We start from the raw sequence: 57,185 nt of genomic DNA, 5'->3' as shown, positions 1-57,185 counted from the left end.
CTGGGCTATTCGATAACTAGCCGCGTCTGATTCCACACAGTGATTTGCCAAGCTGGCTTGCTACTACTCGCAAGCTGAATTGAAGCTGGTCACGGGACAGATCAGAGGCCCACAAGGGGTAAAGAATGAAATTTGTAATGACATGTACTGCTACAGCGGTAATGTGCGCCATGGCGCAGACAGCACTAAGCGAAACGGCTCTGGACGTTCAGGCCGACGTTATCGACACCATTGTCATCACCGCGGAGGATGACAACCAGCCTGGCAGCTCAACCGTTGCTACGGGCGAGCAATCCGGAACTCGTGACACAGCCGAGATGCTACGTGATATTCCGGGCGTCTCCGGTTCACGTATCGGTGGTCACGGTACGGATCCGACAATCCGTGGCCAAAGCCAGAACCGAATCAACGTACTCCTTGATGGAGCCTACGTGCACGGTGGATGCCCCAATCGCATGGATCCGCCAACAGCCTATGCTCCGACTGCAAGCTATGAAGAAATCACCGTTATAAAGGGTGTCAGGACACTTGAGTATGGTGGTGGAGCCGGCGGTACCATCCTGTTTAACCGTGAGACACGCCCTTTTTACGAGGACGAACCAGTCCGTGCCAGTGCCGAAGCCGGTTACCGCAGCAATGGCAATATCTGGGATGCCGCGATCGACGTTTCAGCCGGCAGCGAAAAGTTCTTCGGCCGTTTCATCGGCTCACACATGGAAGCCGATAACTACGAGGATGGTGGCGGAAACGAGATCCGTTCCGGTTTTGAAGAGAGCAATGGAACTCTGATTCTCGGATTCACGCCGGATAGCGATCACCGTCTCGATCTCACTCTCGAGGCTCAACGCACAGATGACCTGCTCTATGCAGGTGCCGGTATGGATTCACCCGTCTCGGACAATGACACCATTCGCCTCAAGTACCAGGCCGAGAACATGCCTGGCATGCTCGATAAGCTGAAGATCGAGGCCTATCGTTCTGAAGTTGCTCATGTCATGGATAACTATACCCTGCGCACCCCTCCAATGATGATGGATGACATGCGCGCACCTTCCACTTCGGATACTACTGGTGGACGCATCGTTCTTGAAGTCGACTCAGACATCGGACACTGGAAAATGGGTGTCGACATGCAGAACAACGATCGTGATGCTGACAGGTTTAATGATACTTCAGGCAATCTGAATTCAGTTCTGTGGCCTGGAGTCAGCATTGACCAAACCGGTGCTTTCGTAGAACTGGAACATGATCTCGATCTGACAAACCGTATCATTGGCGGCATTCGCTATGATCATGTTACATCGGATGCCTCTCGAGCAGATATTGATCCACCGATGATGCCAATGAGTCCGAATCAGCTTTACTCCCTGTACTATGGTGCCACTGCTGAAAAGCGCACCGAAAACAACTGGGGAGGCCTGCTAAGGTTCGAGCACGATCTTGATAGTGGCGACATGCTCTATGCGGGTATTTCACGCACAGTCAGAACAGCAGATGCCACAGAAAAATATATTGCGTCTAATGGCATGTCTCCTGATGCGCGATGGGTCGGTAACCCTACCCTTGATCCGGAGAAACACCACCAGATTGAAGCTGGTGCTGTGCTGCGGGGTGACAAGTGGGAACTGGATGCATCTGTCTATTACACCGATGTTCAGGACTATATCCTGCGTGATAGAAACCATAATAATGGGGGCAATGGTAATGCCACCATCTATCGCAACGTCGATGCCTCACTCTACGGCTTTGAGGCCAGCCTTAACTACCAGTGGAACGCTGACTGGTCATCCAATTTCGGACTCGCATATGTCCATGCTGACAATGATACGGACGATCGCCCTATCGCTCAGACACCACCTTTGGAAGCAGTAGCAAGTCTTGACTATAAAGCTTCTGACTGGGATGCCGGTGCAAGAGTACGTGCAGCTGCCAAGCAGACTCGTGTGGATGATGATGCATCAACAGGAAGCGGACTGGATGTCGATCAGACTCCCGGCTGGGCAGTTGTCGATCTCTACGGTGAATACCGTGTGAACAGCAATGTCACCGTCGATTTCGGCGTCGACAACCTGTTTGACGAGGAGTATGCACAGCACCTGAATCGTTCCAGTGCATTCGATCCAACGCAGATCCAGGTCAATGAGCCTGGCATCAGCGCGTGGGTAAAACTGCATGCCAGCTTCTAATCAATAGCTGAAACGCATTTATGATTCAACCCCTTCACTTCCAACCGGCGTTGTTAAACACTCCTCTCCGCAGCGCCGTTGGAAGTGCTTTTTACCTCTCTCACACCGACGTGGCTTAATCTCTCAACAACCCTGCTGTTAATAGCGCAACACTACTCTGTGTGTGAAATCGCTTCAGAGAGACGCTGAACGGGAACGATCTCGACACCATCAAAGCTGCTCTTGGGCTTGTTTGCTGAAGGTACGAGAATACGTGTAAAACCATGTTTGACCGCTTCACGAATTCGTTCCTCACCATTTGGCACCGGACGAATTTCACCTGACAAGCCAACCTCACCGAACGCGGCGAGATGACGGCTCAAAGGCCTATCCCTGAAACTCGACAGCACTGACAGCAGTACCGGAAGGTCAGCCGCTGTCTCCGTAATACGCACTCCACCAACCACGTTCACATAGACATCCTGGTCGTACATACCAACACCCGCATGACGATGCAGCACTGCGAGCAGCATTGAGAGACGGTTTTGTTCAAGACCAAGTGAAACACGGCGTGGATTAGAGAGTGGACTGCTGTCCACTAGTGCCTGAACCTCAACCAGCAAGGGACGACTGCCCTCACGCGTGACAAGAATAGCACTACCGCTGACAGGCTCCTCGTGACGTGAGAGAAATATCGCCGAGGGATTGGTGACAGGCTTGAGGCCCTGGTCAGTCATCGCGAACAGACCCAGTTCGTTGACTGCGCCGAAGCGGTTTTTCATGGTGCGTATCAAGCGAAACTGGCTGCCTGCCTCACCTTCAAAATAGAGCACGGTATCAACCATGTGTTCGAGCACGCGCGGCCCGGCGAGGTTGCCTTCCTTGGTGACATGGCCGACGAGAATCACACAGGTACCGGTCTGCTTGGCGAAGCGCACCAGTTGCGCAGTCGATTCACGTACCTGTGCAACACCGCCCGGTGCGGACTGGATCATCTCCGTGTACATGGTCTGGATAGAGTCAACCACCATGATGCGCGGTTTTGCACTCGAGGCGAGTGCCAATACGCGCTCGATGGATGTCTCTGTCAGCAGGCCAAGATCACCGGCATCGAGTCCAAGGCGACGTGCGCGCAGCCCGATCTGCTCGGCTGACTCCTCGCCACTGACGTAAAGCGCCGGGTGTGATGCCGCGAGCATTGCCAGCATCTGGATCAGAAGGGTCGATTTACCGATACCGGGATCGCCGCCGAGCAATACAACTGAACCCTCGACGAGGCCTGTACCCAGAACCCGGTTGAGTTCGCTGATACCCGTGTTGATGCGACTCTGTGTTTCGGCACCAACCTCGCTGAGCTTGCGCACGGTGACATCACCGCTTTCACCTGCATATCCAACCGGGCGTTTCGAGGGCGGAGCAACCCGTGCCTCACTCAAACTGTTCCAGGCACCACAGTCACTGCACTGCCCTGCCCATTTCGGATAGGTGGCGCCACACTGATCACACTGATACTGAACCTTCGCTGCTTTTGCCATCAGGGAGCCTGTTCGTAACGGAACTTGATCCGCCCGGTCAGGCGACAAAAGAGCTCATAACTGATGGTGTCTGCATATTGTGCAATCTCTTCGACAGGCAAACCCTCGCCCCAGAGCACAACACTGTCGCCGACAGCTGCATTCGGGTGTTCACGCAGGTCGATAGTAATCAGGTCCATCGACACGCGCCCGACAAGCGGTGCACGCTTACCGTTGATCAGTACCGGTGTGCCACTCGGTGCATGACGCGGGTAACCATCACCGTAGCCAATTGCAGCGACACCAACGCGCATATCTTGCGGACAACTCCAGGTACTGCCGTAACCGATGGCATCGCCCTGCTTCAGTTCATGTACCGATATGAGTTTTGTTCTCAGTGTCATGACAGGCTTGATCCCGTCATCTTTAGCTGTGCGATTTAAAAAGGGAGAGGCGCCATAAAGCATGATGCCGGGACGCCCCCAGCCCTTGTGTGCATCCGGCCATCCGAGGATAGCAGCTGAGTTGGCGAGACTGATATTGTCGGCACTCGCTTCGAAAGGAGCAATCTCTGCCAGCTGTTGGCTGGTTGTTTCACGTGCCAGGTCATCGGCGTTGGCGAAATGCGTCAGCACACCGACAAGTTCCACATGCTTGATTGAGCCAATTCGCTCAAGCACCGATTTGGCATGAGATGGTGCGAAACCCAACCTGTGCATGCCTGTATCGATCTTTACCCAAACACGCAGGGTGCCTTTGTCACTGCCCTGCCATGATTCCAGCATGGCAAGTTGCTTGTCGTCGTGAATAACGACCTCGATGCTGTTGTCTGATGCAAATTTGATTTCCGGTGCCTGCATGATGCCGCCAAGAACCAGCAGGCGCTGTTCAACGCCGTGAGACCTGAGTTCTAACGCCTCTTCAACACGTGATACAGCAAAGCCGTCAGCCTGCTGACGCAATGCATCGACCACGTGCAACAGACCATGGCCATAGGCATTCGCCTTGACCACGGCAAATAGCGGGCAGCTGCAGGCTTCACTTGCGCGCTGGTAATTGTGGACCAGTGCATCAAGATCGATGCGTGCGACCGGGTTAGCCACCGTAGTTGTCGCCGTAACCGCCAACAGGAGAGAAATTCTCGAACTTGGTGTACTTACCAAGGAAAGTCAGCTTGATATTCGCCAGCGGTCCGTTACGTTGCTTGCCAATGATAATTTCTGCCTTGCCCTTCTCTTCTTCAGGCAAGTCATCATTGTAGACCTCGTCACGGTAGATAAAGATGATGACGTCAGCGTCCTGCTCAATACTTCCAGATTCACGCAGGTCCGACATAATGGGACGCTTGTTGGTACGCTGCTCAAGACCACGGTTGAGCTGCGACAGGGCAATAACCGGTACCTTGAGCTCTTTCGCCAGCGCTTTCAATGAGCGTGAAATCAAACCGATCTCGTTGGTCCGGTTCTCGGTTCCGGGCGCTTGCATCAGCTGCATATAGTCGATAACGATAAGGCCCAGCTCACCGTCACATTCACGTTTCAGTCTGCGTGCACGCGCACGCAGATCCGATGGCGTCAGCGCCGGTGTGTCGTCGATATGAATCGGTGCCTCGGCTAGAATTGAAACGGCTGATGTCAGGCGTGGCCACTCATCGTCGAGCAGTTTGCCGCTACGGATACGCCCCAACTCGACACGCCCCAGCGACGAGAGCATACGCATCGCAAGCTGTTCGCCCGGCATCTCCATACTGAAGACAGCAACGGGTTTACGCGCCTTGATGGCAACATTCTCGGCCATATTCATGGCAAAGGTGGTTTTACCCATTGAGGGTCGTCCGGCAACAATGATCAGGTCGGAGTCCTGCAGGCCTGAGGTGGCATCGTCAAGATCAGTGAAACCGGTCGTGGTGCCGGTGAGCGGATCATCCGACTCGTAAAGCTGCTCAATCTGTTCCAGTGCAGTCTTAACCAATGTTTTGGTTGGCTGGAAACCACCACCAACACCACGCTGGCGCTGTTCGGCAATTTCGAACACCTTGCGCTCAGCTTCATCGAGGAGGTCGTCGCTTTTGCGACCCTCGGTCTGGAAACCGCTGTCGGCAATCTCGGTACCGACATGGATCAGCTGACGTACAACCGAGTGTTCACGCACGATATCTGCATAGGAACGGATATTCGCGGCGCTCGGTGTATCACTGGCGAGAGTCCCGAGATAGACGAGTCCGCCAATCTCGTCGAGATGCCCGAAACCTTCGAGCTCCTCGGCCAGGGTGACAACATCAAAGGGTTTGCCAAGCTCTGCAAGCGTATCTATCGCATCAAAGATAAGTTGATGCTCACGACGGTAGAAATCCCCCTTGCTGACACGGCCGGCAACCTGGTCCCATGCCCGGTTATCCAGCATCAGCCCACCGAGAACGGCGCGTTCTGCCTGGATCGAATGCGGCGGAATTCTCAACGCCTGGGTTTTGCTGTCGGTCTGTCCGGAAAATTGTTGGTGAAAGACTTCTGCCACTTTTTTCTCTTCTGCCTGAAATGGATGATCCAGTTTACCCCAGACGAGCACTTTCAACGAGGCACAAGCCGGTGGAAATGATGTGGATAACCTGGTGAATAAAAACCGACATGAACAAGATGCAGACTCGACAAATAGAGTTAGACTGCTGTTTTAGCTCTCTTTTCTCACGATTCCCCGAGTACAAGGAGGCTTTCCCTGCTCGCCGACTTGGCTGGGCGCACCCGCTTGTTCAGCTGTTCGCCAAGCTGGTAGACAGCCATTGCATATTTACTGCTGCGGTTGTAACGCGTGATGACATAGAAGTTATTCAGGCCAAGCCACACTTCATCGCTTTTATAATTTGCAAAACGTAACAGGCTGACCTCGTTGGTTTTGATTTTTTTACGTGGTTTGACACCGACACGGCTCAGTTCTCTTAGTGTGTAGTTGCTGCTGTACCCCCACTTCACCTTGCGATAAGCAGAACCACTCTTGTTGGCACGTACGGCAACGTCCTCACCCGGCTTCCAGCCATGCGCTTTGAAGTAGTTGGCCACACTGGCAATCGCGTCCTTTGGATTCATCAGGTCGCGTACACCGTCACGGCTATAGTCAACGGCATATTTACGGAAGCTGCTTGGCATAAACTGCCCCAGTCCCATGGCACCTGCATATGAACCCCTGGGCGTACGTGGATCAACGCCCTCTTCGCGCGACATCAACAGGAACTCTTCCAGCTCTTTTGTGAAATAGGCTGAACGGCGCGGATAGTCGAAAGCGATAGTCGACAGGGTATCAAGCACCACGTAATCACCTGTTATGCGACCCCAGCGCGTCTCGACACCGATAATGCCGACGATAACATGCGCGGGTACCTGGTACTCTCTCTCAACACGTCTCAGTGTACTCTTGTGAGAGAGCCAGAATTCAGTACCACGTTGCAGGTTCTTGTCATTAATGAACTGCCTGCGATAACGGCTCCAGCTGCCCCTGCCCGGTTGTCCGACATAGTCGGCAGGACGATTCTTTTTCTTTTTGGAGGGGGCATAACGGTCCATCAGCCTGATCGACTTATTCTGGCGTTGAACAGTGGAAAAGAGACCATTGAGCCAGCGACGATCGAAGTCGTGCTTTTTAACCATGGTATCGATAAATCGATTGACGGATTTCTTGCCTGCATAGGTACCTGTGACCTTGCTGGCCTTATAGTTTCCGACCGGCTTTTTCGGTGTATTGAATACTGAGGGAGGAGGATTAGTACTTGATTGTTGGGCTGAATCCGTTGAATTTTGAGTCGAATCCGCTTGTTGCCCGCCGTTTTTGAAGAGGGAAGTCTGGCAACCAGCTAGCACCATGGCGAGCATGAGAACCAAAGGCCACATTCTGTCGATAATATCACCCTCCTTTAAACTCTTATATCTCTTCTGACTTAAGAATAGTCATAAAGCCGCAATAAATCCAGTTTGAGCTATCAAACACCCCCCTCTCCTCTGATATGATCAGCACGGGGAAAGAAAAACTCGTACAGATGGAATATGCGTAAAAAACTCAGGCAATTTGACAATCCAAAATGGTTGCAAACCGATGTAAGGCCGCACTTCATCAAGGCCCTGAAACTGGTGCATACCCTGGTTAATATCCTATTCAAGGCGGACAAGCCGACTATCCGGCAGATACGCCTCGCTCCCCTGTTTCTGCTTGCTGCACTCTTTCCTGCCTTGTTGCTTGCCTGGCTGCACTGGAGTGGCTTTGCCCAACCTCTGTCGACCCTCGGCGAAATAAAAGAGCGCGGAAAACTGGTGGTCGCAACCCGATACGGCCCAACCACCTATTTCAATGGTCCCGACGGCCCGGCCGGTTTCGAATATGACCTGATCAGTGATTTCGCAGAATCACTCGGCGTCGAGGCGGAATTTGTCATTCCGGAAAATCTCGAAAATACGCTCACACTGGTCAATAAAGAAGAGGCCAACCTTGTGGCTACGGGCATCCCCTACTCACCTGATGATGCAAATAAGTACAATCTTGGCCCGGGTTACCTGGAGGTTTCCCGCCTGATCGTCTCCTTTGAGAAGAAAAAGAAAATCAAGGAGCTCAACAAGATCACCAAGGGCGTGCTCAATGTCACATCTGATACCAGCCACGAGGCTCACCTCGATCAACTCAAAAAGTCAGGCGAACTGAAACTGCCGTGGAAAACTTCAGATGAACTCGACAGTGAACGTCTGCTTTACCTGGTTAACGAGGAAGTGATCGACTACACCATTGTCGATTCGAACGAGTATGCCTATTTCAAACGCTACTTTCAGAACCTGAAAAAGGTATATGAACTGAGCAAACCTCAGCCGATCGCCTGGGCAATGAAAAAGAGCCGCGACCAGTCACTCCTGAAAGCGGTAGACAAGTACTTCAATCGCATCAAGAAGAACGGGCAACTGGAGATGCTTGTGCAGCGCTATTACCAGCACATTGACAAGCTCAAGAAACTCGACACAGACACCTTCTGGAAACGGGTCGAAACCCGCCTGCCGGAATTTGACAAAATGTTCAAAGATACAGCCGAGGAGTACGAACTCGACTGGCGCCTGCTTGCTGCTGTCGGCTACCAGGAGTCACACTGGAATCCAAAGGCGGTCTCACCGACCGGTGTCAAAGGCCTGATGATGCTGACCAATGCAACAGCAAAGCAAGTCAAGATCAGGGATAGAACAAATCCGGCGCAGAGTATTACAGGCGCCGCACGTTACATTCTCTGGCTGATGGAACAGCTGCCGGAGTCACTCAACGAGGAAGATAAAGTCTGGTTCACCCTCGCCGCCTACAACGTCGGCCTCGGACACCTGCTGGATGCACGCGTACTGACCCAGCGTGACAAGGCAAATCCCGACCGCTGGCTCGATGTGCGCGAGCGCCTGCCGCTGCTCGGACGTGCAAAATGGTACAAGACTGTTAAATATGGTTACGCACGCGGACGCGAACCTGTCACCTATGTCGACAACATCCGCAACTTCTATGACCTGTTGGTATGGAAAAGCAACTCGACCGCAGGCGAAGAAGTAGAGGCGCAAGAGCAGAAAGGTGAAGCCCCTGCAGAAGCTGTAGCGGAAGAGAAGCCAGCTGCAAAGGCAAAGCCTAAAGCACAAGAGAAACCAGTCCCAAAGACCAAGGACAAGCCAAAAGAGAAGCCAGCAGTAAAAGCCAAGACTGAAGAGAAACCTGCGCCAAAAGCTGAAACACAAGAGAAAACGGAACCAAAGGCTGAAGAGAAAACAGAACCAGAGGTAGAAAAACCGGAGGAAAAAACTGACAAGAAACCGGAGCAGGTATCTAAAATACAACTGCCAGCGATACTCGTTCCTGAACTACAATTCTAATCTCTCAGTTGTCTTGCCGACCTTGAGTCGGTATCCATGAGTACGGGTACAGTTCAGGATGAGTGGATGATGAACGTTGCTAAGTTAATGTGTCCGTCGGGACGAAGGAGCTTCAGTCTGCCTCGATTGATGCCCTCAGTTTATTTTTTTAAGAACACTTTTTCACATGTTTGACTAAATCGCATCTATTCTGTAGATTAAACCACGCTCAAAGGCAAACCTCTTGAAAGAGAGGGACGCAAAGCCACCGGCCTGACTGACACTCACGTGTTAAAGGTAGCGGGGTTGCACACATTGTCAGCATGATCATGCTGGCCTCTATAGTAGTGCCTCCCCTCAATTGTTCAGTCAGTAATAGATGATTAGATATGCGAGGAAAACCCTGTAATAAAAAAACAGAACATAAGTCGATCATGAGAAATGGTCTTAAAGTGACATTACTGATGGTATTTACTGCACTGACCGCTTCTTGCGGTGGCGGCGGTGGTGGAGGTGGCGGTACAGCAACTCCAACAGGGTTAACGCTCAGAATAACTGACGCTCCAGTTGATGATCTGTGCGAGGTACACGTCAAGTTCACTGAAGTGATTCTTGAACCGGCTGATGGCGGCACATCTGGCAAGGTGTGTTATGTACCGACAGGTACGGTACCGTCATTTCCGGCTTGCCTTAATTCTAATGAAGCCACAGTGATTGAGACAGCTGCCTTACCACAGCAGATTGAACTTACATCCCTCGATCAAGGAAGCAGTGTTGCGCTTCTCGATCAAGAAACACTGCCACCTGGTGAGTACAGCCAGATAAAACTGCTTATCTCTGAGGATGCGGATACCTTTGTCATCAGAAATACCGCGCCAAGCTGTGAAGTGCAACACGGTGAAAACCTGCGTATCCCAAGTAGCCTGCAGACGGGCCTGAAGCTCAACGTTGACTTTACACTGGCAGCAAACAGTCTTGTCGATTTCACGATCGATTTTGATCTCGGGAAATCCATCAAATATTTTAAAAATAGTGATTCATACCAGATGAATCCGACAGCAACGATTATCGATACCTTGATAGCCGACACGCAGTTTGATGGAACAGTGACAGACTCGCAAACAACACCGGAAACACCGATAGATCCGGCAACGTGCAAAGTCTATGTCTATCAAGGCAGCCCTGCCCAACCTGACGACAACTGCGTCATTAGCGAAGACTCGCTTGACCCAACTGCATGTGACCTCATCGGTGACCAGCCATACAAGTCAGCGGATCTGATTGGCAGTGTGTCACCATATAACTTTACTACAGGTTATATGGAGGATGGAGATTACACAGTTTTACTCGCCTGCGGGGAGGACAACACTGATTTAGATGATGATCTGACCTTCATCAATCCAAGCGTTTCCATAAATCCCATCACAGCCGCACCGGGTTTAAATACGGTAGATTTCGTTATTGTGGATCCCACGCCTTGATGTGTAGGCCTATCTAATCATCTGTGGGCGGAGGATGACAATTGTGTAGGCAAGGGTACGGAATTGTAGAGGGTAGTCTGTGCTATAAGGATGGTGGTGATGGATTCTATCGCCCCGGGATGGGGCTCCTACAATGGAGTATCTGGCTCTTTCAATGCACTGTTCAGGATGGACCCCGGGTCAAGCCCGGGGTGACGGAAGAATGAAGGGCCAGGGGTGTCGAAATATAAGCCACCGGGGTGGGTTTACTCTTCGAGCAGCTCCTTTTCTAACGACAGGTAGACACCATAGGCATTGATCCTGTTGGCGCTGCTGAATGCCGGCAGGTGGTCAAATTCCGACCAGTCGACGCTGTCATAGACTTCCGCGAACTCCATGAACTCCTCGACACCTTCGCCCATCTTCTGGCGCAGGTAGGCGAGATAGGAACGAGTACCTGAAATTGCCTGCTTCGGATCGGTTGCAGCAGGGCCGTGTCCCGGAATCAGGGCTTCAAGCCCTTCTGTCTCCATCGCCTCGAGCTTCTCAAGCCATGACTTGGTGTCTGCGTTTCCGACAAATGGAACCCGGCCTTCGAAAATAATATCGCCTGAATAGAGCACCTTGTCCTGTTTAACCAACAGCGCCAGGTCTCCATCCGAGTGTGCCTTACCGAGGTATACGATTTCAAAATCGATGCCGCCAAGAGTGAAACTGCTATTATCTGTTACTGTGCTATCCGGCGACACCAGGTTGGTCTCATCATTCACCCAAGGAAAAAGGGAAACTCGACGTTCGTCGAGCCGATTTCTGCCGACATCCGAATCGATATATTCAAACGCCTCACCCGGGGAAACAATTTCTGCTCCTGCTTCCTTGAAAACCTGCAGGCCATATACATGATCTGCATGATAGTGGCTGACAACCACCTTGACGATTGGCTTGTCGGTCAGCTTGCGAATCTCTCCCAGCATGGCATTGGCCAGTGCCGGAGTTCCCAACGAGTCAAAAACCACAACGCCTTCATCTGTAATGACAAAACCGGCATTGGATATAAAGCCTTCAAATTGTGTTGCCGTACCGGCATTGCCGGGCACATACCAGCAGTGCTCCGATACCTGTTCCGCTTTCACGTCAACTGACAGTGGCTCATACTCCTCGGCAACGGCAACTGCCGGCAACAGCAAGAACAGGGAAAGAAGGCCTTTAATCATGTTTTTTTCTCCATCCGCCGGCGGCGGAAAAATTGACTCAGTTGGTGGCTGCACTCGTCGGCCATGATACCGTCGGTGATCTCCACCCTGTGATTAAACCTGTCGTCACTCGGCAACAGGTCGAAAACGCTTCCGGCTGCCCCACCCTTGGGATCGGAAGCTCCATAGATGACCCGCCTGATACGTGCGTGCACAATGGCACCTGCACACATGGGACAGGGCTCGAGAGTAACATAGAGATCGGCATCTGTAAGACGGTAGTTGCCGAGCCTGCTGCTGGCATCGCGCATCGCCACGATCTCTGCGTGCGCTGTCGGATCAGAGGTTGAAATCGGGCGATTGTAACCCTCGCCGATGATCTCTTCATTGAGTACCACCACGGCGCCGACGGGCACCTCACCCTCACCCTCTGCCTCGCCTGCAAGTTCGATCGCCCTGCGCATAAACCGGTTCTCTTCCATTACGCCTCCAGCAGTTCCCAGACAGGCTTACAGCCGACGGGAAGTGGCATCAGGCGGCCCAACTCAACCCACTGGTTCTCAGGGGTGTGAAAATCGGAACCGGTAGATGCATGAAGATCGAAATCTTTAGCATGTCTTGCCATGGTGTAGCACTCATCCTTGCTGTGACTTCCAGAAACCACTTCGATGGCTTCCCCACCCAACTCCTGGAACTCACCAATCAGCCTGCGCAGTTTTGTGCGTGTCATTCCGTAACGGGCCGGGTGCGCGATCACCGCATGCCCGCCGGCATCATAAATCCAGCCCAGTGCTTCTTCCAGCGTGGCCCACTCACCACTGACATGACCCGGCCTGCCCCTGACAAGAAAACGTTTAAAACAGTCGCGCATGTCTCTTGCTTCACCCGCGCCTACCAGGAAGCGTGCAAAGTGTGTGCGACTGACAAGGCGGCCGTTGGAGAGAGCAACAGCACCCTCATGCGCACCGGAAATACCGTGCTTTTCAAGTCGACGGCCAATCTCGGCTGCTCGCCAGTGTCTGTATTCGACAAGTTTCTGCAAACCGGTTCCGAGGCCCTGATTGGCAGGATCGATGCCGAGGGCAACAATATGCACGGTCTGTCCGTTCCAGGTCACTGAAATCTCGGCGCCGGTAACAATGCGGATATCATGCTCCAGCGCAGCCTGCCGGGCCTCCTCGAGACCTTCGAGCGTATCGTGATCAGTCAACGCTAGCACATGTACCCCCATATCTGCTGCACGCGCAACCAGGCGAGACGGCGTCAGGGTTCCGTCCGAAGCGGTTGAATGGGAATGGAAGTCGTATTTGATCTGCATCTTTATTATTATACGTATTCGTACCAAGTAAATTCTGCAAAGAGATTATGGTTCAACGCCTGTCACCGGAACCCACACTGTTATTCGAGCATTTCTATGCACTTGCCGACAAGGTTCTGGCTGCGTGGGATGAAGAGGCATCTGTTGGCGAGGATACCAATCCACGCCTCATTACCCTTGCGGTGCAGGATTTGCAGGAAGCAATCGGCTCCTTGCATGGTCAGTATGAGGTCAATCCTCCCGAAGAGGAAGTGACACGCTGCACTGATTACGCTGTACAACTCTTCAGCGAAATGTCTCACCTGGCTGCAAAAGCAGAACTAGATGAAGAGGCGATCGAGATCGAGAATATCTGCTTCCCTTTCGCGCTCTGGGGCGTGCGCCACGGCGCTGAACTGATTACCATTGAGCCTGTAGTTAACGCCATCGCACGGCTTGCCAACAGCCGTCAGCAGCCGGGCTTCCTGGAAGAACTCTACCGCGAGGTCAGCGAAGTGATGCGTGCCACCTCGATCCAGCTAACACAGGAAGTCACACTATTAAACCTTGCAAATCCATGGCGGATTCTTCTGCTGAATCGCGCTATCATAGCGACTCGAAGCCACCAGGTCGCCTTGATGAATGATGCCTTTTCGGCAATTGTTGAATACCTGCCTGACGAGGCATCCGAATTTTTCAGGGAAGGGATGGAACAGATGGACCAGAGTAACTATCCGGAACATGTTCGCGAACAGATCGCCACCTGGTATCAACGTTATTCCAGCAAACCGACCCTGCATTAACTCAATTTGAATTAAAGCTATGAAACTCCTGTTTGAATTATTACCCGTACTGCTGTTCTTTATCGCCTACAAAATTTCCGGCATCTATGTTGCAACCGGAGTTGCGATTGCCACCGCAGTCATCCAGATTGCCATTGCTGCACTGCGCGGCAAAAGCATCACCAACATGCAGTGGATTACAGTTGTCCTGCTGATCCTGTTTGGCGGCATGACCATCATTTTCCAGGACCCAACCTTTATCAAGTGGAAGCCAACCATCGTCAACTGGCTCTTTGCTGCAGTATTTTTTGCAGCACCGCTTGTCAGCAGCAAATCGTTCCCACAACGCATGATGGAGAGCAGCGTCACTCTGCAGCAGGATCAGTGGAAAACACTCAATATATCATGGGTGCTTTTCTTCGTCGCCAGTGGCATGATCAACATCCTTGTCGCCTACAATTTCAGCGAGGCGACCTGGGTCAACTTTAAACTCTTCGGTCTGATGGGCATAACCTTCCTGTTCGTACTCGCTCAAGGAGTCTACATCAGCCGAATTGCTCAACCTATCGAAGAAGAGAAGAGCTGATGTATTACGTAATTATTGGTCAAGACTGCGAAAACTCAACTGACAAACGTCTCTCAGTGAGGCCACAACACCTCGAACGCCTTGAAAAACTGCGTGACGAGGGCCGTTTGCTGACTGCTGGACCCAATCCTGCAATCGACAGCGAAGATCCGGGCAGTGCAGGTTTCAGCGGTAGTGTTATTATTGCCGAATTTGATTCACTTGAAGGCGCACAGGAGTGGGCGGATGCCGACCCATACAGAGGCGCCGGTGTCTACACACAAGTGACCGTCAAACCCTACAAACGTGTATTCTGAATGAAAATGGAAATAAAGATGAAAATGAGAATGGAACTTAAAAAGATTGCACTTGCTGCCATGCTGGCAAGCCCTGCAGCACTTGTTGCACAAACCGAAGCGCCGGAGCATGACATTGATATCGACATGGAGCTCAACAAGCCCGTGATGACTGTCAATGGTGAAAGCATGACTGTTGGACATCTGCTCGCCTACCGCATGACCCGCCAGGGAATGCCGCTACCACCAGATCCGATGCAGGCACAGGATGTGTTGGTCAACGAACTCTTCAGCAGCATGCTTCTGGCACAGGAGGCCGAAAAATTGGGCCTCGATAAAGAGACCCAGGTCATTGCCAGGATTGAGGTTGCGCGCCAGCAGACCCTTCGCCAGGCTGCCCTTGATGAGCTCATCAGGAAGCATGAAGTATCAGAGGAAGATCTCAAAGTAGCCTATGATGAGCAGCATGGTGCAACCGAGAAAAATGAATACAAAACCCGTCATATCCTGGTGGAAGAAGAAGAGGCTGCAAAGCAAATCATCAAGGATCTTGACAACGGCAAGGACTTCGCTGAACTCGCAATTTCAAAATCGACCGGCCCAAGTGGCCCGAATGGCGGCGACCTCGGCTGGGTAGAGACTGCTCGTGTCGTCAAGCCATTTGGTGATGCACTCACCAAGATGGAACAAGGCAAGCATTCTTCAGCACCGGTCATGACCGAGTTTGGCTGGCACGTCATCCTGTTGGAAGAGAAGAAAACCACCAAGATTGAACCCCCTGCCCTCGAAAGCGTGAGAGTTGAACTCACCGAAGCGCTGAAGATTGAGGCTGTGCGCAAGTATCTTGAAAACTTGCAGAACACTGCCGAACTCTCATTTCCCGAGGGAAGTGGAGTGCAAGACTCCAAGTAGGTTTTCAATCGTCATACCGGCCTTGAGCCGGTATCCATGAGTGCGTGCACTGTTCCGGATGAACCCCGGGTCAAGCCCGGGGTGACGAACTAATGGGATCCGGTATGATGAAATATTGGGGTCTGAGGGTGATTCATATGCCATCCTGCCTCTGACTCATCGCACTCCTGATGTCATCGGCAATGCTATTGGCCAGTCGTTCAACCTGCGCTCCATCAGTCCCTTCAACCATGACGCGCAACAGCGGCTCTGTACCCGAGGGACGCAACAGAACCCGGCCATTCTCAGCGAGCTCTTTCTCTGCAGCAGCGACTGATGATGTGACTGAATCGAGTTCCATCAGTTCATCTGCACGCTGGCTGCCGAGATCGATATTGACCAGCAGCTGCGGACACTTCTCCACAGCCTGGGTCAGTTCATCAAGCCGCTTGCCGCGCAATTGCATCTCGGCTAGCACCTGCAGCGCGGCAACAGTACCGTCACCGGTAGTCGACACGTCCCGACAAATGATATGGCCTGACGGTTCGCCGCCGAGACACCAGTCGTTTGCCAGCAACTGCTGCACGATATAGCGATCACCGACATTGGTTCGCTGCAGACCAATGTCCTGCTTCCTAAGTGCCAGTTCGAGGCCAAGGTTGGTCATCAGGGTACCGACAACAGGACCATGCAACCTGCCCTGCTGCTGTCGTGAGATGGCAATGATGTAGAGTATGTCGTCGCCATCAACCAGTTCACCCTTGTGGTTCACCATGATGAGACGGTCACCATCACCATCAAGTGCAACACCGGCATCTGCCTGCTGCGCTACAACCTCATCCTGCAGTGCCTGTGGCTCTGTTGAGCCAACGCCTGCATTAATGTTCAAACCGTCTGGCTGGTTACCGATCGCGATCACTTCAGCACCAAGCTCACGCAGAACATCCGGTGTTATGTGATAGGTCGCACCGTTGGAGCAGTCCACGACAACCTTCATGCCTTGCAGGGTCAATCCCTGTGGCAGAGTGCTTTTGCAAAATTCAATGTAACGCCCGGATGCATCATCAATACGCGTTGCCTTGCCAAGCTTTTCAGATGGAACGCTCTGCAGTGGTTCGTCAATTTGTGCCTCAATCTCAAGCTCAACCTCATCCGGCAGCTTGTTACCATCGGCAGAAAAGAACTTGAAGCCGTTGTCATAGTAGGGATTGTGCGAGGCGCTGATCACGATTCCCGCCCTGGCGCGGAAAGTTCTGGTCAGGTATGCGATGCCCGGAGTCGGCATGGGACCGGTCAGCAAGGTATCAACACCTGCAGCAGTGAGACCTGCTTCGAGTGCCGATTCGAACATGTAGCCAGAGATGCGCGTATCCTTGCCTATAAGAACTGCGCCTCCATCCTTGCCCAGTACACGACCTGCCGCCCAACCCAGTTTGAGAGCAAACTCGGGATTAATCCGGTCAGAGCCTACACGTCCACGGATTCCATCCGTACCAAAATATTTTCTTTTCATCTGTTTATTGTAATCAGGTTTAATCAAGAACCGCAGTGACAATTTTGACTGCGTCGACTGTCTCGGCAACATCGTGTACGCGCAACAGACGCGCACCTTTCATTGCAGCAATCACGGCGGCGGCAACACTGCCATGCAGACGCTGGTCAGCAGGTCTGTCACCCAGCAGGGTTCCAATCATACTTTTGCGCGATATGCCTGCCAGCAGCGGGTATCCGAGGCTGCAAAGCTGGTCGAGTTGCTGCAGCAGGGTGAGATTGTGTTCAAGAGTTTTTCCGAAACCGAAGCCGGGGTCAATCACGATCTGCGTTGCGGATATACCCGCAGCTTCGCATGCATGGGCGCGCGCTAGAAGGAAATCTGAAACGTCAGCAACGACATCTTCATAGTGAGGTGCCTGCTGCATGGTGCGTGGCTCACCCTGCATATGCATCAGGCAGACCGGCACGCCCAGATCAGCAGCCGTCTCCACAGCACCCTCGGCACGCAGCGCATTGACGTCATTAACAAAGGATGCGCCTGCGGCAACTGCCTCTTTCATCACTACCGCTTTACTTGTGTCGATAGAAACAGGTGTATCCAGACGCTGTGAGACAGCTTCTATGACAGGCAGTACCCGGTCGAGTTCCTGCTGTTGGGTAACGGCCTTGGCACCGGGTCGCGTCGACTCACCACCGATATCAATAATGGCTGCACCGGCAGAGACCATTTGCTCCGCCTGCAACAGCGCTTTATCCAGTTGAGTAAAAGCACCGCCATCAGAGAAGGAGTCGGGAGTAACGTTGAGAATACCCATGACCTGCGGGGATGACAGGTCAATGACATGATTGAGACAGTTGAGTTGCATCAAATAAAAACGGGCTGCCGGTTCAGGACCGGCAGCCCGGACTGTTAGTGCTGGCTTGCAGGATCGCCAATGGTGCCGTCATCTTTTTTGGCACCTTTTTCATCGCTGACGTCTTCATCCTTGCTGGCAGCCGATTGCCCCGAACCTGATTGATCATCATCGGGTTCTGTCCAACCCTCGGGCGGACGCGGAGTCTTGCCCGACATGATGTCTTCAATCTGCTTCTTGTCGATGGTCTCGTACTTCATCAGGGCATCAGACATCGCATGCAGCTTGTCAGTATTTTCCTTAAGAATGGTCTCGGCGCGATCATAGTTACGGTCGATAAATGCACGGATCTCTTCATCGATCGCATGCGCGGTATCATCCGAAACATTCTTGTGCGTGGTTACCGAACGACCAAGAAAAACCTCTCCCTCCTCCTCACCGTAGGCAAGCGGGCCAAGGCGCTCAGAGAGACCCCAGCGGGTGACCATATTGCGAGCAAGGTCTGTCGCGCGTTCGATATCATTCGAAGCACCAGTGGTCACACTCTGAGGACCGAAGATCATCTCTTCAGCAATACGTCCGCCAAACAGGCTGGAGATCTGGCTTTCGAGATACTCCTTGCTGTGGCTGTACTTGTCCTCGTCAGGCAGGAACATGGTCACGCCCAGGGCACGGCCGCGTGGCACGATGCTCACCTTGTAGACCGGATCATGCTTCGGCACGTTGAGACCAACGATGGCATGACCTGCCTCGTGGTAGGCCGTCAGGCGGCGCTCATCTTCGTTCATTACCATGGAACGGCGCTCGGCGCCCATCATGATCTTGTCCTTCGCCTTCTCCATGTCATCCATGTCGACGCTGTGCTTGTTGAAACGCGCAGCAAAGAGAGCGGCCTCGTTGACGAGGTTCTCGAGATCGGCGCCGGAGAAACCGGGGGTACCGCGAGCAATTATGCCCGCATTAACATCGTCACCGGCAGGCACCTTGCGCAGGTGCACCTTGAGAATCTGTTCACGGCCACGGATATCGGGCATTGGAACCACCACCTGGCGGTCGAAACGGCCCGGACGCAGCAGTGCAGGGTCGAGTACATCAGGACGGTTGGTCGCAGCGATGACGATAACGCCCTCGTTACCTTCGAAACCATCCATCTCTACCAGCAGCTGGTTGAGTGTCTGTTCGCGTTCATCGTGTCCGCCGCCGAGGCCAGCGCCACGATGGCGACCGACAGCATCGATCTCATCGATAAAGATAATGCATGGCGCGTGTTTCTTGGCCTGTTCAAACATGTCACGAACACGCGAGGCACCGACACCGACAAACATCTCGACAAAGTCGGAACCTGAAATTGTAAAGAAAGGAACCTTGGCTTCACCGGCAATAGCACGTGCGAGCAGGGTTTTACCTGTACCGGGTGCACCGACCATCAGCACGCCCTTGGGAATCTTGCCGCCCAGTTTCTGGAACTTGGATGGATCACGCAGGAAGTCGACCATCTCGACAACCTCTTCCTTGGCTTCGTCGGCACCAGCTACGTCAGCAAAGGTGACCTTGATCTGGTCCTCGTTGAGCATGCGGGCTTTGCTTTTTCCGAACGACATAGCGCCCTTGCCGGCACCACCGCCCTGCATCTGGCGCATGAAGAAAATCCAGATACCGATAAGAATGAAGAGTGGCAGCAGGTTAAGCAGCAACTGTTCCCACATGGATGGCGGATCGAGTGCTTCGGCACTGAACTCGACATTATTCTTCAGCAGGTCGCTGATGAGTCCATCGTCACCCGGGCTGTCAGTATGAAAGCGCTGGCCATCATGCAGAACACCGTCGATAGAACGGCCATAAGCATCCATCTTGACAGATTTGACCTTGTCGTCGTTGACCCAGGTGATAAAGTCGGAATAGCTCACATCGCCGGAAGAACCGGGCGACTGGGTGAAGCTGTTAAAAACCGACATCAGCACTACTGCGATGACGACCCAAAGTATCAGGTTTTTTGCCATATCACTCAATGTTTAATTCCTCGTTCCGGTTCCAATTCCGGACATTTTCGATCCTGCATAAGTACAAGATTATACCTTTAATCCGCGCGCGACTACGTAAACTTCGCGACTTTTCGCACGTGATGCTTGTGGTTTTCTGGTTACCACGCGTTGGAAATTGCTACGCAACTCCCTGTAAAACTCGTCAAATCCCTCTCCCTGAAACACTTTTGCGATAAAATCGCCGCCAGGCTTGAGGTTATTGCACGCAAAATCGAGCGCCAGTTCGCACAGATACATCGAGCGCGGCTGATCAATTACGGCCATCCCTGTAATATTGGGGGCGATGTCGGAAATTACAATATCAACCTGGCGACCACCGAGTGCCTCAACAAGCGCATCGTGTGGCTTCTTTTCGGTAAAGTCACCCTCGATGACAGTCACGCCGGGAAGTGCATCCATGGGCAGAATATCAAGAGCGAAAACCAGGCCTTCATCGCCGACCAGTTTTGCAGCGACCTGGCTCCAGCCACCTGGGGCCGCACCGAGATCAACCACCACCATACCGGGTTTGATCAGACGGTCTTTTTCCAATATTTCCAACAACTTGTAAGCCGCACGTGAACGATAACCTTCACGTTGTGCCTGCTTTACATAGTGATCGTTGACATGGCGCTGCATCCAGCGCCCGCTGCTTTTTGACCTAGCCAATTCTTCTATCTACCTGGATAATAATTGCTGATTTCTCAGCCAGTTGGGGTAGAATGCGCTGCCTGATCCTTTAATGCAAGGCAATTGCCCCCTTCACACGAGTCCAATATGACCATTTCAGCCTCCCAGAAACGTCACTTGCGCAGCCTGGCGCACCACCTGAAGCCCGTTGTCACAGTCGGCCAGCACGGCCTCAGTGAAAATGTTTTCAACGAACTTGAGATTGCTCTCGACTTCCATGAGTTGGTTAAGGTGAAAATCAGCGGTGCGGACCGTGAAGACAAGAAGGCGATGATTGAGGAGATCGGCGAAACCTGCGGTGCCGACCTGGTGCAGACCATTGGCCATGTTGCCGTCTTCTTTCGCCGCAATGCCAAAAAGCCAAAAGTTGCACTGCCAAAAGCATAAGAGCTGAACACTCCGGCGCATCCACCGCCTCTACATCCTTCCGTGCAATATTTCCTGTCAACCCCGGATCAAGCCCGGGGTGACGGAATGAATACCTGTATTGTACTCAGGGCATATCGTCGATCTTTGCACCCTCTTTCTTGACCGGCATCAGGTCTTCCTTGTTGATACCCAGCATCAGTACGGCAACACTCGCTACGAAGATGGATGAGTAAGTACCGACGATCACGCCAACCAGGAGCGCGAATGCAAAGCCGTGGATAATCTCACCACCAAGGAAGAAGAGTGCCAGCAGCACCAACATGGTTGTCAGCGATGTGACAAGCGTACGCGAGAGCGTCTGGTTCAGCGACGTATCAATAATCTGCTGCGGTGACCCCTTGCGCATCTTGCGGAAGTTTTCACGAATACGGTCGTAGACAACAATGGTATCGTTTAACGAGTAACCGATTACAGCGAGAAGCGCTGCCAAAACCGGCAGATCGAATTCCATCTGCAGAAGCGAGAACAGCCCGATGGTAATCACCACGTCATGCACCAGTGCTATCAAGGCACCAATAGAGAAGCGCCATTCAAAACGCAGCATGACGTAAATAGAGATAGCGATCAGCGTGTAGAGCATTGCCAGGCCGCCATCTTCTGTCAGTTCATCACCCACTTGCGGGCCGACGAATTCGACACGGCGAAGCTCGAGTTCAGCTCCGGATTCCGTGTTGAGTGTCTTGAAAACATCATTGGAGAGCGTCTTGTCTGATACGCCGACACGCGGCGCCAGGCGAACCAGGATATCGCGCGGTGTACCAAACTGCTGCACGATGGCATCACCATAACCGGCCCCTTCGAGATGGCCACGCACTTCACTGAGCTCAACCGCCTCCGGATAACCCACCTCGACGAGTGTACCGCCAGTGAAATCGATACCGAAATTAATACCACGCACAATCAACAGGATAATCGCAGAGACCAACAGGAAACCGGACACCACCATGGCGATCTGGCGCTTGTCCATAAAATTGATCTGCGGCTGTTTTTTAAACAAATTCATCAGTCAGCCCTCAGATTGAAAGTTTGGTGACACGCTTGCCGCCGTAGATCAGGTTGACCACGGAGCGTGTACCGATAATGGCGGTAAACATGGATGTCAGGATACCGATGAAGAGTGTCACGGCAAAACCCTTGACAGGGCCGTTACCGAAGCTGAACAGCAGTACCGCGGCAATCAGGGTTGTGATGTTGGCATCAACGATGGTTGAAAATGCCTTCTCGTAACCTGCATGGATGCTTGCCTGTGGCGTGCTTCCCGCCCTGATCTCCTCTCGGATACGCTCGAAAATCAGTACGTTTGCATCAACCGCCATACCAACGGTCAAGACGATACCGGCAATACCCGGCAGTGTCAGGGTCGCCTGCAGCAGAGATAACACGGCAACAATCATCACCAGGTTAAACATCAGTGCTACGTTAGCCAGCAGGCCAAAGAGACGGTAGTAGATACCCATAAAGATCATGACGAGGATAAGACCGATGACAACTGACCTGAAACCCTGGTCGATATTGTCCTGACCAAGGCTTGGACCAACTGTGCGCTCCTCGACGATATCGATAGGCGCTGCAAGTGCACCGGCACGCAGCAGCAGTGCCGTATTACGCGCTTCCTCTGTGCTGTCGAGACCTGTTGTCTGAAAACGGCGACCAAAAGGCTCGCGGATATTGGCAACGCTGATCACTTCCTCAACCTTGCGCTTGATCGGCTTGCCTTCAGCATCGCGTCCCTCGATACGGTTCTCGATAAAGACAACCGCCATTGGCTGACCGACATTATCGGTGGTCACCTTGCGCATGCGCTTGGCGCCCTTGCCGTCAAGGTTAACAAAAACTGCGGGAGTACCGTTCTGCTGGTCAAGACCTGAGGATGCGTCGGTAATATTGTCACCCGTAACAATCACGCTACGCTTGAGAAGAATGGGCTGTCCGTTGCGCTCGTAGTAAAGCTTTGAGCCAACAGGTATACGGCCCTCAAGTGCATCTGCAACACTGTGCTTGGTATCTGCAAGACGATACTCGAGGGTTGCTGTTGCACCCAGAATATCCTTGACTCGACCCGGATCCTGAACGCCGGGCAATTGAACAACAATGCGGCGATCGCCCTGCTGCTGAATCACGGGCTCGGAAACACCCAGCGCGTTAACACGATTCCGCAGCGTGGTGATGTTCTGCTCCAGAGCAAACTTGCTGATGGCGCGACGATCTGCTTCTGTCAGATTAACAGTCAGTGTGAAGTTTGCACCATCGTCATCGGTGAATAACTTGAGCTGACGAAATTCATTGCCGACCTTGAGCTCGGCCTGGTCACGCTGTTCCTCATCCTTAAAGCGGATCAGGACGCCATTTTCACCTGCCTTGACGGAGGTGTAACGGAGTTTGGCCTCGCGTAACAGGGTACGGATATCGCCTTCATAACCTTCCAGCGCTTTCTCGATAGCCGAGTCCATATCGACATCGATGAGGACATGGATACCGCCGCGAAGATCGAGGCCGAGATTCATCGGTTCTGCGCCGAGTGACGACAACCATCCGGGAACATCCGCAGCGAGGTTAAGCGCTACATTATATTCACTCGCAAGTACTGACTCGAGGCGCTCCTTGGCCTTGAGTTGATCCTCGTTACTGTTGAAACGCATCAAAGCACGATCTTCAAGCAAGTCTGTGCGCTTGATCGTAACTCCGTCGCCTTCAATCAGTGATGTGAATTGTGTCAGTGATCCTTGTGTAATCTCACTCTTGCCGGATGAAGAGATCTCGATCGAGGGATCTTGCCCAAACAGGTTGGGCAATGCGTAGAGGGCAGCGAAAATTATCGCCGCCACGACCAGCATATTCTTCCATAATGGATAGTGGTTCATGGCCTACAGCTCGTCAGGTAATCAGTCGGTAATAAAATAGAGCCCGCTGACTGCGGGCTCCGGGACTCACATCTCTTTCAACGAGCCCTTTGGCAGAACAGCCTCAACCGCTGCACGGCGGAACTTGAGGACGATGCCTTCAGCTACTTCAACATCGATAGCCACGTCAGTGAGATCGGTAATCTTACCCATCATGCCAGCCTGCAGCTGGACCTCATCACCTTTCTGCAACTCATCGACCAGTTTTTTGTGCTCTTTGGCACGCTTCATCTGTGGACGAATCAGGAAGAAGTAGAATATAACAACCAGGCCAAGTGGAAAAATCAGGCCTTGCCATCCGGGTGCATCAGCGGCAGCGGCAGGCGCCTGTGCCAGGGCTTCAGAAATAAAAAAACTCATTGGTATCTCTCAGAATTTTCAAATAAAACGGTAGAGTCAGGGCTTGTTTTGAATTATTCGGCCCTGAATCAGCTTCAACAGCGGGCGATTATGACACAAGCGCGGCGATTGGTCATCATTAGTCACTGCTTCAGGATCGGCCACGCAGCGCGCAAGTAAGCGATCATTGACCAAATAGTCAGTACCGCGGCGATGTAAAGCAGTACCAGGCCAAGCTGGTAAATGGGCAATCCGAACAGGTCCGACTGCCACAGCATCAGGGAGATGGCGATCATCTGAGCCGCGGTCTTGAATTTACCAATCATGCTGACAGCCACGGTGGTGCGCCCACCCAGCTCAGCCATCCATTCGCGCAGTGCGGAGATGGTAATTTCACGCCCGACTATAACGACTGCTGCAACTGTCACCCCGACTCTCGGATCTGCGGAAACCAGCAGCACCAGTGCCGCAGCAACCATCAGCTTGTCGGCCACCGGGTCGAGAAATGCACCGAACTTGGAAGTCTGCTCCAGTTGCCTGGCAAGATAGCCATCAAACCAGTCTGTAAGGGCTGCGACAATGAAAATGATTGCCGCTGCCAGGCGAGCCCATGGCTGCTCCTGGAAAAAGACGAATACCAGAACCGGTATCAACAGGATACGTAACAGGGTAAGAATGTTTGGTAGATTCCATTGCATGGTTGGATCAGTCGCCGTGTAGATAGTCGTAAATTCGTTTTGCCAGTGCAGTACTGATTCCCTTGACTGCCTCAATATCCTCAACACCGGCCCGTTCCAGTTCCTGCAAGCCTCCGAAATGACGTAGCAGGTCACGTCTGCGCCCGGCACCTATTCCCTCGATACCCTCGAGGACCGACTGCTGACGCGCTTTTGCACGACGCTGGCGGTGACCGGCAATTGCAAATCGATGCGCTTCATCACGAATTTGCTGCAGCAGGTGCAGGGCTGGCGAGGCTGAATTCAGTATAAGGGGTCTCTCTGTGCCGAACAAGAAGAGCTGCTCCATACCCGGTTTCCGGTCTGGCCCCTTGGCGATACCGAGTAGCTGTACATCGCCAACACCAAGACTTACGAGCTGCTCATGCACGCGGCTGATCTGCCCCTTGCCACCATCGATTACCAGCAGGTCGGGCATCTTGATCTCGCCTTTCCTGATACGCAGAAAACGGCGCTCGATTGCCTCGGCCATGGCTGCATAATCATCGCCAATGTCCGTCGTCCTGATATTGAAACGGCGGTACTCGGAAGTGAGCGGGCCCTGCTGATCGAACACCACGCAGGAGGCAACGGTTTTCTCACCCGAGGTATGCGAAATGTCGTAGCACTCCATGCGTTCGGGAATCTCCTCCAGGCCAAGTGCATCCTGCAGTGCCTCGTAGCGTTCACGGACGCCGAGGCGATCTGCAATGCGCGCAGCAAGTGCTGTTTTGGCATTCTCCTGCGCCAGCCGCATCCAGCGCAGACGCTCACCACGCACACGAGACTGGATTTTCACCTTGCGATCCGCCTGTTGTGAAAAGACCTCGGCCAACAGTTCAGCATCTTCGGGTTCAACCGAGACCAGTAACGAGGATGGTACCGGCCGGTCGATATAGTGGCGTGCCAGAAAGGCTGAAACAACCTGCTCAAGCGGAACCTCGGCCGAAGCACGCGGGAAATAGCTGCGATTGCCCAAGTTGCGGCCGCCACGAATACTGAACACCTGGATACAGACCTTTCCGGCCTCGCTTGCTGCCGCGATGATATCGAGATCACCCTTTTCACCGCTGACATACTGACGCTCCTGGATTTTGCGCAGGCTGATAACCCTGTCGCGAAAAGCGGCAGCTGTTTCATAGTCGAGCTGCTTTGCTGCTACATCCATCTGCTCTGTCAGGTCATCGATAACCTCAGACGCCCTGCCCTCCAAAAACCTGACCGTGTTATCAACATCTGCCTGGTAATCTTTTTTAGTGATCAGGCCGACACATGGCGCAGTACAACGCTTGATCTGGTGCTGCAGGCAGGCACGCGTACGATTGCGATAGTAACTCTCGTCACACTGACGCACCGGGAACACCTTCTGCAGCAGGCTCAGGGTTTCACGTACCGCGCCGCTGCTGGGGTATGGACCGAAGTATCGCCCCTTTGCAGCACGTGTGCCACGATGAAAAGAGAGGCGTGGAAACTCATCTGCCGAGAGATAGATATATGGATAGCTCTTGTCGTCACGCAGCAGAATGTTGTAACGCGGCTTGAGAGACTTGATGAGATTGTTTTCGAGGATCAGCGCCTCGGCCTCGGTATTGGTTACCGTGGTCTCGATTGAGGCGATCTGCGCCACCATCAACTGAATACGACGACTATTAGCGCGCGTAAAATAGCTAGAAACCCTGCGCTTGAGATTTTTTGCCTTGCCAACGTATAGCAGGTCACCATTCGCATCCAGCATACGGTAGACACCCGGACGAGAAGTAAGACGTGCAAGAAAAGCCCGATGATCGAAGGCGCTGCTCTCTTCACTCATGCTGCACCCTCCCCTAGTGACCTAGCAGTTCCTTCGCAGTATGGAACACATCTTCAAACATCTCTGTTGTCAGGCGTTTTGTCTGAGTGTTGTAGCGACTGCAGTGATACGAATCAAGCAGGTGCTTTCCTGCACCCAGTTCATGGCTGGCTGCATGTGCAAACGGGAACTCTTTCTGCTTCTTGCCCAAGGCACGAATCACGGCCTTGTGCGCAATGGTGCCAAGCGCGATGACAACCCCGTCTGCAGGTAAATTGGCAAGTTCAAGGGCGAGAAAATCATTGCAGTTATTCACCTCGGCACCGACCGGTTTGTTCTGTGGTGGCAGGCATCGCACTGCGTTGGTAATACGACAGTTGAGTAACTGCAGGCCATCATCTGCAGAGAGGCTCTCTGCTGCAGTAGAGAAGCCATATTTATACAGGGTCTGGTAAAGAAGTTCGCCCGCATAATCACCGGTAAAGGGACGCCCGGTGGCATTGGCACCGTGCATACCGGGTGCCAGTCCAACGATCAGCAAACCGGCATCGGGCTCACCAAATGAAGGGACAGGTCGGCAAAAATAGTCGGGGTTATCTTTTTTAACCTCGTCGAGAAAATTTGCCAGGCGTTCGCACTTGCGGCAGGCAGCCGCATCTGGTGTGATCATTTCACCTCGATCAGGTGATGACGCAGGGCGTAATGCGCCATTTCGACATCATTCTTCACGCCCAGTTTTTCGTAGAGTCGCTGCTTGTAGGTACTGACGGTTTTTTCGCTAATATTCATCTCTTCAGCAATATCCTTATTGCGTGAACCACGGGTCGCCAACAGTAACACCTGCATTTCGCGTGGAGAAATTGTGTCCAGCAGGGAATCACCACCATCGATTTTACTCAATGCCAGGCGCTGGGCGATTTCAGTCGAGATATAGGGCAGTCCTGCACTGGCATTTCTGACCGCCGCACACAGTTCATCGATGGTACAGCGCTTGGAGAGAAAACCAATTGCACCGGCATCACGCGCCTGCAAAGGAAAGGGATCTGTTTCAACCGATGAGAGAATCACGACATTGCAGGTGTCGTATATGCGTTGCAACTTGCGGGTCGCCTCGATACCATCGAGCACAGGCATCTGGATATCCATCAGTACCACGTCCGGTTCAAGTTCCCCGTACACACGCACACCCTCTTCGCCATTTTCTGCCTGGCCAACTACCTCAATATCGGATGCCTGGGAAAGCAACTGGCTGAAACCGTTGCGAACCAGTTGATGGTCGTCTACGACGAGGACGCGTATCATATATGGTTATCCAACCTGAATTTGTTAATGTTTAGCTTATTAATGTTTCTCTGGCCGAACCAACAGGCAACCAGTGAACTCTTTATAGTTATCTGGTTCACAGTGTAAGCGATAAACGGGATTTATCAAAACCATGACAGCTACAAATCACATGCATCCGGGCCTCCCGAGAGTACTCGCTGCTTTCGGGTATGACCTTGTACTATTGTTTGGACTATTACTTCTTGCAACAACCCTTGTGACCTTCCCTGCGCAACTGATATTCGGCATTGATGTTATTGGCGATCATGCGACTGCAAAGTTCATCTTATGGGCTATTTGGTGCCTTGTCATTTTCGGCTTCTATCTCTGGTTCTGGACCCACGGCGGGCAGACTCTCGGTATGCGTGCATGGCGTATCCGCGTGGTCGACAAGGAGAAACCTGAAGAAGGTATCAATTATGTAAAGGCCAGCTTACGACTCCTGATCGGCATTCTGTTTTTTGGTATCAGCAGCATCTGGATGCTGTTCAATCGCGAACGCGAGAGCCTGCATGACAGGGTTGCGCACACCACTCTTCTGCTGTTGCCGAAATCAGGTAATTCGTGACACTTCCACGACATCCGGCAGCTGCGCCAGCTTATCGATAATCCGGCTAAGTTGCCCGACATTATCAATCTGCAGGGAGAAACGCATAATCGCTTTTTGATGCCTCCTGTCCGAGTGACTATTGATGCCGGTGACATCAATCTCCTCGTTGGAAAAGAGTGACGTCACATCACGCATCAGGCCCTTGCGATCGAGAGCAACCACCCGCACATCAACCTCGAATGCTGCATCCTCTCCTTCATCACCCCAGCGCACATCGACAAGACGTGCACGATCATCCTCTTTCATGTGGCGCACAACTGAACAGTCGCTACGGTGCACGGTAACCCCGCGTCCACGCGTGATGTACCCGATGATGGAATCCGAGGGTACCGGCTTGCAGCACTTGCCAAGATGCGTCATCAGGTCATCGATTCCATCGACGGTAATGTCTGCACTTGCACCGTGTGTTGATTTTCCACGTTGCTGACGTTTCTTAACTGTCTTTTTGGGTTTCTTCTCGCGTTCCTCTCGATGGCGCCAGCCAGCGATCTGTACGGGTGAAACGTCACCGCGTCCAATCGCAGCATAGAGATCATCCACCCCTTTCAGGTTAAATTCAGGAGCAATTTTTGCCAGCTCCGGACGTTCAAAACCGAGTCGCGTCAACTCTCGTTCAAGGCTCGCCTTACCCATCTCGACATGGCTGTCGAAATCCTGGTGCCGGTACCAGCTCTTGACGCGATTGCGCGCACGAGAGGTTTTGATATAGCCAAGGTGAGGACTCATCCAGTCACGTGACGGTCGCTCCTCCTTGTGAGTCAGAATATCGACAGTCTGGCCACTTTCAAGTGGCGTATTGAGAGGCACGATATGACCATCGATGCGTGCGCCACGGCAGCGATGGCCGACACTGGAGTGAATTGCGTAGGCAAAATCTACTGGAGTTGAGCCATTTGGCAACTCGATCACTTTGCCTTGCGGTGTCAGCACATAGACCTGGGTCTGTTCATAATCCTGGTGCACATCGCTGGCCAGAAGACTGCTCTCTTGTTCACTTTCGGGTTCGCGCTGCTCAAGCCACTGCCGCATCCAGCTGATGCGACGCTCGAGATCATCGCTGCTGCCTTTCTGTTCCTTGTAACGCCAGTGCGCGGCAACACCATGCTCGGCATGGGAGTGCATCTCATGCGTACGGATCTGGATCTCGAGTGGCTTCTCATCCGGGCCAACGACAACCGTGTGAATCGACTGGTAGAGGTTGGCCTTGGGGGTCGCGATATAGTCGTCAAACTCCCGCGGAATATGTTTCCAGATGCTGTGCACAATACCGAGTGCCGCATAACAGTCTGCAACGCTATCGACCAGTACTCGCACGGCTCGAACGTCGAAAATATGCTCGAAGCCCGACTGCTTGCGGTACATTTTCTTCCAGATACTGTAAAGATGCTTGGGACGCCCGCTGATGTCGGCACGAATGTCATTCTCGCTGAAAGCATCCTCCAGCATCGCGACTGCATGCTTGATGTAGGCGATGCGCTCATCGCGCCGCTCCTCAAGCTGCTTGGCAATCGAGCGGTATTGCTCAGGTTCAAGATATCTCAGCGACAGGTCCTCAAGCTCCCACTTGAGTTGCCACACGCCAAGGCGATTCGCCAGCGGCGCAAAGATATCCCGTGTATTACGGCTGAACTGGGACTGATAATTTTCATCGAGATGGGAGAGCCTGCGCATCAGGTGAACACGCTCGGCAAGCAAGATCAGAACCGCACGTACATCAGATGAGATACCCAGCAGCATACGACGCAGGTTCTCACTGTGCTCCTCGCCCTTCTCTTCACGGCCAGTGAGCACACCGGGAGAGAGCTGCTGGATCAGCAGAAGATCCTTGACCAGGCCTGCTACCATGGCACCAAAAATCGCTTCAATCTCTTCCTGTGTTTTCAGATCATTGCCGACAATACGATAGAGCAGCGCTGCGCTCACTGTCTCGTCATCCATCTCCAGCTGAACCAGAAGGTCAGCCACTTGCATGGCATAGAGTGAGAGCTGTTCACCGGTTCTGTCCTGGAGCTCTGCGAGCAGTTCGAAGCACAGCTCTACCGCATGAAGAAGCCCCTTGCGGGCTTTCTCATCTGTTGCCTTCGGCAAGCTGTCGCACCAGGCTTTTACTGCGGCCTGGTCCAGACGGTCATTCGGAAAACGTTTCGCCCTGCTGACCATGACTCAGTCGAGAACATGGCTGATCAAACCGTCAGCCAGTTTGGGCTCAAACCAGGTTGTTTTAGGCGGCATGATCTCGTCGGCGTCTGCAACTGCCATGAGCGCCTCCATGGTGGTCGCATAGAGAGAGAATGCAACCGCCATTTCTCCCGAATCAACGCGCGCTTCAAGACCTTCCATGCCGCGAATACCACCAACAAAATCGATGCGATTGTCACGGCGCTGATCAGTGATCCCGAGAATAGGATCGATCAGGTTGTCTCCCAGCAGGCTCACCTCGAGCCTGGCAACAGGATCCTGTGGGATTTTTTCAGGCGGCAGTGCGAGGTGATACCAGTTACCTGCAAGATACATACCGAACTCTGCCGGGCTGTGCGGCTTGACCGAATCGGCAGACTCATTAACGACGAAATTCTGTGCGACGGCATCGAGGAAGGCGCTTTCATCAAGCCCATTGAGGTCACGGATGACCCGGTTGTAATCGAGAATCTGCACCTGGTCGTGAGGAAACAGTACCGAAAGGAAATAGTCATGGCTTGCTTCCGTGCCGGCAGCACCCTGTTCACGGCGGCTGTGTGCAACACGACTTGCCGCTGCGGAACGGTGATGCCCGTCGGCAACATAGACAGCATCCATTGCATCAAATGCACCGGTCAGTTTCTCAATCGCTGCAGTATCGCTAATTACCCACAAACTGTGCTGCACGCCATCGGCCGCAGTCACATCAACATCCGGAGTCGTCTTACTGGTCTCCAGCAAAATGGTATCGACAACCGTGTCAGCACGATAAGAGAGAAACACCGGACCGGTTTGTGCGTTCAAGGCTTCGATCTGGCGCACCCTGTCATCCTCTTTCTGCGGCCGGGTCAGCTCATGCTTCCTGACACGATTAATGTCATACGCATCTACAGAGGCAACAGCAACCAGTCCTGTCTGTACATGCTCGCCCATCACCAGGCGATAGGCGTAGTAACAAGCTGTGTCGTCACGCTTGAGAATCGATTCTGCGATCATGTGATCGAGATTCTCGCGTGCCTTGCTATAGACTTCAGGTGCATAGGGATCAGTGCCCTGCGGCAGGTCGATCTCCGGACGTGAGATATGCAGAAAGCTCCATGGACGGCCCTCTGCCATGGCTCTCGCCTCGTCGGCATTCATCACATCATAGGGCGGCGCAACGACATCATCAGCACGTCCCTCAACGGGGCTCAAGGCACGAAATGGCAGTATCAGTGAAGGCATTCAACAGGTCTCCGAAAAAAATAATCTCCCGATTGTTCCAGAAGTCGGGACATTTGCACAATTTGAATCTGTTATGACGATATTCTCTCTGTAGCCTGAACCCGGCAGTAATTTCGTCATCCCGGACACCATTTTCGCCATCCCGGGCGCCAATTTCGCCATCCCGGGCCTGATCCGGGGTCCATCAGGAACAGCATACACATGGATACCGGCTCAAGGCCGGTAAGACAATGTTGTGGAATCTACACTCAGGAACTGGTCAGTTCAAACCGGATACGCCCTTGATCACTGGGCATTTCCAACTGCAACGGCAGACGATCGGCGCTTTTGCTGATCCACAGGTAGAGAGGAGGCTGTTTTTGATTTCTGCCGATATCCTTCTCATTAATAACCAGTTTCCAGCACGCCTGCTTTTTACCGTGAATCGTCAGCGAAACAGATTTCTCCAGATTAACCTTGTACCTAAGTTGATGGCTGCCATCGGTGCCCGCAAACTCCTGGCTGTAGCCGTCATCGAGTGCAACAGAACGCAAATGCTGGATCAGGGCCCAGCGATCCAGTGCGCCATTTACCAAGGGTTTACTCTTCTGCTTCCTCACCATTGGTTCAATGTTGTCCGGTGCAGAAGGTTCAAGGTAGCGCCTGGCCTCACCTGGCAAGCTATCCCCCTTGCTGGCAAGTTCATACCTGTCGATTGTACGGCCATCTGCAGAACGCACCGAGAAACTGTGCTTGTAACCATAAGGCTGATACTTCTTGCCATTTTTATTTTGGCGTTTTTCAAAGGAGAGTGACTGTGGCGGATTTTCCAGATATGCACTGCGGAAGAGAAAACGTGTCGGCGCCAATGATTCCAGCAGGCTGTGATTCTCCGATGACATGCGTACCTCGGTGAGGGTGCATTGCGTATCAGCACAGCGCTTCTTCCGATCAGTCGTGATGGTTGCGTCGGCAAGCGACATCCAGCCGTAGAGAGTCACTGCGCCCTTCTGCTTGACGATGTAGTCGAGACGCTCAGCCGCCTGGGCCTGTGCTGACAGGGATAGCGCAGCAATGGCAAGCAGGTGTAAAATTGACTTTCGCATATTGATTATTTGTTTTACCAACTTACTTCCAAGACATTTTCTGCTGCTATGAGTTCACCTGATAATACCGGTGTCAGCTGTCACCATATCAATAACTTGCAACTGCTTGATGCTGTTCGGCAACGCTTTGAGCAGCTGCTTGATGATGAGTCAACCAACAAGACCCACCACTTTGACGGTCGTTTCGAAAATATCTACCCGGACAAATCCAGGTTTCCCGAGATGGATCAGCTCTCTGTTTTCCTGCTCGATCTTGCCAGGCAACGGCTCGGCACAGAAGCAGAATTACAACTTGGTTACTGGTTCAACCTGATGGGACCCGGGCATACCACCAGCCTGCATACACACGAAGAGAACGATGAACTTCTTTCAGGCGTCTGCTACCTGCAAGTGCCTGATGAGTCGGGTGATATTGTCTTCCCTGCTGGTGATAACACACACAGGCTGACGCCGCAAACCGGAGATGTCTACCTCTTTTCGCCAAGCCTCCCCCACCTGGTCGAGAAGAACTGCAGCAGCGAAAACCGGCTATCGGTCGCCTTTAATATCGGCCCTCGTCGCTGACCTCGAGGCGCTCGGTCTCGGCGAGTACGACACGCACACCTTTGACGGTCCGGAAGGATCGATCATCGATATCGTTACGATGAGCCTGGTAAAGAACGCTGTCACCGGTCTGTGAATTCACCACGCGCACTTCGACAATTTCTGTGGCATCACGCCAGCTGGTCAGCATCCATAATGCAGCACCTGCGATCATCACACCAAGGGCAACCACCGCTGCAATCTTCAATGCACGTTTGTTGTCATTTGTTTCAATGGTCTGCGGACCACTCCGGGGCGCTTTGCGACGAAACATCAGCATTACGACAATGATGACCGCGATGGTCAGGAGAATTTTTGTAATCATGCGCACAGTATACAAGCTGGGTAGTACAAGTGAAGCGCTATTCGGGTTACACTTCGACAAATTTTTACAGAGACAGATCCAATGGCAGAAACACCTGACGAACTAACAGTAAACTGGAGCGAGGATGGCATTGACGTCGTTAAGGAACTCGACAAGCAAATCCTGACAAAAGGCGCGTGGACGACCATCATCTACCGTTTCCAGGAGTGGAATCGCAGCAAGGAAGAGTACGGTGCTGACAAGTACACCATCCGCCGCTACCAGAAGCGCAATGGCCAGTACCAGCAAAAGTCCAAGTTCAACATCTCCAGCAAGGAGCAAGCGCAGAAGATTATTGATGCGTTGAGTGAGTGGACTAAGGACTAAGAGCGGCGTCTCGTGACCGCCATGGATGGCGAAAGTGCCGGTTTTGCAGGAGCTAAAACCGGTCCGCGATGATCGGCCCGAGGCGAGCCTCCTACAGCGTTAGCTATTCAGGCGAACCCCAGTTCCTGCGGCCATGCCGCGAGATGTTTCATAAGGCCGACCGTGCGTTCATCCTGACGCTCTTCGAGCATCGCCTCGATACGCAGGTAAAACTCGTCGATGGTCAGTGTGCTGCCGTATGCGCCGTCAAACAGGCGTGCCCTGCAGAAATCTGCCCACTGTCGCTGCTCCTCTTCCGAGAGATATTCTGGCCAGTTGCGTGCACGGTAACGAAAATAGAGAGTCTGTAGACGCTCATCCTTGAATGCAGGACGTAAACCGGCAAGCTCGGTTGGCGAACTCTCCAGCACCTGCTGGCACAATCGTGTATCGGCCTGGTTTAAAAAGCCATCATAGAGTGCAGAATCTGCATCTCCCTCACCAAAATCCCGCTTCTCGCCGTAGAGCTGTTCAAGACGCCCTGTCAGTGTGCTGTCGTCCAGAATCTGTTGGCGATGCTGCTCTATCTTGTCTAGATCTATTTCCCAGCGTTGAGTCGCTTCGGGTGTCAGTGTTCCCATTGGTGCCACTGCCGGTGACTTGTTGATATGCACTCCCTTGAGAGCGACACGTTCTACACCATCCGGCATCTCTGCTTTCGGTGTAAACAGGTTCTCCTGTAACTCCTCAACACTTGATTCGAGCAGTTGAGCAGGATCCTGGCGCAAATCGAAAACGATTACCTCGTTGGAGTTGACCGGGTGTGTCAGTAGCGGCATAACCACACCGATGCAGCCACGCTCGGCAGGATACATACCTGAGACATGCAGGAAGGGTGCGCCCGTCGCCACGTCGATCAGCTTGGATACGGCTGCTTTTTTACGCAGACCGAAGTAGTAGTCGAACAGTCGTGGCTGATGTTGGCGAATCAGTCTTGCCATGCCGATGGTGGCATAGACATCGACCATCGCATCATGCGCACCCTCGTGATCAATACCGTTCGCCGCAGTCAGGTGTTCAAGACGAAAACTGGCGTTGCCGTCTTCGCGTTGCGGCCACTCGATACCTTCCGGTCGAAGTGCAAAGGTCATACGCACCAGGTCAAGAATATCCCAGCGAGAGTTTCCGTTCTGCCATTCGCGTGCATAGGGCTCGTAATAGTTACGATAGAGACCGAAACGGGTCACTTCGTCATCGAAACGGATACTGTTGTAGCCAACCCCACAGGTACCCGGCAGTGACAGCTCTGCATGAATTGCACGAAAAAACTCTGCCTCGTTAAGACCTTCTCGAAACGCCTTCTGCGGAGTGATCCCGGTAACCAAAACGGCCTCCGGATGTGGCAGGAAGTCAGCTGTTGGCCTGCAGTAGTGCATCACCGGCTTGCCAACAATCTCCAGTTCCAGGTTTGTACGCACGCCGGCGAACTGGGAAGCACGATCACGTCTTGGGTCAACACCCCATGTTTCGTAGTCGTGCCAGAATAGGGTTACATCAGACAAGCGCAACCTCCCTGTCCATCTTGATTAATAGCTTTCTACCTGACACCGACAACAGGCATCATATCGATGTCACATTTTCCGCCAATACTGACTTTTTTCGTTTGCGCTTCCCCGGTACAGAATTCGCCTATGTCACGGACACGGCATTTGAATTCAACCAACTTGCCGCTATTCAGCCAGAAAGGTGTCTTCCGGTAGCGCTCGACATTATTAAAGCGGCACTTGCTCGATACCCCATAGGGTGTGCAACGTGTCGGTTTTTTCAGTGAGACTTTACGCCCGTCAATTACAAAACCCTTGTATGTATCGGAGATGGTCACCTTATCTGCGCCATCATCGAGCTTGTAGCGAAAGTCCCTGAAGCTGTAACCATCACCCTGCTCTTTATCGACCTTGATACGCTGGTTGACGAGAAGAATATAATCACCGTTCTTGCCCGCTGCTGCCGCGGTGATAAATTCAACTGCATCATGATTCGGAAAACAGGCTCCCATGGCGGGTGGATGATAGTAGTGGCGCAGGCTTGTCAGGGCTGCCGAATCGGTATCGACAAAGCGTTCCTGCAGCGCATCTTCAGAATCAAACAGGATAGAACTTATATCGCCTACCGACTGTGAATACATCGCCTGTAACTTGGTAAATGGTGCCTCGTCTGCGAGATCGGTGCGCAGAAAGCAGGAGGTCAGCCCGGATGTCTGGGTCAGGTAGGCATCCCAAATGTTGTACTGGGAAACGGCCGATGCAGCACCCTGAAAATCCCCCTCGAAACCACAGCCTTGCGCTGAACTGCACTGGCCAATCACACGATTACGAATCGACAGGGCGATAATATTCCGCTCACAGGCACCGTAGGCACTACAACCCCTGCCGATGTGCCCCTCGTAAATTGCAGTGCGCATGACATAGTCAAGGTGCTTGGCCTTGTTGAGTTTGTCATTCGACCACTTGCGCCTGTTCTTGTGAATGAATTTCTCCCACGCATCAGCGAGCGCATCGCGTCGGCCAGTCAGATGTCGGTTGGCTTTTTCGCACTGGGAGGAGTTGTGGAATGTGCGAATAATTTCATCATAGTCATTCTCTGCACGTGCCGGTGTGCCACCGTGACCCTTGGGCGCAAAAAATGGCTGTTTTGTACGATTCACCAGGCGTTTTGCATTCATCACGTATTTCACTTTGCTGTCGCAGTGATGATTCTGCACCATCAAGCCTTCACGCGAGGCGATCTTATCCATTTTTCTCTTGGTAGAGGCAGCGGTAGCCTTGTTTGCATCAAACAGGACCTCAAAACCGACATACGGGGTGCCATCGCTGGCTGTCAGCGGTTTGCCGTTATGAATCACCAGGCATGGAACGACCCAGGAGCCCTGAGCAAGGCTGCCAGCAACCTTCTTTTTACCGCTGCGTGCGAATTGATCCTTCTTGTAGTAGGGGATTTTGGCATCCCCGGCAAACTGGTAGAGCGTCATGGCAGGTGCGGCAGGAACCTTGGCAAACGCCGGCTGAAGCAGCACTACAAGTACGGCAAATGCGAAAATTTGCATCAGCCACGCGTGCCTCTTTCTATTATCCTTCGTCAAGGTAGCTGTTCCCCTGTTGTGAAAGTCGTTATTCGTCACAGTTTTTGTGTAAAATCTCAGGCTGAATTGCATGACACAAGAGGTTTCTCATGCCCTATTTTGTTTACGAAATCGAAAAACCGCGTACTCTGACGCACCTCGAAACCTTTGCGAAGTATCGTGAAGCAAAGCAGCACGTGCGTCAACTTCGCGAGGAATCCGGTGATGTCGAAAGATACCGCATGATTTTCGCCAAAAATGAGATTGAAGCTGAAACGCTACTGACTGCACCGCGTGAAGAACGCGTCATCGGTGAAGACTAGCCTGATCCCGGCAGTTGGATGAGTCAAAGCCCTCCCACTCTCTCCGAATTTAACGCGCAAGTTGCCAGCCTGGTTGATCAATTCGGCCCGGCTGCATTTTGCGCTATGCCCGGTGAGCGACCCGAATACACGCTCTTTGTGGAAGATGCCCGGGTGATTGCCGAACCGAGGAGCGCGCCACGATACCCCTACGGGCTGCATTGTGAACTCCGCACAGGTTTACCCGACGACCAGGTTGCTGACTATCTGAACAAGTGGCTGACCACAGGGGAAGCCTACGAGGAGTTCCTTGGAATGAATGTGTGCCGCTATAACTGCCAGGATTAAATCGATCCAAGGCTGATTTAATCTTCACATTTCCCGGTCCCTTGTCACCGTGCCATATGCGTTGACTGGCCAAGCATGTCAGGCGTCACCAGCACCACACCCTTGTCTGTCACCCTGAATCCGCGTGCCAGGTCAGCTTCTTTGTCTTCACCAATCACTGTCCCTTCAGGGATTACGCATGCACGGTCAATAATCGCCTTGTTAATCCTGCAGTTGCGACCAATTTCAACACCGGGCAATACGACCGAGTACCTGACTTCTGAGTACGAGCATACGCGTACGTGTGAGAAGAGCAGCGTGTGATCCAGGTAGGCACCGGAAACCAGGCATCCACCCGATACCATTGAATCAACTCCCATGCCGCGGCGTTCGCTGTCATTAAAGACGAACTTCGCTGGTGGCAACTGCTCCTGGTGCGTCAGGATCGGCCAATCGTCATCGTATAGATTGAGTTCTGGAGTTACATTGATCAATTCCATGTTCGCTTGCCAGAAAGCATCCAGGTTTCCCACGTCGCGCCAGTAAGCACGTTCATTGGTCTCAGGGTCCCTGAATGGATATGCCATCACTTTGCTGCGACTGATCAGGGACGGGATGATGTCCTTGCCGAAATCATGGGACGAATCAGGGTTATCGGCATCGGCAATCAGTTCATCGAAGAGAAACTCGGTGTCGAACACATAGTTACCCATGGATGCGAGGCACAAATCCGGATGGCCCGGAATCGATTCCGGTGCAGCAGGTTTCTCCTCAAAACCGATCACCTGCTGATTCTCGTCTACCTTCATAACGCCATAGTCGTTCGCGGCCTCTTCGAGAGGGACCTCGAGACAGGAGACTGTCATCTGGGCACCGCTTTCTGCATGAAAGGCGAGCATCGGACCATAGTCCATCTTGTAGATATGATCGCCTGAAAGGACGAGCACGTACTTGGGCATGTGCGTCCTGATAATGTCGAGGTTCTGATAGATGGCATCGGCAGTGCCCTTGTACCACTCACCGCCAACACGTTGTGAAGCAGGAAGGATCTCAAGGAAATCACCTGTTGCAGAATTGAGGTGACTCCAGCCCTGAACCAGGTGACGAATCAGTGAATGCGCCTTGTACTGCGTTAACACACCAATGCGCCGAATCCCGGAGTTCAGACAGTTGGACATGGGGAAATCGATAATGCGGAACTTCCCCCCGAAATAGACGGCAGGTTTTGCTCTCCATGCTGTCAACTCATGCAGTCTTGAACCCTGCCCTCCAGCGAGTACGAGTGCAATAGTATCTCTCGTCAGACGGCTGACGTATCGTAATTGCTGGGTAGAATCGTTCATAATCGATAGCCCTGTTATTGTGCAAATCCGGCCTGAGTCAACCCGTTAAAAGTACGACCAGGGAAATGATACAGCTTGTATTGTCACCATAACACCGCCTAATGAAACCAGGTCATCTGATATCGCTTCCCGGCCAATATGATCTTGTTTAATCTTTACTCTCTTTCAATACTTCGTCGAGGCGCGGTAAATCGGCACCGCGTCGTGAACATGTAATGGCTGCTGCCGTGACGGCAAATCCCATCAATTCATCCAGTTGTTCGGAGCTGAGTGACCTGATGACCTGTTTCGGTTCACCCCACTGTGCGAGGCGTGTCAGCAGTGCCGCCTGGAAGGTATCACCGGCGCCGACCGTGTCGACGAGCTTCCCCACCCTCGGGCTCCTGGTAACGGACAATCCACTCTGAGTCCAGCATTTGACATCGCTTGAACCATCGGTAATCACCACGAGCTGTGTACCCGCCTTTATCAGGGCATCGGCAAACTCTTCATGATCACGACCAGGATAGAGATAGTCGACATCTTCTGCGCTGATTTTCAGCAGGTCAGCTTTTTCCGCGTATTCCCACAGGCGTTGTCGCCACACTTCCATGTCTGGCTGTATGCTTGGCCGGATGTTCGGGTCAATAGAGATGAAACGATCTGACATCTGCTTCATAAGGTCTGCAAATGCATCAGCAATCGGTTGCATCACCAGCGAGTAGGAACCGAAATGAAGGCCTGTGACCGCGTCTCCAATGACTGGCAGTGATTCATTCGAGAGACTGCAATCCGCTGACCCTTGACCGTAAAACGCATAGCTGGGCTGACCCTGTTCATTGACGCCAACAATCACAATCGTTGTACGACGGCCATTTCGCACAAGGTAGTCCGTGTTCACCGATTCGGATTCGAGCATCTGAACCAGGCGGTTACCCAGTTGATCGGTCGAGATACCGGTCAACAGTGCTGACTGCTGGCCAAGCCGTGCAAGTCCAATGGCAACATTGAAGGGTGAACCGCCTGCTCGCGCAGTCATGTTGAAGGTTGCAGGATTGTCTCCCTGGTCAGGAAACACGTCGTATAAAGCTTCTCCGCAGACAAGAAACATGGCTCAGGCTACCTTGCTGACATAGGATTGAAGCGTTGCCTCGGTACCATTTTCCCATAATGAACCAAGCGCATCCGAAAACTGGGAAACAAAGGCTTCATTGCTGCCCATGTTACCGAAAATATCCGACATGCCGAGGAACGCCTTGGGTTCAGAGCGAGCCAGCTGTGCATTTTTCTGTAAACGCTCAGCTTTCTCGTCATCAACACTCAATGGTTTGCCGCTGTCATCCGTTCCCGCACAATATCGGCACCACAAGGCAACCTCGAGAGCAAGACCATTCACCGGAAGACCCTGCTCCAGCCTGTCCGCGATCGTTGGCAGAATAAACTTGGGCTGTCGATTGGAACCATCCAGGCAGAGGCGCGGAATCGTATCTCCAATCTCGGCATTGGAGAATCGCTCCTGTGTCTTGTCGAGGTACTGGTTGAAATCAACACCGGGAACCGGCGGAACAGTCGGGATGATCTCTTCTGTCTCAAGCCTTTCGAGGAATGCCTGGACCAGTGGCGTACCCATGGCATCATGTGCATAGTGGACACCAAGCAGTGCGGAAGGATAGGCAATTGCTGCGTGACCGCCATTAAGAATACGCAGCTTCATTAGTTCGTAGGGCGATACATCCTGCACAAACTCCACACCAACCTCTTCAAGCGCCGGACGCCCCTGGCAAAAGTTGTCTTCGAGTATCCACTGGCGAAATGGTTCGCATACAACGATGCCCGGATCGTCGATGCCGAACTTCTCTTCCACCATTGCGCGTTCACGATCACCCGTAGCCGGTGTGATGCAGTCCACCATACCGTTCGGAAAGGTAACATTCTCCTCGATCCATCCGCTCAGCTCCGGCGCAATCAGTTCGGCCATGCCGAGAACTGCACGTCTGGTCACGTCTCCGTTATGCGGCAGGTTGTCGCATGACATAACAGTGAACCCCGGCATGCCTGCGGATTGGCGTATTTTCAGAGCAGTGACAATCGCTCCGAAAACCGTGCCCGGCTCTCCCCCGTTGGCTGCGTCGGACCGAATGTCGGGATGGTTCGCATTAAAGCCGCCAGTTTCAGGATCGATATAATAGCCGCCCTCGGTGATCGTCAGGGAGACGATACGAATCTCTTCTGTCATCATTGCCCGAACAAGTGCCTGGCTGGATATTTCAGCAAAATCGATCATCGATCCGCAAACACGGGCCGTATAGCCACGTGGATCAAGCTCGATCACCGTACTCAACCAGTCCTGGCGAGACAGCAGCTCACGCTTCGCCGCATCATACTGCATGATGCCCGCGCCAATGATTCCCCAGTCATGGCTCAACCCCTTGTTGAAGAGTCGGTCCAGGTAAACGCCCTGGTGGGCACGGTGGAAGTTGCCGACACCGATGTGGAGAATTCCCGGCGTTATCGCACCCCTGTCATAACGTGGAACAGAGACGCTGGATGGAAGTGAACCCAGGGTGTCATTATTCAGTATCTTCGTCATAATCAATCTATCCGGTTGTCTGCATTTACATGGCTGATGTCAGCAACAGCGCTAGCCAATCGCCTGTTCATTCTCATCAAACCGGTAAATATTCTCGGGTTCAGCAGAGAGATAAACGGTGTCGCCGTGATTCAGATCAACGTTGCCATCACTTCTGACAGTGAAGTTAGAGCCATCATTCAGGGTGACATAAAGAAATGTGTCTGAACCGAGATGCTCGGCCACACCAACTGTGCCCTTCCACATTCCGCTCTCTCTCGAACAAGCAAGGTGTTCAGGACGCACGCCGATGGTGTGTGCACCATGTTTTTGTGCAGCTTCACCGGAGAGGAAATTCATGTTCGGCGAACCGATAAAACCGGCAACAAACTTGTTCGCAGGTTTGCGATACAGTTCGAGTGGGCTGCCGACCTGCTCGATCACGCCCGCTCTCAGTACCACGATCTTGTCGGCCATGGTCATTGCTTCAACCTGGTCATGCGTCACGTAAACCATCGTTGTCTTGAGGTCCTGATGCAGTTCTGATATCTCCAGGCGCATGTTGACGCGCAGCGCCGCATCGAGATTGGAGAGTGGTTCGTCAAACAGGAAGGCCTTTGGTTCACGCACGATGGCACGACCGATTGCAACACGCTGACGCTGCCCTCCCGACAACTGGCCGGGTTTGCGGTCAATATAATCAGATAGGTTGAGTATGTTTGCAGCAGCATCAACTTTCTTGTCGATGTCGGCCTGTTCCAGGCCCGCCATCTTGAGTGGAAAGGCGATATTTTTACGTACGGACATGTGGGGATAGAGGGCGTACGACTGGAATACCATCGCCAAGCCCCGCCTTGCAGGACGGATGCTTGTTGCATCCTCTCTATCAATTGCAATGGAACCGGAGGAAACATCTTCCAGTCCCGCGATAAGTCGCAACAGGGTGGACTTGCCACAACCCGAGGGGCCGACGAAAACTACGAATTCGCCTTCATTGATTTCCAGGTTCAGGGGCGGGATAACCTCGACGTCCCCGAAACTTTTTGTAACATTTTCAAGTGTGATACTTCCCATGATTTGCTCCTATTTCACAGCGCCGAAGGTGAGACCGCGTACTAACTGCTTTTGACTGAACCAGCCCATGATCAGGATTGGTGCAATAGCCATTGTTGAAGCGGCTGAGAGTTTTGCGTAGAAAAGCCCTTCAGGGCTGGAATAACTGGCGATAAAAGCTGTCAGTGGTGCAGCTTTTGCAGCCGTAAGATTGAGTGTCCAGAAAGCCTCGTTCCAGGCAAGGATGATGTTCAACAGCATCGTGGAGGCAATTCCGGGTACTGCCATCGGCGTGAGTACATGAATAATCTCTGCCCACAAGCTGGCACCGTCCATGCGGGCAGCCTCAAGGATTTCACCGGGGATCTCCTTGAAGTAGGTATAGAGCATCCACACGATGATCGGTAGATTGATCAGTGTCAGAACCAGTACCAGGCCGGTCAGTGTATCGAGAAGCCCCGTATCCCTGAACAGAAGATAAATAGGAATCAGGACACCGACAGGAGGCAGCATCTTTGTAGAAAGCATCCACATCAAGACATTCTTGGTGCCCTTGGCGGGTACGAATGCCATCGACCAGGCTGCCAGAATTGCGATCAGCAGGCCCAGCAGGGTGGAGCCGACAGAGATGACGACCGAATTCCAGAAATGCTGGAAGTAATTGGAGCGATCCTGAACTTCCGTGTAATTCTCCAAGGTCCAGTCAAAGCCGAGGAACATCGGTGGTGATGCAATTGCATCGGCCTCGGTTTTGAAACTGGTCAGGATGGTCCACAGAATGGGGAAGAAAATCAGCAAGCCGATTCCCCATGCAATGGCAGTCATTATGATTTTACGGCTATCTATAGCTGTGTGTGACATGCTTCAGGCCTCCAGGTTCTTGCCGATCATCCGCATCAGGAAGATCGCGACAATGTTTGCCAGGACGACAGCCACGATGCCACCAGCCGAACCCCCGCCCACATCAAACTGCAGCAGAGACTGCGCATAGACGAGGTAGGTAATATTGGTGGATGCGTAACCGGGTCCACCGTTGGTGGTAACCAGGATTTCAGCAAATATCGACAGCAGGAAAATCGTCTGGATAAGGATGACGACGGTAATCGCTCTCGACATGTGCGGAAGAATGATATGAACAAAGCGGCTCATTTTTCGTGCGCCGTCCATCTTTGCGGCTTCCAGTTGCTCCTTGTCGAGTGATTGCAGTGCAGTCAGCAGGATCAGGGTGGCAAAGGGCAGCCACTGCCATGCAACGATCATAATGATTGAGAAAAGCGGCGCATGGGCAAAAAAGTCGAAGGGTGCCAGTCCCATTGCTTTTGCAGCGTGAGCGAACAACCCGTTGACAGGATTCATGAACATATTTTTCCACACCAGTGCTGACACAGTCGGCATGACGAAGAAAGGTGCAATGACGAGGATGCGTACGATCCCCTGCCCCCACATTGGCTGATCAAGCAGCAAGGCAAGAGCAACTCCACCTGTTATGGTGATGACAAGAACACCTGCGACAAGCAGGAAAGTATTTCCAAGAGCCGCAAAAAATGCCGGATCGGTGAGGAAATACTCGTAATTCATGAAACCGATCCACTCCTCCATACCTGGCGACAGCAGGTTGTAATCGAGGAATGAGAAATAGAGCGTCATCGACAGGGGAACAATCATCCAACCGAGCAGTAGAAGAACTGCCGGAGAAATCATGAAGCGCGCTGCGATGCGTGAATGATCGGTAGCCATAGTAAGAAACCCTCTTGTTAAAATGAGAGAGGTGAGATGCCGGCCTGCTAAGGCCGGCACCCCGGAAAGGTCACACTACTTGATGTAGCGAGCCTTTTTCATGGCGCGCTCGGTGATTCTCTGCGCATTCATCAGGGGCTGGTCAGCAGTGACAGTGCCGGCGAGTGCGGCTGAGAACTGCTGGCCGACAGTCGTTGCAATGCCCTGGAACTCAGGAATGGCAACGAACTGAACACCAACATATGGAACCGGATCAACAGCTGGATTTTTTGGGTCAGCAGAATTGATGCTGTCGAGAGTCATCTGGGCAAAAGGAACTTTTGCATACTCTTCGTTTGCATAGAGAGAGGCACGAGTACCAGGAGGAACATTGGCCCATCCCTCTTTGGATGCAACAAGATCCAGGTATTCCTTGGAGGTTGCCCAGGCAACAAACTTCTTCGCGCTCTCTGCCTTTTGCGTACCAGCCGGAATAGCAAGGCTCCACGCCCACAACCAGTTACCGCGTTTGCCGAGTCCCGCATCCGGTGCCAATGCAAAACCGACCTTGTCAGCAACCTGGCTGTCTTTCGGATTGGTCACGAATGAGGCCGCAACCGTGGCGTCAATCCACATGCCACATTTACCGGACTGGAACAGTGCAAGGTTTTCGTTGAAGCCGTTGGAGGATGCACCTGGAGGGCCGGCATCGTTCATCAGGTCAATGTAGAAATTGAGGGTCTTCTTCCACGCCTCGCCTGTAAACTGTGGCTTCCAATCCATATTGAACCACCTGGCTCCGAAGGAGTTAGCAGTCGCAGTCAGGAAAGCAACATTTTCACCCCAACCGGCTTTACCACGCAAACAGATACCGTAAGTTTCATTCTGCTTATCTGTCATTGCACGTGCAGCCTTACCGATAAAGTCCCAGGTGGGTGCTTGCGGCATAGTGAGGCCTGCTTTTTCCATCAGGTCCTTGCGATACATCACCATAGAGCTTTCTGCGTAGAAAGGCGCAGCAAAGAGATTATCGTCAACCGTCAGGCCACCACGGATGGCTGGCAGAATATCATCCACATCGTAGGATTCAGGCAGATCGTTAAGAGAAACGAGCCAGCCTTTCTTGCCCCAGATAGGAACCTCGTAGGTACCAATTGTCATTACGTCGTACTGACCGCCCTTGGTTGCAACGTCTGTCGTAACACGCTGACGCAGTATGTTTTCTTCCAGCGTTACCCACTCGACCTCGATGCCCGGGTTCTTGGCTGTGAAATCATCGGTCAGCTTCTGCATGCGGACCATGTCACCATTATTGACCGTAGCAATAGTGAGTTTCTCAGCCAGGACGGGAGTCGCGATCATGCAAGCCGCTGTTGCACCTGCAAGGACACGGATCAAATTCTTCATTTCTGCCTCCAAATACTTCGAATAATTATTAACGAATATTTGCTTAGTCTGTGAGCAAATATTCATTTAATCTAGTCGCTATTGACACAATGTCAACATATTTTTTTCATTTATCTGTCATAAAGCTGACAAAGGGAAAGCATGAGAGGCACATAATTGCGCTGCACAATTGATTAACAACTTATTGTTACTAATGGATTTAGTCTCTTCTACGTGCGTGAGTGGAAGCTTGTGGGGGCGTTGAAAATAATTAATCGTCCATCTGATTGAAAAGGCTTCTGTAAGAGAGAATTTCAGCCAACCAGTGCAGTTGCAGTGGACTCGTCAGTGATCAAACCAGTAATCCATCGGCCGGCAAGTGCAGCCTGAATCGCGGGTAATTTGTTGTTTCCACGCGCAACACCGATCGTATGACATGACGGCGGTTGTTCGAGTTGTACACTCGCAACGCGTGAGTTTGTTTCACCCTTGATGATTGTTCCATCATTATCAAAGGCCCAGCCAACAACCTCTCCAATGGCCCCGGCGGCAATCAGTCCATCCAGCTCTGTCTGTGTTATAAAACCGTCTGTCAGCATGGGCGGTGCCTCGTTGATTTCGCCAATACCAACAAAAGCGACATCTGCAGATTTGGCCAGGGCGATATTACTCTTGATGGGTTTTTGCGCACAGAAAATGTCGCGCTCCTTGCTTGAGGTTGCAACGACAGGAACTGCCATAGGGTAGTGAGGTGCTTTTATTGTCTCGCCGAGGCGCATGATGACATCGTTGAAACTTGCAGAGCCATCAGGCGCAAGGTTGCCTACCAGGGACACAACCTTGTGTTGCGGACAGTTCATCGGTGTGAGTTGCTTCACTGCTTCACGTAGCTCGCGGCCGGTGCCGAGGGCCATAACGATTGGCTCTTTTGATTTGAAATAACGTTCCATCTGATTGGCCGCAACCTCGGCGATTCCGATTGCGGGGTCGTCCGATGTCGGATCCGACAGGGTCACTTCACAGGATTCCAGGCCATATTTTTCCGTCAGCTGCTGGGCCAGTTCCATGCAGTGTGCGATGGGATGATCCAGCCTGACCTTGATAAGGCGCTCGCGCATTGCCAGAGAAACCAGGCGTTGGGCAGACTGCCGGGAAATACCCATCTTTTCAGCAACCTCATCCTGGTTGTTATGCGCAACATAATAGAGCCAGCCTGCGCGTGCGGCATCATCCAGGCGATCCTGTCCACTCTTGCTGCGTTTAGCCATAAAACCATCTACCAGTGTGTACGAATTTTATTTAATAGTAGCAAAGCTTGAGCAAAGAGGTGTATCAGCAACTCCCTGGAGTGAATGCATCATGCAAGAAATTAACAAACCCGGATGCTATCTGAACCCGGAGAGGAAGATATGCTACACCCTATGTAACTATGTAATAATAATGATTGTTGAAATGCAGCTGAAACCCAGGTCATGTCCAATAAGCAATATGCAATTACCCTTCTTTTTTCCTCCCTGTTGATTTACCCGATTCAGATTCTGGCTTCTGAACACGAGCATGATCACGAACACCATGCAGCCCATGTCCATGGTGAAGCGCAATTATTGATTGCCGTGGACAGTCATCATCTCGACATTGAATTCTCAAGCCCTGCGATGAACCTAGTCGGTTTCGAGTATCAACCTCAAAACAATTCACAATTGGAAGCCGTCAAATCTGCGATTGATATCCTGAATCAGCCAGATCAGCTATTCATCCTGCCTATAGATGCCGAATGCGAAGCCCTTTCTCTCAACGTCGAATCACCTTTCAGCGGACATGAAGAACACGCTCATGGAGAAGAAACACATAGTGACTTCGCAGCGCACTACCACTTTCAATGTGCAAATATGTCTCAGCTAAAAAGAATTGAAATCAACATTTTCAAGCAGTTTCCCGCAACAGATGTCATCGAGGTTCAGAGCATTTCGAGGCAGGGACAGCAAAAGAGAGACTTGACGCCAGAACACAACAGCGTGGAACTCTGAGACAGAGCCGCACTGCACTGACACTATCGGAATATTCATGCAAAAAACGTGTGCAATAAAGATCACAGATCTTCGCTTTGGTTGGCGTAAAAACCTGCCTGAAGTGTTGCACATTCCCGAATTCGAAGTGGATCGCGGCGAGCGCATCTTCCTTCGCGGTGCCAGTGGCAGTGGCAAGAGCACGCTGCTGGCACTGATTGCGGGTGTCAGCCTGCCATCAAGCGGTGATGTTGAGGTGCTTGGAAATACAATCAACCGTATAAATGGATCAGGGCGAGACCATTTCCGTTCCGATCATATCGGTTTTGTGTTTCAGATGTTCAACCTCATCCCCTACCTCTCCGTCCTTGAAAACGTTGCCTTGCCTTGCCATTTTTCGCGTTCACGCAAGCAGAAAGCAACAGCATCAGGAATCAGTCTGCATGACGAGGCGACTCGGCTGCTGCAACATCTGGATATGGCACATGCCGATCTTTTACATCGACCTGTAACTGAGTTGAGTGTCGGGCAGCAACAGCGAGTCGCAACGGCCCGTGCACTGATCGGTGCACCTGAAATCATTATTGCCGATGAACCCACCTCTGCACTTGATAGCGAGATGCGCGAAACATTTATCCGGCTGCTGTTCCAGGAGTGCGACGCGACTGGCTCAACACTGCTTTTCGTCAGCCATGACAAGCAGCTTGAATCGCTCTTTGAGCGCCATGTCACCCTGGAAGAGATCAATACGGCACGGCAGGGAGTTAACTGATGGCGACACTCTACCTTGCGATTAAAAGCCTGTTGAACCGCCGTTTTACCGTCGGCCTGACTCTTCTGAGCATTGCCTTGAGTGTCTCCCTGTTACTGGGTGTAGAGCGCCTGCGGGTGGAATCACATAACAGCTTTGCCAACACCATCTCGGGAACAGACCTGATCGTCGGTGCGCGTAGCGGAGCCATCAACCTGTTGCTCTACTCGGTATTCCGTATCGGTGACGCCACCAACAACATTTCATGGAAGAGTTACCAGAAATTTGCAGACCACCCCATGGTCAAGTGGACCATCCCTATTTCACTGGGTGATTCACACAAAGGCTACAGAGTGATGGGTACCAACCAGGACTATTTCCGCCATTACAGTTACGCTGACAAGCGCCCGTTGGCACTTGCCGAGGGCCTGCCCTTTGAGCATGTCTACCAGGCGGTACTGGGGCACGAGGTAGCAAAAAAGCTCAATTACACTCTTGGGCAAAAGATCATTATCGCCCATGGCGCCGGCAAGACCAGCTTCACCATGCATGATGACAAGCCTTTCGAAATCGTAGGCATACTCAAGCCGACAGGCACCCCTGTTGACCGCACCGTACATATCCCGCTGGAGGGTATTGAGGCGATTCACGCGAACTGGGTTGGCGGCAGAGAGGTGGCCGGGCTGAAAATCAGCGCAGATGAGGCACTTGAGAAAGAGCTGACACCCAAGTCGATAACGGGATTCCTCGTTGGCCTCAAAAGTATAATAGCCACCTTCCGAGTACAACGAGAAGTGAATGACTACCGCAAGGAACCCCTGCTTGCTATCTTGCCCGGAGTCGCACTTCAGCAACTCTGGGACCTCATGAGCGTGGCAGAAAATGCACTTTTTGTCGTCACCATCCTGGTCGTTTCGATTGGCCTGATCGGCATGCTGACGGTGATGCTTGCCGGCCTGAATGAACGTCGGCGCGAAATGGCAATCCTGCGTTCGGTCGGTGCGCGTCCGGGACATATCCTGCTGCTGATCACCGGAGAGAGCTTTCTGCTCAGCCTGATTGGGATCACATTGGGCCTGCTGCTGCTCTATACCAGCCTGTTTTTTGCCCAACCGATCATGGAGAGTCAATATGGACTCCACTTGCAGATCAGCCTTCCGTCACTACGGGAGTACCTGATCCTGGGCCTGGTTGGAACTTCCGGCCTGATCATTGGCCTAATACCTGGTTATCGCGCCTATCGTTACTCCCTTACCGATGGCATGAACATACGTTTATAGAGGTCCTTTTGATGAAATCATGGTTTGTTGCACTACTATTCATATCCAGCAGTTTTTTCCTTCATCCCGTCAATGCTGAACAGGCAGAGGAACTGGAATGGGACGCAATGATTCCCGAGGATTTTCTGCCTGAAAAGATCTATGAAATATTTGGCGACATCAACGAACTGGATGACAATGATCCCAGGGGCCAGAAAGTGCTTGAAGAACTGCAAGCAGCGTGGGATGCAGCACCTGTGGTGGAGAGCCTGGATGGAAAACGGGTCAGGCTTCCTGGCTTCGTGGTACCAATCGAAGGAGATGGTGAGAAGCTCAGCGAGTTTCTACTCGTGCCATATTATGGCGCCTGCATTCACGTCCCCCCTCCCCCGGCCAACCAGACCGTCTATGTCAAAGTGCCCAAGGGCGATGCCAAGATACGACAGGCTTTCGATACTGTCTGGGTAAGTGGCACGATGAGCGCAAAATCCTTCGACAGTGATCTTGCAACCGCCGGTTACCAAATCGAGGCAGAAGAGGTGACGCCCTACGAAGAAGAGATAATACGGGAATAATGAATACCTGCTGGCGTTCAGCCACCTGTGTCATCATCATTTTCGGAAGTCTGGTTACGCAGACGCAGGCCTACGCCTATTCATGCCACCTGCATGCACCAGACGACTATGTATCCTTCAGTAAACAACCCCTTGTCATCCCCGGGGTTGGCAACCAGGCAGAGTGCGAAAAGCTGAACCTGCAACGCTTCAGCTCAAGAGGCAGATGCCACTGCACTCAAGATACCTTTGCAACCGGAAGAGAGATGCCTTCAGACTTTTTAGCACCTGGGCAACGAAAAGAGCAGTTACCCTGAGAGGTAATCCACAATAAAAAAACAACCTGGTGATTTAACAAAGCCGACTTATCTGTCAAACTGCAATGAATGTTTGCCACTACAACTGCCTGCTTTGACTGAACCTAACCAAACAACCGGAGACTTTCCACTGTCTGTTGGACAAATGAAGCAATCCCTACTGATGAACAACACTTAACGAATTGCCTGATGAATGAATCTACCCCAAAGTACATTCTGGTAGAAAACTACATACTCCAAGCGATAAGAAACAAGGAGTTTACTGACAAGTTGCCAGGTGAACGCATCTTGGCAAAAAAGCTGGACATCTCCTACATGACAGTCCGCAAGGGAATCACCAACCTGGTTGATCAGGGCACACTCTATAAAATTCCGACCAAAGGCACCTTTGTCAATAAGAGACGTCAGCGCAAGAAAATCACCCATACGATCGGTTATTTTCTTGATAGTCGTATCCAGTCAGGCATTTCAAATCCATACTACTCACTGCTTTTCAATGCGATTGAAAAAAAGGCCTCGAAACAGAATTTTTCTGTAATCTATTTCACAGACAGCAATGAAACAGCACTACAAAAGACCTTAAGCAAGTTGGATGGCGTCATTGCCACCTGTTTTCCCAGGCTCGAAGAGACGATTCAGCTAATCAAGCAGACGGTCCCGGTCGTTGTTCTCGAGAACAGTGCCGCCGATAAATCAATACCATCGGTCATCATCGACAACTTCAATGCCAATATGGAAAGTGTGGATTTCATCTGCTCTCTCGGCCATCAACAGATTGGTTTTATGACCAGCCTTGAGGATTCAGATATCGGTAACGACCGCTATACGGGCTACTTGCACGGACTCAGACAAAACGGCATCACACCGGATGAAAAACTTCTCTTCAAAGGAGATAACTCCTTTGAGTCTGGTGCCGAAGGCGCTGAATACTTCCTGGCACTGGAGAATTCGCCGACAGCAATCATCTGTGCAAACGATTCCATGGCGCTCGGCACCATGAGTAAACTGAATGAGGTCGACCTGAAAGTTCCCGACGACATCAGCATCATAGGTTTTGACGATATTGAAATTGCATCACAGATCACTCCGTCCCTGACGACGGTCTCAGCGCCTGTGAATGAAATTGCAGAAAAGGCATTTTCCGCACTCCATAAACTGATCCAGGGTGGACAACCTGAATTCCGCCATATCTCCTTGTCAGCCAAGCTGATTATCCGGAAAAGTTGCTCTGAAAAGAAAAAACGGCTGTGACCTGACCGAACACCCGCTATCGTTTATTTCTGATGGAGCCAAAATGAACGATCATGGCAGTTTATTGTTTAGCAAGTACTCTTCCATGATCTTCAAGCGCCGTCGATGGACCAACCAGTCATAATCCATAAAGGGATGCCCAAACTCTTCATCCCTCAGTATCACAGCACCTTTTTGTTGCGCCTTATCGACCAGTTCCTGTGACATGGCAAGTGGAATTACCGTGTCATTTCGCCCGACAATAAACATGCAATGACTACAATCGTCAGGCAGATGGTTAACGTGATCATACTCTTCCGGACACCCGTAATCGGACAGACGACTCGGCGCGGAATCGACAATAATCCGATCCAGCCCGGTGTGCTGCTCAAATCCATTCAGGAAAGCTATACCACCGAACGACATGGCATAGATCAGATGTTTTTCATAGTCAGCCGAGTTAAGCGCGGCAATGACCTCCATATAGTCACTGACAATTGCTTTTAGACGCCGTCTCCCTTCAGAACGACCATAGCCACGAAAGTCATAGATATAGACATCGAATCCAGCCGATGAAAAGCGCGCAAACTCACTAATAAGCCGGTCTGCAAGGATGGCATTTCCCTGCAGCACAAGCAGGTACCCCTCTGGCGTGATCAATTCTCCTTCGTTTCCTGTTGCTTTCAGTTTATAGCCACGTAACACCCTGTGGTCTTTTGTTTCGAAAGAGATATCTTCCACATGATTCAAATCTGACAGTTGGTTTGCATTGGGCTTTCCAGCCAGCCTGCTCCATAGCCAGAATGAAAGGGGTTCTTTGAGGCCGCAAACACTCTGCTCCAGGCTCATATCACCATCCCTCTGCTCTGCAGAGACGGAGCATGAAAATACCGTGAGAAGAGAAAACAAGATCAGGAATCGATTGAACATACATAGATGAGTATAGAGGAATCAAATCAGAATAGGGGCAGCTGCATTCAGGCTTCTTACATTACATTTGGCAGTTGAAGTGAATACCGGAAGAGCCGTCCTACCTCTGTGCATCAAAATTGTCTGCGATCCACAACCGCAAGCGCAGACCAGGAGCGGACGAGTAACCGACATCCCTGAAACGGATTTCGCCCTGCCTGTCGATGATAAAACTCATCGGCACGCCCACCACCCCCCAACGCTGGCTGATTTCTCCATCAGCATCATTGACCACGTCAAAGCTCAACTCCTCTTCCTGCAGGTGCTGACGAATCTCTGCATCGCTTCCGGATGAGAGTGCCACGGTGATCACCGGGTAATCGTTAGCGATTGCATCGACACTGTTGTCAACAAAGCCGCACACGGGACACCAGCTAGCCCAGAAATGAACCAGCAGGGTCTCACCTCTGTAGTCACCCAGGTTGACCATTTTCCCTTCAAGCGTGATAGCGGTAATATCCGGGGCTACACCGCTTGCCGATTCGCGTGTACGCCACAGGTTGACGCCAAAAACCACTGCCATAACCAGCAAGAGTTCAAGCGCAAGTAGCATCAAGGTGCGACGCCGGATTTTCATCATGGGGGGGAAGGTCTGTTAATCAGCCAGCATCGCCGCTGGTGAAGTTACGACGCAGATTTCTTAATACGATATCGACGTACTTCTGCGTCTCCTTGTAGGGAGGAACGGTACGACCATATTTGAGCACCGCATGTTCACCGGCATTGTAACCGGCCAGTGCCAGGGCAAGATCATTATTGAAACGGTCGAGCAGTTCACGCAGGTATTTTGCTCCACCCTCGATATTCTGCTTCGGGTCAGTCCTGTCAGAAACACCGAGTCTCTTTGCGGTTTCCGGCATCAACTGCATCAAGCCGGTTGCACCTGTACGGGATATAGCTGTGACGTTGTAGTTAGACTCAGCCTCGATTACTGCATGAATCAACTCAGGTGGTAAACGGTACTTTTCCGCCATGAGGTTGACTATGTTGGAAAAACGTTTGTCGCTGACCTGTTTCTTGCTCTTCTTCTGCACCTTCTCGTCTGCAAGCAGTTCATCCAACTTATCAGCTATGGACTCGGGTTTACGCCCCTCTACATCACCCCAGTTGAGATGAATGGTATTGAGATAACGGTAGGGAGTTTCCAACTGCTCATCCGAATAGGCCAGGGTTACGTCCGGTGCAAGATAGACGTAGACAGTCCCGGCCAAAAGTTGGCCAACTGGCAACAATAGAATGATTAGCGCCAATGCCGTTTTCTTGCCGGATTGAAGCATGCAGTGATTTCCCCTTTATTAACAACAACAGGATAGCTATTTGTTGAAGTCTTTACCAGTTTGATTAATAGAGATTCCAGGCAGGACGCTGCCTGAACTTCTCACAGAGCCTGTGGATAACTCTGTGGAAACAAACAGGTCAATTGAAGCTGTTTTCAGGCCCGGTTTTTTGCCTGATAGAGTAAGCCAAACAGCTAAAGTCTAATTTATCTAAATATTCTATTAGTTACAGGCTATTGTGAAACTCTTCTGTAGCCTTTATTCGGTAAACTCGATTTTTACACCACAAAAAGCAGCATGTGGAAAAGCGCGATTACCCCGCCCCACACTGCTGCTCACTAATCCAGACTCAGCACTCGAAAAAATCGATCTCGCCGCTCTGGATATCATACTCGGCACCCGTAATCACCAGGCCCTGCTCTTCGGTCAGCTTCTCCAGCAATGCCGAGCCATGGCGCAACTGGTTCACAGAGGCGCGTACATTTGCTCTAGTTGCGTGCTTGACGAACTCCTCCTGGTCTTCCCACAGGGGGGTGGATACCAGGGACTCTATCGATGGGCGAATACGGTCCACGATCGCCTGGATATTCTTTGAACGCTCGCCAACCGGACGGTGCAGTTCATCGATCGTGGCACGGATTGCCCCACAGTGGGTATGCCCCATCACCACAACAAGAGGCGTTTTAAACTGCTCAGCTGCAAATTCCACGCTGCCGACCTGTGAGGGTGCCACGATATTTCCAGCGACACGAATCACGAAGAGGTCACCCAGCCCCTGGTCGAAAACTATTTCGGCAGGCACACGGGAATCTGAACAACCCAGTATGATCGCAAATGGCTCCTGCCCGGAGACGAGCTGATCACGGCGATTTGTGTCAAACAACTCTTCGCCATGTCCGGTTCCGGATACAAAGCGCCTGTTGCCTTCCTGTAATCGCTGCAATGCCTGTTGTGCTGAAATCATCAATCGCTCCCCGTAGCTATCCTGGATTGAAGCATACATCTGTTGCACAGCAAAAAACCGCTGTTACTCTAACGTTTTGAATGTTTATTGACCAGTTGTTTACGCGTTAGAATACAGCAATCGAAAATGTACGCATCTGCGTACCTCGATTGTAACAATGAATAATTATATTTTTTTGCTGAGTTTCAAAAAACCGGAGTAATCATTATGAATCCTCTTGCTTCTCGCGGCGGTACCATCATTCTTGGTGTCGTCCTTTCAGTTATTTTTATTTTCCTCCTGGGCGGAGAAGGCACAACCAACATTACTGAACTGACTGTCTGGTTCCATGTTGTAGTCGGTATTGCGTGGGTAGGCCTCCTATACTATTTCAATGCTGTGCAGATGCCAGCAGTAGCCCAGGCACTTGCAGACGGTGACCCGGGTCCCGCAGCAATCAACAAGTATGTCGCACCACGCGCACTCTTCTGGTTCCGCTGGGCTTCTCTTCTAACCTGGCTGTCAGGTGCTGCGGCTCTCGGCAAGATGGGTATCATGGGCGCGGCATTTACCTTTGAAGGTTTTACCTTTGCCACTGCAAGCATCAACGCCATCGGTATGGGTGCATGGCTGGGTACCATTATGCTGCTTAACGTATGGGGTCTGATCTGGCCAAACCAGAAAAAGATCCTCGGCATGAAGCAGGCAACACCTGAAGAGATCGCCAAGGCGAAGAAGATTGCCACGACCGCATCGCGCATTAACACTGCACTGTCGATTCCGATGCTTCTTGGTATGACCGCTTACGGACACGGCTTTCCGTTCTAACTGCCTGTCAATGATGTATCAAATCCGGCCTGGCTGGATTTAAAACGATAGCTAACCCCGGTAATTCTGCCGGGGTTTTGTTTTATTGACTGTAGCCTAAAATAAAAAATCCCCGCCCGGAGGCGAGGATTTTTCCGTATTAACTACAGTTGTATAACTGTAATCTTACTTGGCAGCTTCAGGAGCGATAGGCGCCTGAGGAGCAACTGGAGCTACAGGAGCAGCAACAGGAGCGTAGCCGTAAGGAGCGTAGCCGTAAGGAGCGTAACCGTAGCCGTTACGGCTGTTGTAACGGTTGTCCCAGTTGTTGTAACCACGACCGTAGTAGCTGTTGTTGGTGTC

Annotated in this window: 57 protein-coding genes and 1 riboswitch; of the genes, 20 read left to right on the top strand and 37 right to left on the bottom strand. The window is 52.0% G+C overall.

What is annotated here, in order from left to right:
• Positions 1–125 precede the first annotated feature (125 nt).
• Entirely contained in the window at positions 126–2,186 is a 2,061-nt protein-coding gene (locus BOW06_RS10650; protein ID WP_078454571.1) for a TonB-dependent copper receptor, read from the top strand.
• Positions 2,187–2,338: 152 nt separating this feature from the next.
• On the opposite strand, the gene radA is transcribed toward BOW06_RS10650, so the two are convergent.
• From radA to mltB, 4 genes are all read right to left on the bottom strand, one after another.
• Positions 2,339–3,700 (bottom strand): DNA repair protein RadA, encoded by a 1,362-nt coding sequence (radA, locus tag BOW06_RS10645; protein ID WP_078453016.1) that lies wholly within the window; start codon positions 3,698–3,700, stop codon positions 2,339–2,341.
• Positions 3,700–4,782, bottom strand: coding sequence for an alanine racemase (gene alr / locus BOW06_RS10640; RefSeq protein WP_043117080.1), 1,083 nt, complete (start codon positions 4,780–4,782; stop codon positions 3,700–3,702). The genes radA and alr overlap by 1 nt, the downstream gene beginning before the upstream one ends.
• Positions 4,775–6,193 (bottom strand): replicative DNA helicase, encoded by a 1,419-nt coding sequence (dnaB, locus tag BOW06_RS10635; protein WP_043117822.1) that lies wholly within the window; start codon positions 6,191–6,193, stop codon positions 4,775–4,777. The genes alr and dnaB overlap by 8 nt, the downstream gene beginning before the upstream one ends.
• A 167-nt stretch (positions 6,194–6,360) precedes the next feature.
• Entirely contained in the window at positions 6,361–7,557 is a 1,197-nt protein-coding gene (gene mltB / locus BOW06_RS10630) for a lytic murein transglycosylase B (RefSeq protein WP_078453015.1), read from the bottom strand.
• 153 nt (positions 7,558–7,710) lie between these two features.
• Between mltB and mltF the strand changes: the two genes are divergently transcribed.
• Both mltF and BOW06_RS10620 read left to right on the top strand, forming a co-directional pair.
• A complete protein-coding gene (gene mltF, locus BOW06_RS10625) occupies positions 7,711–9,549 on the top strand; it encodes a membrane-bound lytic murein transglycosylase MltF (protein ID WP_078454570.1) in 1,839 nt (612 codons plus the stop codon).
• Positions 9,550–9,752: 203 nt separating this feature from the next.
• Positions 9,753–9,842: riboswitch (cyclic di-GMP riboswitch) on the top strand.
• Positions 9,843–9,962: 120 nt separating this feature from the next.
• Positions 9,963–11,009 carry a DUF4382 domain-containing protein gene (locus BOW06_RS10620; protein WP_078456547.1) on the top strand — a complete coding sequence of 349 codons (1,047 nt, stop codon included), beginning with the start codon at positions 9,963–9,965 and terminating at the stop codon, positions 11,007–11,009.
• A gap of 245 nt (positions 11,010–11,254) precedes the next feature.
• Here BOW06_RS10620 and BOW06_RS10615 read toward each other — a convergent pair whose 3' ends face one another.
• Genes BOW06_RS10615 through BOW06_RS10605 form a run of 3 tightly spaced genes read right to left on the bottom strand, consistent with a single transcriptional unit; the run spans position 11,255 to position 13,499 of the window.
• Complete coding sequence (locus BOW06_RS10615) at positions 11,255–12,202, bottom strand: MBL fold metallo-hydrolase (RefSeq protein ID WP_043117083.1); 948 nt, start codon at positions 12,200–12,202, stop codon at positions 11,255–11,257.
• A complete protein-coding gene (gene tadA, locus BOW06_RS10610; RefSeq protein ID WP_043117084.1) occupies positions 12,199–12,663 on the bottom strand; it encodes a tRNA adenosine(34) deaminase TadA in 465 nt (154 codons plus the stop codon). The genes BOW06_RS10615 and tadA overlap by 4 nt, the downstream gene beginning before the upstream one ends.
• Positions 12,663–13,499, bottom strand: a complete 837-nt coding sequence (locus tag BOW06_RS10605) for a PHP domain-containing protein (RefSeq protein WP_043117085.1) — start codon at positions 13,497–13,499, stop codon at positions 12,663–12,665. The genes tadA and BOW06_RS10605 overlap by 1 nt, the downstream gene beginning before the upstream one ends.
• Before the next feature lie 47 nt (positions 13,500–13,546).
• Here BOW06_RS10605 and BOW06_RS10600 point away from each other — a divergent pair, with 47 nt between their 5' ends.
• Genes BOW06_RS10600 through BOW06_RS10585 form a run of 4 tightly spaced genes read left to right on the top strand, consistent with a single transcriptional unit; the run spans position 13,547 to position 16,033 of the window.
• The gene (locus tag BOW06_RS10600) at positions 13,547–14,281 is read left to right on the top strand and encodes a hypothetical protein (protein ID WP_052132154.1); all 735 of its coding nucleotides are present in this window, start codon (positions 13,547–13,549) and stop codon (positions 14,279–14,281) included.
• 19 nt (positions 14,282–14,300) lie between these two features.
• Positions 14,301–14,846, top strand: a complete 546-nt coding sequence (locus BOW06_RS10595) for a septation protein A (protein ID WP_043117087.1) — start codon at positions 14,301–14,303, stop codon at positions 14,844–14,846.
• Positions 14,846–15,142, top strand: coding sequence for a YciI family protein (locus BOW06_RS10590; protein WP_043117088.1), 297 nt, complete (start codon positions 14,846–14,848; stop codon positions 15,140–15,142). The genes BOW06_RS10595 and BOW06_RS10590 overlap by 1 nt, the downstream gene beginning before the upstream one ends.
• Positions 15,143–16,033: a peptidylprolyl isomerase gene (locus BOW06_RS10585; RefSeq protein WP_078453012.1), complete on the top strand. Its 891-nt coding sequence runs from the start codon at positions 15,143–15,145 to the stop codon at positions 16,031–16,033.
• A 133-nt stretch (positions 16,034–16,166) separates the two neighbouring features.
• Here the strand turns inward: BOW06_RS10585 and glmM are convergent, their stop codons facing one another.
• The 4 genes from glmM to rlmE all read right to left on the bottom strand — a co-directional run bounded on the left by glmM (position 16,167) and on the right by rlmE (position 21,050).
• Entirely contained in the window at positions 16,167–17,525 is a 1,359-nt protein-coding gene (gene glmM, locus BOW06_RS10580) for a phosphoglucosamine mutase (RefSeq protein WP_043117830.1), read from the bottom strand.
• Between the two features lie 19 nt (positions 17,526–17,544).
• Complete coding sequence (gene folP / locus BOW06_RS10575) at positions 17,545–18,372, bottom strand: dihydropteroate synthase (protein WP_043117089.1); 828 nt, start codon at positions 18,370–18,372, stop codon at positions 17,545–17,547.
• Positions 18,373–18,416: 44 nt separating this feature from the next.
• Positions 18,417–20,360 (bottom strand): ATP-dependent zinc metalloprotease FtsH, encoded by a 1,944-nt coding sequence (gene ftsH, locus BOW06_RS10570; protein WP_179115137.1) that lies wholly within the window; start codon positions 20,358–20,360, stop codon positions 18,417–18,419.
• A gap of 69 nt (positions 20,361–20,429) precedes the next feature.
• Positions 20,430–21,050: a 23S rRNA (uridine(2552)-2'-O)-methyltransferase RlmE gene (rlmE, locus tag BOW06_RS10565; RefSeq protein WP_043117092.1), complete on the bottom strand. Its 621-nt coding sequence runs from the start codon at positions 21,048–21,050 to the stop codon at positions 20,430–20,432.
• Positions 21,051–21,158: 108 nt separating this feature from the next.
• Here rlmE and yhbY point away from each other — a divergent pair, with 108 nt between their 5' ends.
• Positions 21,159–21,458: a ribosome assembly RNA-binding protein YhbY gene (gene yhbY / locus BOW06_RS10560; protein ID WP_043117093.1), complete on the top strand. Its 300-nt coding sequence runs from the start codon at positions 21,159–21,161 to the stop codon at positions 21,456–21,458.
• Positions 21,459–21,564: 106 nt separating this feature from the next.
• Here yhbY and secF read toward each other — a convergent pair whose 3' ends face one another.
• The 7 genes from secF to BOW06_RS10525 all read right to left on the bottom strand — a co-directional run bounded on the left by secF (position 21,565) and on the right by BOW06_RS10525 (position 28,546).
• Positions 21,565–22,503, bottom strand: a complete 939-nt coding sequence (gene secF, locus BOW06_RS10555) for a protein translocase subunit SecF (protein WP_043117094.1) — start codon at positions 22,501–22,503, stop codon at positions 21,565–21,567.
• A 10-nt stretch (positions 22,504–22,513) separates the two neighbouring features.
• Complete coding sequence (secD, locus tag BOW06_RS10550) at positions 22,514–24,361, bottom strand: protein translocase subunit SecD (protein WP_043117095.1); 1,848 nt, start codon at positions 24,359–24,361, stop codon at positions 22,514–22,516.
• A gap of 66 nt (positions 24,362–24,427) precedes the next feature.
• Complete coding sequence (gene yajC, locus BOW06_RS10545; RefSeq protein WP_043117096.1) at positions 24,428–24,760, bottom strand: preprotein translocase subunit YajC; 333 nt, start codon at positions 24,758–24,760, stop codon at positions 24,428–24,430.
• A 122-nt stretch (positions 24,761–24,882) separates the two neighbouring features.
• On the bottom strand, positions 24,883–25,437 hold the full coding sequence (pgsA, locus tag BOW06_RS10540; RefSeq protein WP_043117097.1) for a CDP-diacylglycerol--glycerol-3-phosphate 3-phosphatidyltransferase: 555 nt from the start codon (positions 25,435–25,437) through the stop codon (positions 24,883–24,885).
• A 7-nt stretch (positions 25,438–25,444) separates the two neighbouring features.
• Complete coding sequence (uvrC, locus tag BOW06_RS10535; protein WP_078454567.1) at positions 25,445–27,265, bottom strand: excinuclease ABC subunit UvrC; 1,821 nt, start codon at positions 27,263–27,265, stop codon at positions 25,445–25,447.
• 13 nt (positions 27,266–27,278) lie between these two features.
• Positions 27,279–27,914 (bottom strand): uracil-DNA glycosylase, encoded by a 636-nt coding sequence (locus tag BOW06_RS10530; protein WP_043117101.1) that lies wholly within the window; start codon positions 27,912–27,914, stop codon positions 27,279–27,281.
• Positions 27,911–28,546 carry a response regulator gene (locus tag BOW06_RS10525; protein WP_043117102.1) on the bottom strand — a complete coding sequence of 212 codons (636 nt, stop codon included), beginning with the start codon at positions 28,544–28,546 and terminating at the stop codon, positions 27,911–27,913. Before BOW06_RS10525 ends, BOW06_RS10530 begins: the two co-directional genes overlap by 4 nt.
• Positions 28,547–28,679: 133 nt before the next feature.
• Between BOW06_RS10525 and BOW06_RS10520 the strand changes: the two genes are divergently transcribed.
• A complete protein-coding gene (locus BOW06_RS10520; RefSeq protein WP_043117103.1) occupies positions 28,680–29,135 on the top strand; it encodes an RDD family protein in 456 nt (151 codons plus the stop codon).
• On the opposite strand, the gene BOW06_RS10515 is transcribed toward BOW06_RS10520, so the two are convergent.
• The 3 genes from BOW06_RS10515 to BOW06_RS10505 form a co-directional block, all read right to left on the bottom strand.
• On the bottom strand, positions 29,121–31,337 hold the full coding sequence (locus BOW06_RS10515; protein WP_043117104.1) for a RelA/SpoT family protein: 2,217 nt from the start codon (positions 31,335–31,337) through the stop codon (positions 29,121–29,123). The two genes, BOW06_RS10520 and BOW06_RS10515, sit on opposite strands and share 15 nt — an antisense overlap.
• Positions 31,338–31,340: 3 nt before the next feature.
• A complete protein-coding gene (locus tag BOW06_RS10510; protein WP_078454566.1) occupies positions 31,341–32,579 on the bottom strand; it encodes a DUF1015 domain-containing protein in 1,239 nt (412 codons plus the stop codon).
• Between the two features lie 248 nt (positions 32,580–32,827).
• The gene (locus BOW06_RS10505) at positions 32,828–33,664 is read right to left on the bottom strand and encodes a DUF3108 domain-containing protein (RefSeq protein ID WP_078453008.1); all 837 of its coding nucleotides are present in this window, start codon (positions 33,662–33,664) and stop codon (positions 32,828–32,830) included.
• Positions 33,665–33,712: 48 nt separating this feature from the next.
• Between BOW06_RS10505 and BOW06_RS10500 the strand changes: the two genes are divergently transcribed.
• Positions 33,713–34,228: a 2OG-Fe(II) oxygenase family protein gene (locus BOW06_RS10500; RefSeq protein ID WP_078453926.1), complete on the top strand. Its 516-nt coding sequence runs from the start codon at positions 33,713–33,715 to the stop codon at positions 34,226–34,228.
• Here the strand turns inward: BOW06_RS10500 and BOW06_RS10495 are convergent.
• Positions 34,206–34,571 (bottom strand): hypothetical protein, encoded by a 366-nt coding sequence (locus BOW06_RS10495; RefSeq protein ID WP_052132158.1) that lies wholly within the window; start codon positions 34,569–34,571, stop codon positions 34,206–34,208. The genes BOW06_RS10500 and BOW06_RS10495 overlap by 23 nt on opposite strands.
• An 81-nt stretch (positions 34,572–34,652) precedes the next feature.
• On the opposite strand from BOW06_RS10495, the gene BOW06_RS10490 reads away from it, so the two are divergent.
• Positions 34,653–34,937, top strand: a complete 285-nt coding sequence (locus BOW06_RS10490; protein WP_043117108.1) for a hypothetical protein — start codon at positions 34,653–34,655, stop codon at positions 34,935–34,937.
• 107 nt (positions 34,938–35,044) lie between these two features.
• Here the strand turns inward: BOW06_RS10490 and sbcB are convergent, their stop codons facing one another.
• Positions 35,045–36,478: an exodeoxyribonuclease I gene (gene sbcB, locus BOW06_RS10485; RefSeq protein ID WP_043117109.1), complete on the bottom strand. Its 1,434-nt coding sequence runs from the start codon at positions 36,476–36,478 to the stop codon at positions 35,045–35,047.
• Between the two features lie 35 nt (positions 36,479–36,513).
• Complete coding sequence (locus BOW06_RS10480; protein WP_306292349.1) at positions 36,514–38,055, bottom strand: hypothetical protein; 1,542 nt, start codon at positions 38,053–38,055, stop codon at positions 36,514–36,516.
• An 89-nt stretch (positions 38,056–38,144) separates the two neighbouring features.
• On the opposite strand from BOW06_RS10480, the gene BOW06_RS10475 reads away from it, so the two are divergent.
• Together BOW06_RS10475 and BOW06_RS10470 are read left to right on the top strand one after the other, a co-directional pair.
• A complete protein-coding gene (locus BOW06_RS10475; RefSeq protein ID WP_043117110.1) occupies positions 38,145–38,357 on the top strand; it encodes a hypothetical protein in 213 nt (70 codons plus the stop codon).
• Between the two features lie 18 nt (positions 38,358–38,375).
• Positions 38,376–38,684: a hypothetical protein gene (locus tag BOW06_RS10470; RefSeq protein WP_043117111.1), complete on the top strand. Its 309-nt coding sequence runs from the start codon at positions 38,376–38,378 to the stop codon at positions 38,682–38,684.
• 44 nt (positions 38,685–38,728) lie between these two features.
• Here the strand turns inward: BOW06_RS10470 and glgC are convergent, their stop codons facing one another.
• The 8 genes from glgC to BOW06_RS10430 form a co-directional block, all read right to left on the bottom strand.
• On the bottom strand, positions 38,729–40,006 hold the full coding sequence (gene glgC, locus BOW06_RS10465; RefSeq protein ID WP_078459487.1) for a glucose-1-phosphate adenylyltransferase: 1,278 nt from the start codon (positions 40,004–40,006) through the stop codon (positions 38,729–38,731).
• A 148-nt stretch (positions 40,007–40,154) separates the two neighbouring features.
• Entirely contained in the window at positions 40,155–41,096 is a 942-nt protein-coding gene (locus tag BOW06_RS10460) for a carbohydrate kinase family protein (RefSeq protein WP_043117115.1), read from the bottom strand.
• A 3-nt stretch (positions 41,097–41,099) separates the two neighbouring features.
• A complete protein-coding gene (locus BOW06_RS10455; RefSeq protein WP_043117116.1) occupies positions 41,100–42,575 on the bottom strand; it encodes a mannitol dehydrogenase family protein in 1,476 nt (491 codons plus the stop codon).
• A gap of 51 nt (positions 42,576–42,626) precedes the next feature.
• Positions 42,627–43,628: an ABC transporter ATP-binding protein gene (locus tag BOW06_RS10450; RefSeq protein WP_043117117.1), complete on the bottom strand. Its 1,002-nt coding sequence runs from the start codon at positions 43,626–43,628 to the stop codon at positions 42,627–42,629.
• A 9-nt stretch (positions 43,629–43,637) separates the two neighbouring features.
• Positions 43,638–44,468 carry a carbohydrate ABC transporter permease gene (locus BOW06_RS10445; protein WP_043117118.1) on the bottom strand — a complete coding sequence of 277 codons (831 nt, stop codon included), beginning with the start codon at positions 44,466–44,468 and terminating at the stop codon, positions 43,638–43,640.
• 3 nt (positions 44,469–44,471) lie between these two features.
• Positions 44,472–45,344: a carbohydrate ABC transporter permease gene (locus BOW06_RS10440; RefSeq protein WP_078454992.1), complete on the bottom strand. Its 873-nt coding sequence runs from the start codon at positions 45,342–45,344 to the stop codon at positions 44,472–44,474.
• A 75-nt stretch (positions 45,345–45,419) separates the two neighbouring features.
• Positions 45,420–46,730: an ABC transporter substrate-binding protein gene (locus BOW06_RS10435; RefSeq protein WP_078453004.1), complete on the bottom strand. Its 1,311-nt coding sequence runs from the start codon at positions 46,728–46,730 to the stop codon at positions 45,420–45,422.
• Between the two features lie 293 nt (positions 46,731–47,023).
• Positions 47,024–47,977: a sugar-binding transcriptional regulator gene (locus BOW06_RS10430; RefSeq protein ID WP_043117122.1), complete on the bottom strand. Its 954-nt coding sequence runs from the start codon at positions 47,975–47,977 to the stop codon at positions 47,024–47,026.
• A 204-nt stretch (positions 47,978–48,181) separates the two neighbouring features.
• Here BOW06_RS10430 and BOW06_RS10425 point away from each other — a divergent pair, with 204 nt between their 5' ends.
• The 6 genes from BOW06_RS10425 to BOW06_RS10400 all read left to right on the top strand — a co-directional run bounded on the left by BOW06_RS10425 (position 48,182) and on the right by BOW06_RS10400 (position 52,847).
• Complete coding sequence (locus BOW06_RS10425; protein WP_052132160.1) at positions 48,182–48,736, top strand: DUF2796 domain-containing protein; 555 nt, start codon at positions 48,182–48,184, stop codon at positions 48,734–48,736.
• Positions 48,737–48,773: 37 nt separating this feature from the next.
• A complete protein-coding gene (locus tag BOW06_RS10420) occupies positions 48,774–49,487 on the top strand; it encodes an ABC transporter ATP-binding protein (RefSeq protein ID WP_043117123.1) in 714 nt (237 codons plus the stop codon).
• Positions 49,487–50,746 (top strand): ABC transporter permease, encoded by a 1,260-nt coding sequence (locus BOW06_RS10415; protein WP_078454561.1) that lies wholly within the window; start codon positions 49,487–49,489, stop codon positions 50,744–50,746. Before BOW06_RS10420 ends, BOW06_RS10415 begins: the two co-directional genes overlap by 1 nt.
• Positions 50,747–50,757: 11 nt before the next feature.
• Positions 50,758–51,300 carry a DUF3299 domain-containing protein gene (locus tag BOW06_RS10410; protein ID WP_078454560.1) on the top strand — a complete coding sequence of 181 codons (543 nt, stop codon included), beginning with the start codon at positions 50,758–50,760 and terminating at the stop codon, positions 51,298–51,300.
• On the top strand, positions 51,300–51,596 hold the full coding sequence (locus BOW06_RS10405) for a hypothetical protein (RefSeq protein ID WP_043117128.1): 297 nt from the start codon (positions 51,300–51,302) through the stop codon (positions 51,594–51,596). The genes BOW06_RS10410 and BOW06_RS10405 overlap by 1 nt, the downstream gene beginning before the upstream one ends.
• Positions 51,597–51,785: 189 nt before the next feature.
• Positions 51,786–52,847: a GntR family transcriptional regulator gene (locus BOW06_RS10400; protein ID WP_043117130.1), complete on the top strand. Its 1,062-nt coding sequence runs from the start codon at positions 51,786–51,788 to the stop codon at positions 52,845–52,847.
• Between the two features lie 51 nt (positions 52,848–52,898).
• On the opposite strand, the gene BOW06_RS10395 is transcribed toward BOW06_RS10400, so the two are convergent.
• From BOW06_RS10395 to BOW06_RS10380, 4 genes are all read right to left on the bottom strand, one after another.
• Complete coding sequence (locus BOW06_RS10395) at positions 52,899–53,675, bottom strand: alpha/beta hydrolase (RefSeq protein ID WP_179115135.1); 777 nt, start codon at positions 53,673–53,675, stop codon at positions 52,899–52,901.
• A gap of 181 nt (positions 53,676–53,856) precedes the next feature.
• Positions 53,857–54,372: a protein disulfide oxidoreductase gene (locus BOW06_RS10390; protein ID WP_179116190.1), complete on the bottom strand. Its 516-nt coding sequence runs from the start codon at positions 54,370–54,372 to the stop codon at positions 53,857–53,859.
• 22 nt (positions 54,373–54,394) lie between these two features.
• The gene (locus BOW06_RS10385) at positions 54,395–55,072 is read right to left on the bottom strand and encodes a lytic transglycosylase domain-containing protein (RefSeq protein WP_078454558.1); all 678 of its coding nucleotides are present in this window, start codon (positions 55,070–55,072) and stop codon (positions 54,395–54,397) included.
• Between the two features lie 349 nt (positions 55,073–55,421).
• Positions 55,422–56,036 (bottom strand): carbonic anhydrase, encoded by a 615-nt coding sequence (locus BOW06_RS10380; protein ID WP_043117135.1) that lies wholly within the window; start codon positions 56,034–56,036, stop codon positions 55,422–55,424.
• A gap of 207 nt (positions 56,037–56,243) precedes the next feature.
• Between BOW06_RS10380 and BOW06_RS10375 the strand changes: the two genes are divergently transcribed.
• Positions 56,244–56,843, top strand: a complete 600-nt coding sequence (locus tag BOW06_RS10375) for a urate hydroxylase PuuD (RefSeq protein ID WP_078452998.1) — start codon at positions 56,244–56,246, stop codon at positions 56,841–56,843.
• Between the two features lie 165 nt (positions 56,844–57,008).
• On the opposite strand, the gene BOW06_RS13095 is transcribed toward BOW06_RS10375, so the two are convergent.
• Positions 57,009–57,185: sulfur globule family protein (locus BOW06_RS13095; protein WP_306292350.1), on the bottom strand; the 177-nt coding region annotated here is incomplete at its 5' end.

The organism is Solemya velum gill symbiont, from assembly GCF_002020255.1.
Lineage (GTDB): Bacteria > Pseudomonadota > Gammaproteobacteria > Chromatiales > Chromatiaceae.
This window is presented reverse-complemented; position numbering and strand designations above follow the sequence as displayed.

What these genes read in the sequence shown, in the direction of transcription:
- BOW06_RS10650 (WP_078454571.1), top strand. Translation starts at nt 126, where the DNA reads ATGAAATTTGTAATGACATGTACTGCTACAGCGGTAATGTGCGCCATG.
- radA (WP_078453016.1), bottom strand. Translation starts at nt 3,700, where the DNA reads ATGGCAAAAGCAGCGAAGGTTCAGTATCAGTGTGATCAGTGTGGCGCC.
- mltB (WP_078453015.1), bottom strand. Translation starts at nt 7,557, where the DNA reads ATGTGGCCTTTGGTTCTCATGCTCGCCATGGTGCTAGCTGGTTGCCAG.
- mltF (WP_078454570.1), top strand. Translation starts at nt 7,711, where the DNA reads ATGCGTAAAAAACTCAGGCAATTTGACAATCCAAAATGGTTGCAAACC.
- BOW06_RS10620 (WP_078456547.1), top strand. Translation starts at nt 9,963, where the DNA reads ATGAGAAATGGTCTTAAAGTGACATTACTGATGGTATTTACTGCACTG.
- BOW06_RS10615 (WP_043117083.1), bottom strand. Translation starts at nt 12,202, where the DNA reads ATGATTAAAGGCCTTCTTTCCCTGTTCTTGCTGTTGCCGGCAGTTGCC.
- tadA (WP_043117084.1), bottom strand. Translation starts at nt 12,663, where the DNA reads ATGGAAGAGAACCGGTTTATGCGCAGGGCGATCGAACTTGCAGGCGAG.
- BOW06_RS10605 (WP_043117085.1), bottom strand. Translation starts at nt 13,499, where the DNA reads ATGCAGATCAAATACGACTTCCATTCCCATTCAACCGCTTCGGACGGA.
- BOW06_RS10600 (WP_052132154.1), top strand. Translation starts at nt 13,547, where the DNA reads ATGGTTCAACGCCTGTCACCGGAACCCACACTGTTATTCGAGCATTTC.
- BOW06_RS10595 (WP_043117087.1), top strand. Translation starts at nt 14,301, where the DNA reads ATGAAACTCCTGTTTGAATTATTACCCGTACTGCTGTTCTTTATCGCC.
- BOW06_RS10590 (WP_043117088.1), top strand. Translation starts at nt 14,846, where the DNA reads ATGTATTACGTAATTATTGGTCAAGACTGCGAAAACTCAACTGACAAA.
- BOW06_RS10585 (WP_078453012.1), top strand. Translation starts at nt 15,143, where the DNA reads ATGAAAATGGAAATAAAGATGAAAATGAGAATGGAACTTAAAAAGATT.
- glmM (WP_043117830.1), bottom strand. Translation starts at nt 17,525, where the DNA reads ATGAAAAGAAAATATTTTGGTACGGATGGAATCCGTGGACGTGTAGGC.
- folP (WP_043117089.1), bottom strand. Translation starts at nt 18,372, where the DNA reads ATGCAACTCAACTGTCTCAATCATGTCATTGACCTGTCATCCCCGCAG.
- ftsH (WP_179115137.1), bottom strand. Translation starts at nt 20,360, where the DNA reads ATGGCAAAAAACCTGATACTTTGGGTCGTCATCGCAGTAGTGCTGATG.
- yhbY (WP_043117093.1), top strand. Translation starts at nt 21,159, where the DNA reads ATGACCATTTCAGCCTCCCAGAAACGTCACTTGCGCAGCCTGGCGCAC.
- secF (WP_043117094.1), bottom strand. Translation starts at nt 22,503, where the DNA reads ATGAATTTGTTTAAAAAACAGCCGCAGATCAATTTTATGGACAAGCGC.
- secD (WP_043117095.1), bottom strand. Translation starts at nt 24,361, where the DNA reads ATGAACCACTATCCATTATGGAAGAATATGCTGGTCGTGGCGGCGATA.
- yajC (WP_043117096.1), bottom strand. Translation starts at nt 24,760, where the DNA reads ATGAGTTTTTTTATTTCTGAAGCCCTGGCACAGGCGCCTGCCGCTGCC.
- pgsA (WP_043117097.1), bottom strand. Translation starts at nt 25,437, where the DNA reads ATGCAATGGAATCTACCAAACATTCTTACCCTGTTACGTATCCTGTTG.
- uvrC (WP_078454567.1), bottom strand. Translation starts at nt 27,265, where the DNA reads ATGAGTGAAGAGAGCAGCGCCTTCGATCATCGGGCTTTTCTTGCACGT.
- BOW06_RS10530 (WP_043117101.1), bottom strand. Translation starts at nt 27,914, where the DNA reads ATGATCACACCAGATGCGGCTGCCTGCCGCAAGTGCGAACGCCTGGCA.
- BOW06_RS10525 (WP_043117102.1), bottom strand. Translation starts at nt 28,546, where the DNA reads ATGATACGCGTCCTCGTCGTAGACGACCATCAACTGGTTCGCAACGGT.
- BOW06_RS10520 (WP_043117103.1), top strand. Translation starts at nt 28,680, where the DNA reads ATGACAGCTACAAATCACATGCATCCGGGCCTCCCGAGAGTACTCGCT.
- BOW06_RS10515 (WP_043117104.1), bottom strand. Translation starts at nt 31,337, where the DNA reads ATGGTCAGCAGGGCGAAACGTTTTCCGAATGACCGTCTGGACCAGGCC.
- BOW06_RS10510 (WP_078454566.1), bottom strand. Translation starts at nt 32,579, where the DNA reads ATGCCTTCACTGATACTGCCATTTCGTGCCTTGAGCCCCGTTGAGGGA.
- BOW06_RS10505 (WP_078453008.1), bottom strand. Translation starts at nt 33,664, where the DNA reads ATGCGAAAGTCAATTTTACACCTGCTTGCCATTGCTGCGCTATCCCTG.
- BOW06_RS10500 (WP_078453926.1), top strand. Translation starts at nt 33,713, where the DNA reads ATGAGTTCACCTGATAATACCGGTGTCAGCTGTCACCATATCAATAAC.
- BOW06_RS10495 (WP_052132158.1), bottom strand. Translation starts at nt 34,571, where the DNA reads ATGATTACAAAAATTCTCCTGACCATCGCGGTCATCATTGTCGTAATG.
- BOW06_RS10490 (WP_043117108.1), top strand. Translation starts at nt 34,653, where the DNA reads ATGGCAGAAACACCTGACGAACTAACAGTAAACTGGAGCGAGGATGGC.
- BOW06_RS10475 (WP_043117110.1), top strand. Translation starts at nt 38,145, where the DNA reads ATGCCCTATTTTGTTTACGAAATCGAAAAACCGCGTACTCTGACGCAC.
- BOW06_RS10470 (WP_043117111.1), top strand. Translation starts at nt 38,376, where the DNA reads ATGAGTCAAAGCCCTCCCACTCTCTCCGAATTTAACGCGCAAGTTGCC.
- glgC (WP_078459487.1), bottom strand. Translation starts at nt 40,006, where the DNA reads ATGAACGATTCTACCCAGCAATTACGATACGTCAGCCGTCTGACGAGA.
- BOW06_RS10460 (WP_043117115.1), bottom strand. Translation starts at nt 41,096, where the DNA reads ATGTTTCTTGTCTGCGGAGAAGCTTTATACGACGTGTTTCCTGACCAG.
- BOW06_RS10455 (WP_043117116.1), bottom strand. Translation starts at nt 42,575, where the DNA reads ATGACGAAGATACTGAATAATGACACCCTGGGTTCACTTCCATCCAGC.
- BOW06_RS10450 (WP_043117117.1), bottom strand. Translation starts at nt 43,628, where the DNA reads ATGGGAAGTATCACACTTGAAAATGTTACAAAAAGTTTCGGGGACGTC.
- BOW06_RS10445 (WP_043117118.1), bottom strand. Translation starts at nt 44,468, where the DNA reads ATGTCACACACAGCTATAGATAGCCGTAAAATCATAATGACTGCCATT.
- BOW06_RS10440 (WP_078454992.1), bottom strand. Translation starts at nt 45,344, where the DNA reads ATGGCTACCGATCATTCACGCATCGCAGCGCGCTTCATGATTTCTCCG.
- BOW06_RS10435 (WP_078453004.1), bottom strand. Translation starts at nt 46,730, where the DNA reads ATGAAGAATTTGATCCGTGTCCTTGCAGGTGCAACAGCGGCTTGCATG.
- BOW06_RS10430 (WP_043117122.1), bottom strand. Translation starts at nt 47,977, where the DNA reads ATGGCTAAACGCAGCAAGAGTGGACAGGATCGCCTGGATGATGCCGCA.
- BOW06_RS10425 (WP_052132160.1), top strand. Translation starts at nt 48,182, where the DNA reads ATGTCCAATAAGCAATATGCAATTACCCTTCTTTTTTCCTCCCTGTTG.
- BOW06_RS10420 (WP_043117123.1), top strand. Translation starts at nt 48,774, where the DNA reads ATGCAAAAAACGTGTGCAATAAAGATCACAGATCTTCGCTTTGGTTGG.
- BOW06_RS10415 (WP_078454561.1), top strand. Translation starts at nt 49,487, where the DNA reads ATGGCGACACTCTACCTTGCGATTAAAAGCCTGTTGAACCGCCGTTTT.
- BOW06_RS10410 (WP_078454560.1), top strand. Translation starts at nt 50,758, where the DNA reads ATGAAATCATGGTTTGTTGCACTACTATTCATATCCAGCAGTTTTTTC.
- BOW06_RS10405 (WP_043117128.1), top strand. Translation starts at nt 51,300, where the DNA reads ATGAATACCTGCTGGCGTTCAGCCACCTGTGTCATCATCATTTTCGGA.
- BOW06_RS10400 (WP_043117130.1), top strand. Translation starts at nt 51,786, where the DNA reads ATGAATGAATCTACCCCAAAGTACATTCTGGTAGAAAACTACATACTC.
- BOW06_RS10395 (WP_179115135.1), bottom strand. Translation starts at nt 53,675, where the DNA reads ATGAGCCTGGAGCAGAGTGTTTGCGGCCTCAAAGAACCCCTTTCATTC.
- BOW06_RS10390 (WP_179116190.1), bottom strand. Translation starts at nt 54,372, where the DNA reads ATGAAAATCCGGCGTCGCACCTTGATGCTACTTGCGCTTGAACTCTTG.
- BOW06_RS10385 (WP_078454558.1), bottom strand. Translation starts at nt 55,072, where the DNA reads ATGCTTCAATCCGGCAAGAAAACGGCATTGGCGCTAATCATTCTATTG.
- BOW06_RS10380 (WP_043117135.1), bottom strand. Translation starts at nt 56,036, where the DNA reads ATGATTTCAGCACAACAGGCATTGCAGCGATTACAGGAAGGCAACAGG.
- BOW06_RS10375 (WP_078452998.1), top strand. Translation starts at nt 56,244, where the DNA reads ATGAATCCTCTTGCTTCTCGCGGCGGTACCATCATTCTTGGTGTCGTC.